Source organism: Nocardia ignorata NBRC 108230, assembly GCF_001612905.1.
GTDB lineage: Bacteria > Actinomycetota > Actinomycetes > Mycobacteriales > Mycobacteriaceae > Nocardia > Nocardia ignorata.
Genome location: NZ_BDBI01000011.1, coordinates 227,789 through 283,001, shown reverse-complemented (window position 1 = coordinate 283,001; position 55,213 = coordinate 227,789). Strand labels below are relative to the sequence as shown.

Here is a 55,213-nt window from a genome sequence, read left to right as displayed (position 1 = left end):
AGCAGCGAGGGCGCCCGGGTCGGCGGGCCGATCGTGGCCACCCTGCCCGCAGAGCTCTCGCCGAGGATCGCGGCGATCCTGTTGTTCGGCAATCCTATTCGCGGGGTGGGACGTGAGGTCACCGGCGTGTACGCCGATCGCACCTACGACGTGTGCAACGACGACGACCCGGTATGCGACCCACAGGGAACGGACTGGAACGTCCACCTGCAATACCAGGGGTACGCCCAGGAAGCCGCGGCCTTCGTCGCCGCCCGGGTCTGACCCCGCGTTGACGACAGCGCGTGGGGGATGATGGTCAGGTGGGTACCGACAGCAGTTCCGAGGTTCGACCGAAGCGCCGCAACGGCCCTCGGCTGCCGCCGGACGAACGTCGAACGCAACTGCTCGACGCCGCCCTGCGGGTGGTCGGCAGCGAAGGTATCGCGAACTTGACCATGCAGGCGGTCGCCAAGGAAGCGGGCGTCGCCAAACCGGTGCTGTACGCGATGTTTCCGACCGCGCCGGAGCTGGTGGCACACCTGCTGCACCGGGAGCACTCGCGCGGAATGGCGCAGGTTTTCGCGGCGATGCCGGGTGATCTGCGCGGATCGGATCCCGACCGCGAATATGTCGGAGCAGTCATGGCCTTTCTCGAATCGGTGGCGGCGGCGCCGACGCGTTGGCGCCTGATTCTGATGCACAGCGACGGGGCTCCGGCCGATTACCGGGAATTGCTCGCTGCCGCCCGCGACAAATTGCTCGACCAGTGTGTGGACCTGCTGAACGCGGGTTTCGCGGTGCGCGGCGGACCACACGATGCCGATGTGGAGCTGATCGCCCATGTCATGCTCGGTTTCACCGAGGTGCTCGGCAGGATGGTGCTCTCGGACCCGCAACGTTTTCCACCCGAACGACTGCGCGCCACCGTCCGTTCCATGGTGCGGACCTTGCCCCAGGAGCCGAGCACCGACTCCCGGTGATTTCGCGGACCTCTACCGCAGGTCGACGTCGGCGACGAGCAGTACCGGCCAGGCGATCACCTGGCCGAGGATCGAGAAGAATCGGTCCAGCCCGGACAGCTCGCCGAGGTGATCTCGATGCGAGAGCAACCACACCAGCCCGATCGCGACATAGGGAATGCCACCCGCGATTGCCAGGTACATCATCTGACGGATACTGAGCCGACGTTCCATGAGTTTCGTGAGCACGTGTTCTCTCCTTCGTTCAGGCCATGTCGCCGAGGATCGGCTGCGATTCGATGAGCCCCTCGTCCGAGGGCGGGAGTCCTCTGCTCAACACGCGATCGCGCTGCTTGCGGCGGAGTGCGTGATGGGCTCGAGCGGGGATGTCGTATCCGTATGTCCGCTGTGCTTGCCGCGGTGTGGTCGTCACCGGGTTCTTCGGCGGTATGCCGAGCAGGACCGGCCCCGCGACCGGCACCGTCGTCGGCGAGATGAGTTGCAGCAGAAGCAGTTCGAGCCGGACGTTGAAGCTGACCAGGGTCATCGCCGCGCTGAGCCATGGCACGACGAGTGCGTCGAGAACCCGTCCGGTCGGCAGGCCCGCCATCTCCCGCATCCACCGCGGCATCGTCGCCAGCGTGCCGCGTCGCAGGAAAGCCGCCACGAGCTTGAACATCGGACGCAGTACCAGCGGCATCGGCGGCAGCATCACCTCGGCGTCGAGCAGGTGATTCATCGCCTTCTTCGCGATGTCGGATCCGATCAGCTGCGGGCGCATACGTTCGAAATACTGGGCGACGCCCTCGCGGGTGCGGGGAATGTCTGCCGGGTCACAGGTCTGCAGTTCCGCGGCACGGGCGCACTCGTGCCAATACCGCGATTCGTCCGCCGCGCTGAGCCGTCCGGGGCCGTACTTCTCGTAGGCGATCAGGAGCGAATGCCATGCGGTCAGATGGATCCACAATTGCGAATCCGGATCGTTGGCGTCGTAGTGCCGACCGGTCACCGGATCGATCCCGACAGCCTTGGAGTGGATCTTGACCAGAATATCGGCCGCGCTGACCGTCGACCGGCTGTCGGCGAACATCACCATGGCGAAATAGCGCAGCGTGCGGTCGTAACGAGTGCGCGGGCGCGTATAGATCGCGCTGGTCGCATCGACAGCCGCGATGAGGTTCGGATCGAGTTCCTCGATGACGACCGCGCGTTGGAAACCGATCGTCAATCCGGTCGGGTAACTCCATACCCGCCATGCGACGGATTCGGGTCCGAAGAAGCCGTAGTCCTCGGCCGGTTCCACCTCGGGTAGTGAAAACCAGGTTCGCAAAGAGCCCATGTGGCCCTCCTTCATCGTGTGAGCAACGGAGTGCTGAGTTCGCTGACCAGCCAGCGGTCGGTGTCCCTGCGCAGCGACATGTTCACCGAGAGCTGGCCGGGAGCGGGCGTACCTCGGGTACCGAGGCTGGTGATGGTCTGATTGATGACGGCCACGGCCCGCGCGGTGGTCTCGTCGGCGGACTCGATGGCGCAGGTGACGTTGCCGACGGTGGAGACGACCTGGCCCTGCACGAGCACCTCACGCAGATCCTTGCTGGTGGCGTCGAATTCGGTGCGCCAGGCGCCGGTGGCCCCTGCCAGCACCGCGGCGAAATAGGTGTCGAGGTCCTTGGCGTCGTAGCTGGCCAGGGTGGGGGCGTAGGCGCAGGCGGCCTGGAGCGCGGCGTCGCGGGCCTGCTCGCGGGCACGGATGCGGTGATTGTCCACGGCGAGCAATGTCGCGATCGCGACGGCGCCGATCGTGGTGACCGCTGCTGCCGGAAACAGCATGCGGCGCAGTGTTTTTCGCCGAGGTTCCGTAACCGGCGCGGAGCTCTCCGGACTCGGGTCGTCGGCGAGTGGGTTGTCGGGTTCGGTTGTCATACGAGGATTCCTCTGCGTGGGTAGGAGTCAATTGGCGGGCAAGGGGACGGACAACTCGTCGCCGGTGACTCCGGGTGGCGGGCCCGAACCGTTGTCGGGCCCGGCGGGGCGCGGCGCGTTCGCCGACCCGCGGATCTGCAGTTCGGGGTGGTCGGTGACGCAGTAGTTGTAGAGGCGGGTGCGGCCGTCGGAGATCTCGGCGGGGGAGACCGGGACGGTCTCGTACTCACAGGTGGGGCGCGGCCAGATGTCGGCCATGGTGTGAAAGGCGTTGTCGTGGGCGGGGATTCCCAGTGCGATCACCGCGGTGCGCAAGGAGGGGAACAATGCCGTCATGGCCGGTGTGCGCAAGCGTGCCGCGCGGGTGATGGCGACGAAATTGGTGACCAGACTGGTCAGCGGGTCACCGGTCTCGGTGAGAACACCGTCGAGTGTCGCGAGCCGGTCCGGCCCCTGCTCGAGGAGTTCGCGCACTTCGTGGTCGGCGGCGTTCATCTGGTCGAACAGCGTGCTCGAACCCCGCACCAGGGTGGCGAGGTCGGGCTGGGCGTGAGCGGTGGTGGCGGCGATGACGCTCAGGTTGCGGATCAGTTCGGTGGTCTGGGGCAGCAGCTCGGCGAGTCCGGCCGTCGCCTGGCTCAAGCCACTGATCACCCTGCGCAGCACCTGGGGGCCGCCACGCAGCGCGCGGTCGAGTTCGTCGACGATCGCGGTGAGCCGGTCCGGATTCATCCCGGCGATCAGAGCGCCGGTGTTGTCCAGGAACGAGTCGATCGTCACCGGCGTGCTCACCTGGTCGGCGGGCACGGTCGCCCCGTCGGCGAGATAGGGCGCCTCGCCGGTGACGGGCCGGAAATCGAGGTACTGCTCGCCCGCCGCCGACAGGCGACTCACCGCCACCGGCGTGCCGACGGGAATCATTGTTGCACTGTCGATTTCGGCCTCAGCGAGGACGCCCGACCCGTCGATGCGGATCGCGCGCACCGACCCGACCTCGACCCCGCGCACCGTGACGTTGCTGTGGGGGAGCAGTCCGCCGGAGCTGTCGAGCTGGACGCGCACGGTATAGGTGGTGTGCAACGGCCGCACACCGATCACATCGATGGCGATGTAACTAGAGCCCGCCGCCAGCATGGCGACCATGCCAAGCACGGCTCCCATGGTCTTGTGGTCGTGCGCCCAGCTGGCCAGCCGGACGACGACGGTGGCGGTCCACCCGATCATCGGTGACCCCCTTGCAAGCGGCCGAGCACCCGCGCGAGCACCTGGGCAAGGCTGCCGACGAAGGCGGTGACGTCGGTGCCGTCCGGCAACCGGCTGCCCTCGGTATCGGTGAGGGCGCCGACGTCGAGGTACGAGATGCGTGCCGCCACGGCGAGACTCGACCCGCGCATCGAAGCCCGTGCCACCGGGGCCACCGTGTTGAGCCGGTCCAAGGTGGTGGCCAGGTCGTCCCCCATCCGGGTGAAGCCGCTCATCAGTTCTTGCACACTGTCGAACAGGCTCAGAAACTGCGGGCCGGTGGTCGAGGTGAAATCGCCGAGCGCGGCGGTCACCGTGGACACCTTCGTCGTGAGATCGGTGATGGCGCGGTTGTTCTCGCCGATCACCCCGATCAGTTCCGGGAAGGTGTCGGCGGCCCGGCCGAGTTCGGTCTTGCGTGCCCGCAGGGTGGTGGTGAGCCCGTGGAGACCGTGCAGAACCGAATCGAGCTGCGCGGTACGCTGATTCAGCGCGGTGAGCGTCGCGGTGAGTTCGGTGAGCAGATGCGACAACTGCGGGCCTCGCCCGCCGACGATGGCGGCGAGCTCGGAGGTGATCCGCGCGACTTGATTCATCGCGCCGCCGTCGAGCAGCAGCGACATCGCGGTCATCAGCTCCTCCACCGAGGCGCCCGCCGACGTGTGCTCGCGGTCGATGACATCACCGTCGGTGAGCAGCGAGTTGCCGGGACGGTGCTGCGGCAACACGATGGCGACATGGAGGTCGCCCAGGGGAGTAGGTTGTCGCAGTTCCGCTCGGGTGCCGTGCGGTAACGCGATATCGCGGCGCAGTTCGAGTTCGACCTCGGCGCGGAAGTTCGTCGTCTCGATTCCGGTCACCACGCCGACGTCGGTGCCGCCGATCTTGACCCGTGCGCGCTCGGGCAGGTTGAGCGCGTCGTCGAAGACCGCGTGCAATCGGTAGGAGGGCCCGTCGACACCGGGGCGGGGCAGTGGGACGTCGTCGACGGTGACCGTGCACGAGCAAACGCCGAGGGCGGTGAGCGCGGCGGCCGTGCAGCGGGCGGTCCGGCTCATGCGGTGAGTCCCAGCAGTGCGGCGGTCAGACCGAAGTCCGGCCCGAAGTCCATCAGTTTGCCCGTCCGGCAGCCGTCGGAGCGCAGGGACAACCGGGCGCACAGCAGCGCGAGAGCTTCGCTGTCGAGCACGGACTTGTCGGTGAGCAGGTGCAACCGCAGGGCCCGCTGTTCCGGGTTGACGGCGCGCGCGAAATTGTCGGCCATCAGGGGCGTCACGTCGACGATCTCGGTGAGTCCGCGTGCGTTGTCCCGCATCTGGCCGGTGATGGCGACCAGGCGGTTCACCGCGTCGGTGAGCGGGGTGTGGTTGTCGGCCAGGACGGTGGAGGTGTTGGCGATGAAATCGTTCACCTGGGTGAGGACCGCGCCCAGCCCCGGAGCCTGCTCTTCGAGCAGCGTGACCAGTTCGGTCAGCCGACCGCTGAAATCTCGCACCGTCCGGTCGTTTCCGGCGATCATCGTGGTGAGGTCGTTGAGTTCTACGATGGTGCGCGAGATCTGGTCGCTGTTGGCCAGCGACACGTCGAAGGTGGTCGCCAGCGCGTCGAGGGTCTCGCGGATCCGGTCTCCGTTGCCGTCGAGCATCGGGAACAACACCCGGCTGGCCATCGGGCCGTTCGCGTTGTCGCCCTTCAACGCTTCGCCGAGCTGTTCGAAATTGCGCAGGATACGGTCGAGTTCGACCGGTGTCCTCGTCCTGGCCAGCGGGATGTGCGCGCCGTCGGCCAGGGGCGGTCCACCGCCGGTGCCTGCCGGGGTCAACTCGACGTGGCGGTTGGTGATGAGCTGCGGCGAGACCAGCGCCGCCTTGACGTCGGCGGGCAGTTCGACGCCTGGCTCGATGGTCATCGCGACCTCGACGAACGCCCCCTTGGGCGCGATCGCGTCGACCCGTCCGATCGGGACACCGAGGACCGCTACGTCGCTGCCGACGAACAAGCCCGCGGTGCTTTCGAAGTCGGCGGTGAGGTGGACGGCGTCCGGCTGTAGCGACACCGGAATCGAGGAACAGCCCGCACCGATGCCGGTAGTGATCACCAGCGCGAGGCATTGGAGCAGTCTTCGCATCTACTTGCACCCTTCGACGGCGCCGGCCAGGCACAGCCAGTTGTCCGGGAACAGCCACGGCATGTAGATGTCGCCGTAGGGTCCCTGCGCGAACGTGTTGTTGAATTGGCGAACGGCTACCGGCATCACCTGGTACAGCGCGGCGAGGTGGTCGCGGTTCTTTTCCAGGCCCTGTGACATCGTGTTCAGACTGTGGATGAGCGGGCCGAGCCTTCCGCCGTCCTCGACGCCCATGTCCTGCAAGATCTTCGACGCGGCGGCGATGTTGTCGAGCAGGTCTGCGATCAGGTCGCGGCGGCGGCTGACGGCGGCGCCGATCGCCTCGCCTTTGGTGAGCAGCTCGAGCACGCTGTTCTGGTTGTCGGCGATCAGACCCGACACCTGGTCCATGCTGTTCAGCAGTTGGTCCACCTCGTCGCGCCGGGAGGCGATCACCCGGGCCAGCGCGCCGACGCTGTCGAGTGCCTGCGCGGTGAGGTGCGGTGAATCGCCCAGCTGGGTGGCCACCGTGTCCAGGCTCGCGCGCAACGCGTTCGGGTCGAGCCGTTCGAGATGCTCGAAGGAGTTGCGGTAGGTCGGGTCGTTCACGACCTTGGCCAGGTTGTAGGGAACGGTGGTGGCCGACAACGGGATACGGGCATCGGGCAGCTCGCCGTCGGTGCCCGGGTCGAGCTCGACGTGCATCTTCCCGAGAATGGTCGACATCTTGATCGCAGCCTCGGCGTCGTGGCCGAGGCCGAGGTCGGGGCGCACGCTCATCGTGACCAGCACGCGGTCGCGTTCCAGTCGTACCGAAGTGACCGTGCCGACTTCGATCCCGGCTACATCGACGCTGTTGCCGGTGCGAAGACCGGCCGCCTGGGCGAATTCGGCCCGCAGGGTCGCCTCGCCCAGGTGCGCACGAGACAGCAGCCCGGACCCGAGGACCACCGCTGTCACCGTCACCCCTGCCGCGATGCCCAGCGAGAAGTTCCGGTTGCCGAACGCGTCGACCAGGGTCGTCCGGATCAGCTGGAACAGGAATCCGATCATCGACAGACCTCCGAGTGCGCGTTGCCGCCGACCTGGGAGAGCACGCCGCGGGGGAACAGCACGCCCCACAGCGAGACATCGAGGTTGCAGACATAGGTGTTGACGTAGGTGCCGTTGCCGCTGATCCGGGCGAGCCCGGACATGATCAGCGGTAGTTCGACTGCCGCCTGGTCCAAGCGGGCGCCATTGGTGAGCAGCAGATCCACGCCCGCGACGGCCTGCCGCTGTGCCTGCGCCATTCCCGGCGCGACGCGAGCGATGAGATCGGTGAGTTTCGTCGTCGATTCGGCGATCCCGGTGACCGCCCCACTGAGCACCGCGCCCTGTTCGTGGAGCCCGGTGACCAGGGCGCGCGACTGGGCGATCAAAGTTTCCAGCTCGCCGCTGCGATGAGCCAGGCTGGTGATGACATCGCTGAGATTGCTGATCACCGCGCCGAGGATCTCGTCGCGCTCGGAGAAGGTAGCTGCCAGTGCGGCGGCCTGAGTGATCAGCGCCGACAACGACACTCCGTCGCCTTGCAGCGCCTGCACGAGGGTTTCCGACAGCGAGTTCACGTCGTCGGGTTGCAGCAGGCTGAACAACGGCTCGAAGCCCGACAGCATGGTCGAGACGTCGAAGGAGGACTCGGTGCGCTCCAAGGGGATCGAGCCGCCGGCAGGCAGCGGTTCGCCCGGCGATTCGCCAGGAGTCAGTGCCACATAGCGCTGGCCGATCAGATTCTGATAGCGGATCAGCGCTTTCGTGGTGGTGCTCAGCTGTTGCCGCGACTGCACGGACAAGGTCACCCTGGCGTGCTTGCGGTCGACCAGGTCGATCGCGTCCACCCGGCCGATCCGCACACCGGCGATCCGCACGTCGTCGCCGGTACGTAAACCGAGCACATCGGTGAAGGTCGCACTGTAGCGGTGGGTGTCACCGGGGACCGAGCGCTGCAACGTCGACCAGATCGTGAAGGTCGCGAGCACGGACAGGGTCACGAAGACAGCGAGCCCGAGGTGCGTTGTGCGAGGGCGCATCTCAGTGTCCTCCCGAGGGCTTGGGTGTGACTGTGACGGTCGCGCCGGTGAGCGCGGAGCCGAGCAGAAGCAACTGTGTGGTGTTCGGGCGTGCGCCCAGGAACCCGGCCACCGCGGCGGGTCCGGTGAGGGCGATCGGTCCGGCGGGTGGTGGGGAACCGGGCGGTGCGGTGAGGCCGGGGACCGCCGCACCGGGCAGCGACAGTCCGGGCACGGTCGGCAAGGCCGGGAGGCCGGGCACCACCGGGCTGGGTGCGGGTCCGGCGGCTGGAAGGTGGCCCGGCCGCAGCTGCGGTGGAAAATTCTGTGCCGCAGGAGAATCAGGAATTGTCGCGGTATCGCATCGCGGACCCGCCTGGCTGCCGTAGCGGGGGCAGTCGGCAGCTGTGTACTGGCGGAACGGTGTGAACGAGACGGTGATGTCCCACTGCATCTGTTTGCTGGGACCCCAGTGGAACACCGTGGCGAGTCGGCTTAGCGAATCACCGAGCGCGGTAACAGTTTCGGTCATCGCCGCCGGATCGGCAGCGAGCGCACCGAAGGTCGCGTCCAGCCCGACCACGAGTTCCTTGCCCGCATCGGGGTTGCGCGCGAAGAGCGCCTGGGTGGCGACGGTTGCCGCCTCCGCCGAGGCGAGCAGTTCGATGACCTGATTGCGGCGCGCGGTGATGGTCTGGGCCGTCTGGACCGACTTACCGAGGGCGTCGGCGAGTTCTGGCGCCGACTGGTTCACCGCGGCAGTGGCTGCCCCGAGATTCCCGAGCAGCTCACCTATTCCGGGCAGGGCGCGTACCTCGGTGATCCACCGGTCGAGGCGTTCGATCGTCGAACCGGGTAGCCGGGCGTCGCCGTCGAGCGCTTCGGCCAGTGTGGCGAGCACCCGGGCAAGCGTGGCGGGCTGCACGCGGTCGAGCACATCGCGCAGGGTGGTCAGCGTCGTCTGTAGCGCCACCGTGGCCCGACCGGTGTCCTGCTCGATCACCGCTCCGGCGTGCAAGGGTGTGGTGGACGGCCCGTTGTCCACGAGCTCGATCGCTGTGACGCCGAAGATATTGGCCGGAACGACCCGCGCCGTCACCGTGGCCGGGATTCCCGCGGCGACACCCGGTTCCAGCTCCAGGTCCACGCGTTGCCGAAGACCTTGCTCGGCGATCTCCACCGCGGACACCGAGCCGACCAGCAGTCCGCGAAAGCGCACGTCGGCGCGCGCGGGCAGTCCGTCGCCGGTGCTCGTCATGAGGGCGGTCACCGCGACGGTGTCCTCGAAGTGTCCGCTGTATCGCAGCCCGAGCAACGCGACCACCCCGGACAGGCTCAGTGTCATCGCCACCCCGGCCGCGCCGAGTCGCCGACGCGACCAGCCGCGCCCACTGGGATCTGGATACATGTCGTTTCCCCTATCCCGAGATCCGGATGCCGGAGTCGACGCCCCAGATAGCCAGTGTGAGAAGCAGATTCAGGAAGACGACGACGATGATCGTCACCTTGATGGCTCGCCCGGCCGCGACGCCGACGCCTTCCGGTCCGCCGGCGGCGATGTAGCCGAAGTAGCACTGGACGAACGTGGCGACGAGCACGAACGCGACCGCCTTGAGTACCGAGTAGACGATGTCGCCCGGGTCGAGGAACTGGTGGAAGTAGTGGTCGTAGGTGCCGATGCCGTTGCCGCCGAGGAAGATCGCGGTGATCTTGGTGGTCAGGTACGCGGTGGCCATGCCGACGGCGTACAGCGGCAGAATCGCGACGGCGGCGGCGAGCATGCGGGTGGTGATCAGGTAGGGGAGGGGGCGGATGGCCATCGACTCGAGCGCGTCGATCTCCTCGGCGATCCGCATCGACCCGATCTGTGCGGTGAATCGGCAACCCGCCTGGGCGGCGAACGCGATGGTCGCCAGTAGCGGGGCCAGCTCCCTGGTGGTGGCGAAACCCGAGATCGCGCCGGTGAGCGGGCTCATCGTCAACAGATCGAGCGCGGTGTGTGATTCCATGCCGACGGTGACGCCCCCGAAACCGCACAGGATCACGATCACCCCGGCGGTGCCACCGCCGACGACCAGTGCGCCGTTGCCCCAGGTGACATCGATGATCAACCGTGTGACTTCTCTTCGGTAGTGCCGCAGCACGAACGGAACGGCGAGCAGCGCTCGCACGAAGACGACGCCCTGGTGGCCCATCCGCACGTTCGCCTCGACGACCGGCGTTGTCGCTGTTCGCGCCGCGTGGAACGGACGCAGCAGGGGTGGCGTGTAGTTCGACATCTCAGAGCACCTTGGACGGCAGCAGGGTGTTGTAGATCTGGGTGAGCGCGATATTGGCCGCGAAGAGCACGATCGCCGAACTGACCACCGCGGAGTTCACCGCGTCGGCGACCCCACCGGGGCCGCCTTTGGTGTTCAGGCCGCAATCACAGGCGATGATCGCGGTGAGCGCGCCGAACACCGCCGCCTTCACCAGCGCGACCAGCAGGTCGCTCGCGACGGCGAACGAGGCGAATGTACTGAGGTAGGAGCCGGGCGTGCCGTCCTGGACGAAGATGTCGAACAGGTAGCCGGTGGCGAAACCGATGAACACGACGAACCCGCACAACAGCATGCTCACCAGCACCGCCGCCAGCAGTCGTGGTGCCACGAGCCTGCGCACCGGGTCGACGCCCATCACCCGCATCGCGTCGATCTCCTCCCGGATCGTGCGGGATCCCAGATCCGCGCAGATCGAGGAGCCGACCGCACCCGCGATCATCAGCGAGGTGACAAGTGGGGCGCCCTGCCGAATGATGCCGAGGCCGTTGACGGCACCGATGAACGTGGTGGCCCCGACTTGGCTGACCAGGGCGCCGATCTGGATCGAGACGATCGCGGCGATGGGAATGGCAACCAGGAGTGTCGGAGTGACTGAGACAGTTGCCATGAAGGAGCTCTGCCGAAGGAATTCGGCTAGCGGGAAACGGCGATCGGCGAGTGCTCGGATCAGCTCTGCAGTGGCTTGCCAGGCCATGCTGACCTGTCGTCCCGCGGTCTCTGTCGCGCATCGCGGATGGTTGCGCCACCAGTCCAGACAGAAGGAGACAATGAGGTCGAAATCTGTTGGCACACTGGTGGATATAGATTTCGAACCCATCACAACCGCCTCTGTGTGAATGCGGTGGTGGACTCGTGCGACCACTACCGGCGAGATTTCTACCCTGGCGTACATGCATTACTACGCGCCCGTAGTTTTCTGTCTGGGACTGTAGCAAGAGGTTGTCGTGACTGTCGAGGAATCGAGGCATCCAGGCTTCGCTCGCGTGAGCGCGATGGTGCGGCGTATCGGACAGCAGTAGGGGAACCCGCACGAGCAACGTGCCTGGGGCAACCGGTCAGCCGTGCCAGCGGCGGTAGACCTCGGCCGCGGCGGGGTGCAGGGGGACGGTGCCGGTGCCGATGAGGAAACGGCCGTCGAGGAATTGGGTGCCCGCGGCCTCGGCGGGGACCAGGGCATCGGCGTGCCAGAGGAGGAGTTCGACGATGGCGGCGGCTGTCTCGTCGGGCAGGGTCGCGGTGGCGAGAAGCAGGTTGGTGACGCCGATGGTGTGGACAGCGGGGCTGCCCGGGTAGGCGTCGGCGGGGATGGCGACGTGGTCGTAGACGGGGCCGTACTCCGCGCGCATCGGTGCGACCAGCGCGCCGAGGTCGAGCAGCCGCATCGGATCGGGCACGGTGAGGGCGGCGGTCGGTACGCCGCCTGCCCACAGCAAGGCGTCGATGCCGCCGTCGGTCAATGCCCGGGTGGCCTCGCGCAGGGGACGATGTTCGATGACCACACCGGCGGCCGGGTCCAGGCCTGCCGCGGCCAGGAGGCGTGCACCGGTCAGCGCGGCACCCGAACCGGCCGCGCCGAGGTTCACCCGTCGGCCACGCAGGTCGGCTATCTGTTCGACGTCGCTGTCGGCACGGACCGCCAACTGCAGGTAGTTCTCGTACACGCGGCCCAATGCCAGTACTCGGCTGCCGAAGTCGCCGACCGAATCCGCCAGTGCCAGTGCGGTTTCGACCTCGCCGTCGGCGATCATCCGCAGATTCTGTTGCGAGCCCGCGGTTTCCACCGGCTCGATCCGGACGGTGTCGGTTTCGTTCGCGGCCGCGTCTGCCAGCAGCCGGGCGAAGGCGAAATAGAAGCCGCCGTCCTCGCCGGAGGCCAAGCGCACTGTCGACCGGTCGCCCGTGCCGCAGCCGAAGAGCGCCGCCGAGGCGAGTGCGGTCAGCGCGAGCATCCGACGACGCGTCATCGGCACCGCGCCGCTCATCGAAGCACCGCCGGTAGCCGGATCGCCACGGCGAGGCCGTGTGGCCGCACCGCCTCCACCGCCAGTTCGCCACCGTGCGCTCTGGCCAATGCCTGCGCGATCGAGAGTCCGAGCCCGGTGCCGCCCGGTACGGCCGTGGTGCCGCGGAAGAAGCGGGTGGTGAGTTTGTCGAGTTCCTCCGGTGCGACACCGATCCCGTCATCGGCGACCCGAACCGTCACCCAGCCCGGCTCGGCCTCGATGGTGACCTGGGTGTGCGCGCCGGCACCCGCGTATCGGCAGGAATTGCTCAGCGCCACATCGAGAATCTGCGCCAGCGCCGCCGAACTGATCGCCGCGGCCGAGCTGCTCGCGCCACTACCTTCCGACGACGAAGCGCGAGCAACGGCAACGTTGGTCCCACCGGACGCAGCACTCGAATCCAACGGCCGGACGACAGACGTCCGCGGGAGGGCCGCCAACTGGATACCCGCATCCTGGAAAGCCGACACCCACGCATCGATGCGGTCGGTGACAACCTGCGCCGGATCGCACTGTTCTTTCTCGGACGCCGCGGTCCCGAACGACGCGGGCACTTCCGCGACGGCGAGCTCCAACAGGTCGTCCAGCAGCGCGGTCAACCGTTCCACTTCCGCGGTAGCACCACGAAAGGTCGCCGACGCGGTCGCGGGCACGGCGTACTCGAGTGAGTCGAGCCGAATCATCAAGGCGGCCAGTGGGTTACGCATGGCATGCGCGGTGTCGGCGACGAGTTGACGTTGCGCGTCGGCGGAGTCGCCGACCGCGGTGGCCATGGCGTCGACGGACTCGGCCAGCGCGCGAACCTCGGGCGGGCCGCCGTAGTTCCTGGTGATCGGTGCGCGCCCGCGCGGTTTGGGCAGGGTTGCGGTGAGCTCGGCGACGGCGTCCGACATCGCGGCCAGCGGACGCAGCACCCAGCGGCTCAGAACGAGCGCCAACAGCATGAACCCGATCATCGCGCCCAACCCGCCGACCGCGATCACAGCCCAGGTCCTGGCGATAGCGGCACGAGCCGCCGCGGTCGACGCCTCGATCACGACGGCCCCGTTCACCTGCACACCGGTGCCGACGGGACGCGCGACGAGCATGACCGGTGCGCTCCACGGCTTGAGCCGATCCTGGTGCTGGGGACGCTGGTTGCGCCGCGCCGCCGCCAGTGCCGCGCTGATGCGCGAATCGGCCACCACCACACCGGCATTCACGATCGGCGCGCCCCGCGCGTCGACGACGAGCACGTTCTCGCCGTACAGCTCGTGATAGCGATGCACCTCGTCGGCGAGCGCGCGCACCCCGTCGGGGGAACCGGCCCCGTCGGCGAGCGTGGCGAAACGGTCGGCGTCGCCGGAACGGCCGAGCACCAACTGCTGGGTGCGGCTGGTGGCAGCCGTGAGTGACAGCGGCACCGCGAAAGCCAGCACCGCGAGCGCGGCGAACACGGTGAGGACGATCAGCAGCCTGCGGCGCACGCGCGTCCTCCCGCGATCACTGCCCCCACCGATACCCGTAGCCGCGAATGGTGGTGATCAGTCCCGGCCGGTTCAGTTTGGCGCGCAACCCGGTCATGTGGACGTCGAGGGAGCGGGAGACCGCGACGAACGCGTCGCCCCAGATGCGGTCCATCAGCTGCTGCCTGCTCACCGCCGCACCCGGTCGCTCCACGAGTGCCTCGACCAGCTCGAATTCCTTCTGGGTGAGCGAGACCGGGGTCCCGTTAACCTCGACCGTGCGGGCGCGCAGGTCGACGCGCACGTCCCCGGTGACGACTTCGGTTCTGCTCTGGTTGGCGACGGCGGCCGCCCGCCGCAGCACCGTCTCGAGCCGCGCCATCAGCTCCGCGATCCGCGGTGGTTTCACCACATAGTCGTCGGCCCCGCCGCGCAGCCCGCGCACGATGGACCGTTCGTCGCTGCGGGCGGTCAGGATCAGCACCGGAACGGCGCTCACCTCGCGCAGGTGCCGAAGTACCTGCAATCCGTCCGCGTCCGGCAGGCCGAGGTCGAGGAGGACGGCGTCGTAGTCGCGGTGGGAGATGAGCAGGTCGGCGCCGCGGCGCATGCGCTCGGCGCGGTAGCCGCGTGCGGTGAGCGCCTCCACCAGGGCGTCGCCCACTCCGTCGTCGTCTTCGACCACCGCAAGCCGCACGCGCCGATCCTCCCACAGGGCCTGGATCGGCGCGTGTACCGCACGGTCAGCCACGCACGGCGGCCATCGTCCGTTCCGGCTCCACCGGGTCGGCGTGGACCTCGCGCTCGGCTTCGATGGTCGACTCGGCCGAGGTCTCCCGCATGAAGTAGTACGTGAGCAGCGAGATCCCGATACATCCGGCGACGTAGAAGAAGTACAGCGACTCGAGGTCCGCCTTCTTCAGCGCCAACGCGATCATCTCGGCGGTGCCACCGAAGATGGCGACGGTGAGCGCGTACGGCAGGCCTACGCCGAGCGCGCGGATCTTGGTCGGGAACAGTTCGGCCTTCACGATCGAGTTGATCGAGGTGTAGCCGGTGACGATCACCAACGCGAGCATCATCAGGCCGAAGGCGGCCAGCGGGTTGGCGGTGTGGGCGAGGGTGGTCATGATCGGCACCGTCAGCAGGGTGCCCGCGACGCCGAAGAAGATGAGCAGCTTGCGGCGACCGATGCGGTCGGACAGTCCGCCCGCGATCGGCTGCAGCACCACGAAGACCAGCAGTGCGACGAAGTTGATCCAGGCGACGGTGTCCTTGGAGATGCCCGAGGTGTTGATCATGAACTTCTGCATGTAGGTGGTGTAGGTGTAGAACGCCACGGTGCCACCCATGGTCAGGCCCACGACCAGCAGGCATTCGCGCGGGTACTGCAACAGCACCCGCAGCGAACCGCGCGAGCTGCTCGGGGCCGCGCCGGTGGTCTTCGTCGCGGCCTCGAACGACTCCGACTCGTCCATGCCGCGGCGCAGCAGCATCACCACGATGGCGCCGCCCGCGCCGATCAGGAACGGAATGCGCCAGCCCCAGCTGTACATCTGCTCGGCGGAGAGCACCTGCTGCAGGACGATCTGCACACCGAGGGCGGTGAGCTGGCCGGCGACCAGGGTCACGTACTGGAAGCTGGAGTAGAAGCCGCGCCGCCCCGGGGAGGCCACCTCCGACAGATACGTGGCGCTGGTGGCGTATTCGCCGCCGACGGAGAGTCCTTGCAGCAGCCGCGCCAGCAGCAACAGCACGGGCGCCGCGATGCCGATGGTCGCGAAGCCGGGCGTCACCGCGATCATCAGCGAACCGGCGGCCATCACGGTGACGGACAGGGTGAGCGCGGCGCGTCGACCGAACCGGTCGGCGTAGCGGCCCAGCGCCCACCCACCGATCGGGCGCATGATGAACCCGACCGCGAAAACCGCCGCCGTCGAGAGCAACTGGGCCGTCGGGTCGCCGTCGGGGAAGAACGCCTTCGCGAAGTACACGCTGAACGCGGCGTAGACGTACCAGTCGTACCACTCGACGAGATTGCCGATCGACCCGCGCAACACATTCGCGACGACCCGCTTCTCACCACCGACCTGTGTCGTTGTCACCTTGGACCTCCTCTTTCGGCGCCGCAGTGCGCCGTCGCAGACCACTGTGTCGGCTGTCACAGCCCCCACGGAAGCCACAACGGAGGTTCCTAACGTTCCCTTAGGACGATGCCCGCCAGGGTGCGGTCCGGGCAGAAGGAAACGCCCCGAACCCGAAGGGTTCGAGGCGTTTCGCGGGGTGTCAGGTGTCAGTGGCGGAAGGCGTCCTTGGCCTTCTCGCCCGCGTCCTCGAGGTTGGCCTTGGTCTGATCGGTTTTGCCCTCGTGCTCGAGGTAGCGGTCGTCGGTCGACTTGCCCGCCGCTTCCTTGGCCTTGCCGATGAGCTCTTCGGCCTTGTGCTTCGCCTTGTCCGCGAGACTCACAGTTCGTTCCTTCCAGACAGATCGCTCGGTCAGCGTCGGTGACCGTGGGCCGTCCGTTGGACCCGCTGAGCGCATACCCCGGATTCGGAAAGGCAATCAGGCGCAACCATTTTCACCGGTGGGGCTGGTCACTGCGTGATCGCGGGTACTTGTTCGCCGGGGTGCGGCGGGGGCGGTGGGGTGCCGTCGCCGAAGGGGTGGCCGCCCAGTTCCTCGCGGTGGTGCGGGGTGAGCCAGTTCGACAGGTCCGGGCCCTTCGGGACGATGCCGGTGGGATTGATGTCGCGGTGCACCACGTAGTAGTGCTCCTTGATCTGGCCGAAGTCGATGGTGTCGCCGAAGCCGGGTGTCTGGAACAGGTCGCGGGCGTAGGCCCACAGCACCGGCATCTCGCTGAGCTTGGTGCGGTTGCACTTGAAGTGGCCGTGATAGACCGGATCGAAGCGGGCCAGGGTGGTGAACAGCCGCACGTCGGCCTCGGTGATGGTGTCGCCGACGAGATAGCGCTGGGTGCGCAACCGCTCGCTCACCCGGTCGAGCGCGGCGAAGAGCCGGTCGTAGGCCGCGTCGTAGGCGTCCTGCGCCCCGGCGAAACCGCAGCGGTACACGCCGTTGTTGATCTCGGTGAACACTTCCCGGTCGATCGCGTCGATCTCGTCGCGCAACGCTTCGGGATACAGCTGCGGCGCGCCCGGCCGGTGATAGGCGCTCCACTCGGTGGAGAAATCGAGGGTGATCTGGGCGTAGTCGTTGGTGACCACCTGCCCGGTCGCGATCTCGACCATCGCGGGCACGGTGATGCCGCGCGGATAGTCGGGGAACCGGGCCAGGTAGGCGTCACGCAGGCGATGGATACCGAGCACCGGATCGACGCCGCCCGGGTCGAGGTCGAAGGTCCAGCTGAGTTTGTCGTGGGTGGGCCCGCACAGGCCGAGTGACAGCACCGGCTCGAGCCCGAGCAGGCGACGCACGATCAGGGTGCGGTTGGCCCACGGGCAGGCCCGGGCCGCGACCAAGCGGTAGCGGCCGGGTTCGACGGGGTAGCCGTCACGGCCGTCGGCGGTGATGCGTGTGGTGATGTAGTTGGTGTCGCGGCGGAACTCGCCCTTCTCGACGTAGCTGCCCGCACCGGCGTCGGCATCGCTCATCGGGTCAGTGTCGCATATCGGAAGGGCGAAACCGGTCACCTGCGGGCGGTGGTGGCTACCCTGGAAATCGAACCTGTTGTGGCGCAGTGACGCTCGCCGGCTTGTGTGGGAAAGGGGTCGGGGACATGATGTCCTAGCGAAAATCATTGTCAACAAACGTGGCTCGGATGGGGGCAGTGTGGAACCGGACCTGGTCTTGACGCCGCGAATCGGTGGGTCGCTTCGCGCGGTACTCGACACTCCCGGCAGGCTCGCGGAGCTGGTGGCCGCGCTCGGATCGCCACTGAATGTGGTTGTGCCACAACAACTGGAGGAGAACGCGGCGAGCTACCGCGCCGTGTACGGCGCGCACCGGCTGAGCGGGAACATCTTCTTCGCGCACAAGGCGAACCGGTCGAGCGCGATCGTCCGCGCGCTGGCGGCGGGGGAGTGCGGAATCGACGTGGCCTCGCTCGGGGAGCTGCGGCACGCGCTCGAGTGCGGGTTCACCGGCGACCGCATCATGGCGACCGGTCCCAAGGACCGGGAATTCCTGTGGCTCGCCGCACGGGTCGGTGCGGTCGTCAACGCCGACTCTCGCGAGGAGCTCGCCGAGCTGGCCCGGCTGGTCACCGATTCGGGATTGCCGCGAACGCGGGTGATGATCCGGCTGTCGGCGTTCGACTCGCCCGGGGTGACCATTGCCAGCAGACGCAGCCGTTTCGGCTTGCACATCCGCGAACTGCCCTCGGCCCTCGACCTTCTCGACGGGCACCGCGACGCCCTCGACCTGCGTGGCATGGCCTACCACCTCGACACCACCGGCCTCGACGAGAAGGCCCTGGCCCTGGAAGGGTGCCTGCTGGCGATGCGGGAAGCCCAGATCAGGGGATTCACCCCCACCGCGATCGATATCGGCGGCGGTTTCGGCGTGAGCTACCTGCGTGACCGTGCCGAATGGCACCGCTACACCACCGAACTCGGCAACGCGGTGCTCGGCACACGCCCACCCATGACCTGGCACAGCCACGGTTACGGCCTGCGCGCACAGGCGGGCACCCTGCGCGGCACCCTCGGCCTCTATCCCGCCCATCGCGAACTCGCCGGTGCGGACTATCTGGACGAACTGCTGCGCCGCGAGTCGCCCTCGCTGGGCCGGACATTGGCCACCCTGCTGCTGGAAAACCTCTACGACCTGCACATCGAACCCGGTCGCTCGCTGACCGACCAATGCGGCCTCACCCTTGCCCTGGTCTCGGAGGTGCGCACCACCGAGGAGGGCGAAACTCTGGTCCGGGTGGCCGCGAATTCCCGTGACATCAGCGCCGAACACCATGCGGTGCTGATGGATCCGGTGCTGCTGCCCGAACGCGCCGGCGAGCCGGTCGCTGTGTACCTCACGGGCAATCTCTGTCTCGAAGACGACTTCATCACCCGCCGCGAAGTCACCCTGGCGCGCACTCCGGTGCCGGGGGATCTGCTCGCGTTCGTGAACACGGCGGGCTACTTCATGGATTTCGCGGCCGATTCCGCGCTGATGCAACCGGTCGCCCGCACGATCGCGGTCCGCCCCGGCGCGGGCGGGTGGACGTGGTGCCTGGATGAACAGTATTGGCCCGTGGAAGGGAACCGCGCATGAAGTACGACAGCATTCTCGACGTCATCGGGGACACACCGCTGGTCCGGATCGATCCGGCCGTACACGGGCTCACCAATATCGACCTCTACGCGAAGATGGAGATGCTCAACCCGTTCGGTTCGGTGAAGGACCGTCCGGCCTGGAACATGGTGCGCGACGGCCTGTCCCGAGCCGTGGAACAGGGTGACGCGGTGGTCGAGTTGTCCAGCGGCAACACCGCCAAGGCGCTGGCGGTGATCGCGGCGATGCACGGACTGCCGTTCAAGAGCGTCACCAATCGCATGAAGGTGCCCGAGATCAAAGAGCTGCTGCTGTTGCTCGGCGCCCGCATCGAGGAGCTGCCGGGCCAGACCGAATGCCTCGACCCGACCGACACCGAAGACCCGCTCAGCCGCATGTACCGGATGCTGTCCGAGGACGGCGGCGGCTACCTGCACACCGATCAGTACTTCAACACCCGCAACCTCGACGCGCACCGCACCGGGACCGCGCCGGAGATCATCAAGGACCTCGACGGCGCGGGTCCCGACATCTTCGTCGCCTGTATCGGCACCGCCGGATCCTCGACAGGGGTGGCAGGTGTGCTGCGCGAACACAATCCGGCGGTTTCGGTGATCGGGTTGGTCGCCGACAAGTCCGATTTCATCCCCGGTATCCGCAATATCGACGAGATCAACGAGGTCGGCCTGTTCGACCCGGACAACTACGACACCATCGACGCGGTGACCTCGCAGGAGGCGATCGAGGGCATGCTCACCCTCAACCGCCGCTGCGGGATCCTCGGCGGGCCGACGGCGGGCGCCGCCTACTTCGGGGCGCTGCGTCATCTGCGGGCCGTCGACGCGGAGCTCACCGAGCGGCGCACCGCTGTGTTCATCGTGTGCGATCGGGTGGAGAGCTATCTCAGCTATGTGCGCAAGCGCAGGCCCGATCTGCTCGAGCAACCGGTGCGCCCGAACTCGGTGAGCACGGTGACCGACGCCGAGATCGCCGCCGTGGCAACCGTCGACGTGGACCAGGCGCGTGAGTGGATCGCCCGGGACCGGCCGGTGGTCGTCGACCTGCGCGGTTCCTTCGCCTACAGCGCCGTCCACATCGAGGGCTCGATCAATATCGTCGACGAGCTGTTCGACGAACTGGTCCACGGCGGGCTGCCGTTCGGTGCGGGCACCCCGGTGCTGCTCGTGTGCCCGGTCGGTGAGAAGTCCGCGCGCTACGCGGCCCTGCTCACCCGGATGGGGCACCGGGACGCGCGGAGTCTGCGCGGCGGTGTCGTGGCCTGGCGCGACGCCGGCGCACCACTGGTCAGGGACTGAGCCATGACCGACGACGTTCTCGACCGGTTGGCCGACTGGCAGGCCGGACTACGCGCCCAGTTCCCGATTCTCACGCGCAATCCCGATGTGGCCTATCTCGACAGCGCGGCCACGACCCAGAAACCGGCCGCGGTGCTCGACGCGGTCACCGATTTCCTCACCACCGGCAATGCCAATGTCGGGCGCGGCTCCTATCCGTGGGCGACCGCGACGACCAGCCGCATCGAGCGTGCCCGCGATCGGGTACGAATCGCCCTGGGCGACACCACGACCGGTTCCTCGGTGGAGTTCGTCGGCGGCACGAGTCACGGATTGCGGGCGGTGGCGCAGGACTGGCTGGCCGATCAGCTCCTCGACGGTGACGAGATCATCGTTCCGTTCGGTGACCACGAAGCCAATCTGCGTCCCTGGCTCGATATGCGAGACGACCTGGCGCGCGGTGGAATTCGCGTGCGCATCGTCGCGATGCCGGTCGATCCGGCCTCCGGTGACTACGACCACCGGGCCCTGCCGTCGGTGGTCACCGACCGCACTCGCTTCGTCGCCGTCACCCACGTGCATCACGTCTTCGGTGTCGACATGAACGTGCACCGGGTGCGTCAGGCGGTGGGACCCGATGTGCCGATCTGTCTCGACGCCGCGCAGAGCGTCGGGCACCGGCCGGTGTCGGTCGCCGACCTCGATGTGGACTTCGTGGTGTTCTCCGGGCACAAGATGCTGGCCCTGCCCGGCATCGGGGCGGTGTGGGCGCGCAATCGGCGTGGCCCGCGCTTCGCGATACGCGGGTGGGAGGGGACGCCGAACACGGCGGGCATCGTCAGCATGGCCGCCGCCTTCGACTGGCTCGATGCCGCCGGAACGGCCGAGATCGGCGCCTGGACAAGCGCTTTGACCCTACGACTCACCGACGGGTTGGCCCGACTGCCGGGAGTGCAGGTGCTCGGCTGTCAGGACAGTCTCACCGCCGAATCGACCGTGCAGCGGCGCGAGGCACTGGTGACCTTCCGACATCGCGCGGTGCGCTCCGACGACCTGGGCTTCGTGCTCGCCGACGAGGGGATCATGGTGCGCGCCGACGGGCACTGCCAGGCGGGCCGTCATTCCGACGACCACGCCGTGCGGGTGAGCGTGCACGTCTACAACATCCCCGGCGAAATCGACCGGGTGCTCGAGGTGGTGCGGCGGTGCGAGGGAATGAGCAGCTGAGCGATCGGGTCAGGCGGGGGTGCGGCCTCGAAAAGCGGTGCGCGCGCTGAGGAGGGCGAGGTCGTCGCGGGTGCCCAGCCAGTGTTCGTCGTGCGGGTCGAGGAGTCGCTGCCAGACCGCCGTGTCGGCGTCGTCGAGGTACGGTGCCGCCCGGCGTACCCGCGCGGCGAATTCGTCCAGCACGACCCGGCGGACCTCGGTGGACAGGGGAGCGGGCAGGTCGACCAGGGCTGTCGAGGCGGTGACGTCGACGAGACCGGCGTCGGCGAGGATCGCCGTCCACGCGCGGCGCGGTCGCACCGCCGCCGCACGGTCGAAGAACCAGCGGGTGAACTGCTGATCGTGCGCCTCGTCGAGCCGAATCTCCAGGCCGGGCCTGCCGATTCCGATGTCCCACGGCAGGCAGCGGGTGGGCAGACCACCCTCGGCGATGCCGAGGACGCCGCCGGGTCGCAGCAGTCGGGTGAGGGAGCGGACGGCCGCGTCCCAGTCGTGTGCGTGGTGCACACACCAGGACGACCAGACCACGTCGGCCGGTTCGGGTAGTGGTGGTGCGCCGTCCTCGAGGTCGTGCAGGACCGCGCGGACCCGGTCACTGACCCCGGCCGCACGCGCGGCCTCGATGGTCAGCTCGAGCATCGCCGGATCGAGGTCCACCGCGTACACACGCCCCGCCTCACCGACAGCTCGTGCCAACGCGACGGTCGACGTTCCGGCCCCCGGCCCCACATCGACGACAATCTGTCCCGGCGCGACCGCCAACGGCTCGAGCAACGCCAGCGTCGCGTCGAGGAATACGGCCTCGGCCGCGGCCGGTTCCCCGGTCGAGGTCCCGGTCCCCGCACGCCCCCCGCGGCGCTCATGAATGATCGTCATAGCGCACATGCTACTGAACATCATTTTCAACTCGAATGGGGACACGCCGATCGCGAATCCGCGGTGGCGGCAATCGGTGCGTGGCAATGAATCAACAACCCCTGCAACAGCTTCCACCGAGAAGCTGTCGGTACCTCGGCCTACTGTCTCGGTATGGAGCTCCTGCCCGACACCCGCTTGACCGACCTGTTCGCGCGCCTGCGCGCCGCCGATTTCCGTGACTGCACGCGCACCGACATCGAACGCGCCTGTCGCGCGATGGGCGGCACACTCGCGAGCGACGGCTCGGTCGACATTCCCGACATGCCCGCAGGCACCCATACCTTCGGCGACGACGATCCCTACGACGAGAACAAGCCCTGCCGACTGTTCTCCGTTCCCGTCGCGAAGATCGAGCCGGAACAGTTCCGCACCTACCTCGATCGCGCGGTGGCGGCGTGGGGTGAGCCCAGCTGGTACAGCGGCCTCTCGGAGGATCTCGACGTCGGCTGGATCGACGGGCCGACGCTGTACACCCTCGAACTGGCGGCCGACGGAGACCTCGAGCTGGGTATCCGCTCGGTCGAGGTCGACGGGAACCGCCGATGGTGGAACTGGAAAACGCAATACCACTACCCGGAATTCCTCGACGAGGACGACTGGATTCCCGCCGACGAGCACGACCTCGAGTACACCAGCGCCGACGACTACGAGGTCGACTACACGTGGTCCGCGGGACCCTCCGGTCGCGGGGCCGAAGTGTGGAGCGTGTACACCCTCGCGCACCTGCGCGGCCTGCTCACCGACCTCGTGACCAGCCTCCATCTCGCGATGCGCGCCCTCGGTCCGGGCCCGCAACCCCTGGTGCTCGACTTCTACGACCTCGAGCAGTCCCCGGATCGTCAGGTGCGATTCACGCTGTCTTCCAACGAGATCCGCGTGTCCGCCGCGGTCACCGATGCCACGCGCCACCACCTGGCCGCCCTCGGCTTCACCGAGCGCCCCGATGACACCGCGCTGCGCTGCTGGTCCGATGTGTCCACCGATGCCCGCGCCGCCGCGACCGTCACCACGGTCCTGTTGCACCGCCTCGGCCTCGGTACCGAGTACCTCACCATGCACGAATCGGGCGACCCACTGTCGATTCCGGGCTTCTCGGTCGACCTGGATGTGGACTTGGTCGATCCCGACGAGGACGAGGACGACGACGAAGAAGACGACTCCTAGCCCGCCACGGTTTCGTCCGTGCGTGTCACAGAAGGCGGCGCACGGCCTCGATGACGGCGCGGCGGCGGTCGTCGGTGGTCTCGGCATCGGAAGCCGGCACACCGGCGGCATTGCCCGGATTCCAGGCGAGCGCGATGCTCAGGACCAGCGTCAGCAGGGTGCCGGGTGAGAAGCCGGAGCCGATGTTGTTCGCCTTCTGCACGGCGGCAAGCGCTTCCAGCTTCACCTCGCGCGCCGGCGTCGCACCAGCGGGGTCCTGATCGCCGCGCTCGAGGCGGTGCCAGGTGGCGAGCCGGATGACTTCGGGATGGGCTCGGCAGTAGTCGAAGAGCCGCCCGGCGTACTCGGGGAGGTCGTCCGCGGTGAAGAGAACCGAGTCGAGGCCGTGGGTGACATGGGCATCGAAGACGGCGTCGAACAGTTGATCTTTGCTGCAGAAATAGATGTAGATGAGGTTCTTGTTGGCTGCCGCGGCCTTGGCGATCCGGTCCACCCGGGCTCCGGCGATGCCGTATGTCGCGAACTCCTCGGTGGCCGCCTGGAGGATGCGTGCCTTGGTGGCCTCGGCTCGGGACATGGGGGTCATCGTAGTTCCGCGGATTGTCGGCGGTGTCATCCGATTCCGAAGTAGACCAGGACCGCGTCGGAGGCAACCAGCAGCACGGTGCACCACACGGTGACTCCGGTCATCAGCCAGCCGATGAGTCGTCGGCGCGGGATTCCCAGTGCGGCACCGAGCAGGGCCGAGCCCCAGGTGCCGAAAAGGGCGGGCCCGAGTATGCCGAAACCCGGGGCGCCGAACCGGGCGAGGACGCGCCGTGCCCGCTGCCCCGCGGCACCGGGCAGCCGGCCTTCCACCGCGTGCTCGCCGATGTCGATCGAAGCCCCTACCTGTTTGATTGTTGTCGAATTAGCCTGCAGCGCAGCTGGTTTCCGGCGGACACGCCAAGACTGCCAGGCCAGTCTGACGCGCTCCATCGCGACCACCGCGAAGATGACACAGCACGCCGCGCCCAGTATCACGGCCAACAGGGCGATCGGACCGGGCAAGGACAGCGAAAGACCGACGGGAATCGCGGGGGTGCCCAAGACGAACCCCGCGAGAAAAGCCCAAACGAATCGCGCCACGCGGCTTCCTTCTCTGTTGCCGATCATCGAGCGGCTCGATGCCGCAATCTAACTAACTGGTTAGTATCATGGCATGGATCACCTCGACACGATGCTCGACGACTTGTCCACCGGTAAATATCTGCTGCTCACCACATTTCGCCGCGACGGCAGGCCGGTTCCCACGCCGGTCTGGGCGATGCGCGACGGGGCGGCGCTGGCGGTATGGACCGCGGCGGACACCGGAAAGGTGAAGCGAATCCGCAACAGCGGTCGGGTGACGGTCTGCTCCTGCGACTGGCGCGGCAACCCGCTCGGCGTTCCCGTGCCCGGGTTCGCCGAGGTACTGACGCCCGGCGAAAGTGCGCACTTCACCGGTCTGATGAAGCGCAAGTACGGCCTGGTCGCCCGCATCGGGCTGGCAGGCAGCGCGCTGCGCGGCGGCTCCGAGCGCATGGCGGGCATCCGCATCCGGCTCGAGCGACGATCGGTGTGAATTTCACGTGTCTTCGGCCGTGACGAAAACTTCTAGACTCGACCCCATGTCTGCCGACACCGACCCCACGGACTCCTTCGACGCGGTGATCTCGGCGGCGGACGCGCCCGTCTGGATCGTCACCACCAGCGCGCACGGCCAGCGCGCGGGTTGCCTCGTCGGATTCGCCACGCAGGTGAGTATCGAGCCGCGCCGGTTCCTCGTCGGCTTGTCCAAGAGCAACCACACCTACGAAACAGCCAAAACGGCAACACATCTCGCCGTGCATCTGATCGCGGCCCGGCATTTCGAGGTGGCCGGGCTGTTCGCCACCACGACCGGGGACGACACCGACAAGTTCGCCAGATGTGACTGGCACACCGGCCCACACGGGCTGCCGGTCCTCACCAGCGCGGCCGGCTGGTTCGCGGGGGAGATCCTCGAGCGCATCGACCTCGGCGACCATCTCGGCGTGCTCCTCGCGCCCGTCGCGGCCGAAGCGCCGTCGACCGACCACGCGATCCTGCACCTGAGCGCGGTCGCCGAATTGAAACCGGGTCACCCCGCCTGAACACGACGACGGCCCGGAACCGTGGTGGGTTCCGGGCCGTCGTCGGGGATCAGCGCAGGTCGAACCGGTCGTTGTCGACCACCTTGACCCAGGCGTCGACGAAGTCCCGCACGAACTTCTCGCCCGCGTCGCTCTGGGCGTACACCTCCGAGACCGCGCGCAGCACCGAATGCGAGCCGAACACGAGGTCGTTGGCCGTGGCCGTCCAGCGCTTGGCGCCGGTCTTGCGATCGAAGCCCTCGTAGACGTTCTCGCCCGACTCGGCCGGCTTCCACTCGGTGTTCTGGTCGAGCAGATTCACGAAGAAGTCGGTGGACAGCACCCCCGGGCGATCGGTGAACACACCGTGCGAGCTGCCACCGTGGTTGGCGCCGAGCGCACGCAAGCCGCCGACCAGCACGGTCATCTGCGGTGCGGTCACATCGAGCATGTACGCGCGGTCGAGCAGCAGACGCTCGAGCGGCGCCTTCTCACCCGGACGCACGTAGTTGCGGAATCCGTCGGCGCGCGGCTCGAGCACGGCGAACGACTCGACGTCGGTGGACTCCTGGGTGGCGTCGGTGCGTCCCGGGTGGAACGGAACCGTCACCGTGTGACCGGCGTCCTGGGCGGCCTTCTCGACCGCCGCGGAACCGGCGAGGACGATCAGGTCGGCCAGCGAGATCTTCTTGCCACCGGTGGCCGAGGCGTTGAAGTCCTGCTGGATCCGCTCGAGCACCTCGAGCACCTTGGCCAGCTCGGCCGGCTCGTTGATCTCCCAGTCGCGTTGCGGTTCCAGCCGGATGCGGGCACCGTTGGCGCCGCCGCGCTTGTCGGTGCTGCGGAAGCTGGCCGCCGACGCCCACGCCGTCTTGACCAGCTGGGCGACGGTGAGACCGGAGTCGAGCACGGTGCGCTTGAGCGCCGCGACATCGTTGTCGTCGACCAGTTCGTGGTCGACGGCCGGGACCGGGTCCTGCCACAGCTGCGGCTCGGCCACCCACGGGCCGAGGTAGCGGCTCAGCGGACCCATGTCGCGGTGCAGCAGCTTGTACCAGGCCTTGGCGAAGGCCTCGGCCAGCTCCTCGGGATGATCGAGCCAGCGCCGGGTGATCTCACCGTAGATAGGGTCCTCGCGCAGGGCCAGGTCGGTGGTGAGCATCGTCGGCGTGCGGGCCGGACCGCCGAACGGATCGGGGATGAGTCCTTCGCCCGCACCGTCTTTCGGCTTCCACTGCCACGCGCCCGCGGGGCTCTTGGTGAGTTCCCATTCGAAGCCGTACAGGTTCTTCAGGAAGCCGTTGCTCCACTGGGTGGGTGTCGCGGTCCAGACGACCTCGAGTCCACTGGTGATGGCGTCCTTGCCCTTGCCGGTACCGAAGGAACTCTTCCAGCCGAGACCCTGCTGCTCGATCGGGGCGGCCTCGGGCTCGGGTCCGACCAGGCTCGCGTCACCCGCGCCGTGGGTCTTGCCGAAGCTGTGCCCGCCGACGATCAGCGCCGCGGTCTCCTCGTCGTTCATGGCCATCCGGCCGAAGGTCTCGCGGATGTCGCGGGCCGCCGCTACCGGGTCGGGCCTGCCGTTGGGCCCTTCCGGATTGACGTAGATCAGGCCCATCTGCACCGCACCGAGCGGTCCTGAGAGCTCGCGGTCACCGCTGTAGCGCTCGTCGCCGAGCCAGGTGTCTTCCGGGCCCCAGAACATCTCTTCGGGCTCCCAGATGTCGGGGCGGCCGAAGCCGAAGCCGAAGGTCTTGAAGCCCATCGACTCCAGCGCGACATTGCCCGTGAACACCAGGAGGTCGGCCCAGGAGATCTTGTTGCCGTACTTCTGCTTCACCGGCCACAGCAGCCTGCGCGCCTTGTCGAGATTGGCGTTGTCGGGCCAGCTGTTGAGCGGGGCGAAGCGCTGCGCGCCCTGCCCGCCGCCGCCGCGGCCGTCGGCGATCCGGTAGGTACCGGCCGCATGCCAGCTCATCCGGATGAACAGGCCGCCGTAGTTGCCGTAGTCGGCGGGCCACCAGTCCTGGGAATCGGTGAGGACCGCGGCGATGTCGGCCTTGAGCGCCTCGACGTCGAGCTCGGCGAATTCCTTCGCGTAGTCGAAGTCCTCGCCGAGCGGGTTGGACTTGGACGAGTGAGCGTGCAGGACCGAGACGTCGATCTGCTCGGGCCACCAGTCCTGATTGGTCTGCGGGCGATGCGCCTTGGGCTCGGGCGAGGGGATCGCGGGGTTCTCGCTCTCGCTGGTGCTCGAGGTCTCGGTGTCAGGAGTGGGTGGGCGGCTATCGGAGGTCACGATATTCCTTCCTGGACGGGTGGTGCGGACTACTCGTTAGGGGTGGACGGTGCGTGCGCGCAGTCGGGGCACAGGCCCCAGTAGATGACCTCGGCTTCATCGATGGCGAAGCCGTGGTCGTCGGCCGCGGTGAGACAGGGTGCTTCGCCGACCTGGCAGTCGACGTCGAAGATCGCGCCGCAGTCCCGGCAGATGAGGTGGTGATGGTTGTCGCCGACGCGCGACTCGTATCGGGCGACCAGGCCGCGTGGCTGGATGCAGCGCAGCAGTCCGGCGCCGGTCAGGGTGCGCAGCGAGTCGTAGACCGCCTGGTGGGACACACCGGGCAGTCGCGAGCGAACCGCCCGGATCACCGAATCGGTATCGGCGTGCGGATGTTCGTGCACAGCGCCCAGCACCGCGACACGCGGAGCTGTGACGCGCAGTGAAACTCCCCGCAGCATCTGCTGGAATTCCTGGTCCGTCGGCACGCCACGAAGTCTTCCCCGTTTTCTTGAATCAGTCAAGTATTTGTTCCGGGTCAGGTTCGTGAGAACACCGCGACGAGGAAGTCGGAGTCGTCGCGGAAGGGTCGAAGGTCCCAGGTGGACAGCAGGAGATCGGTTGTGAGTCCGGCTTTTTCGGTGTCGTCGAGGAAATCGGCGAACTCGTAACCGCGCTCGGCGCCGAAGCCGGTGATCAGGCGGCCCGCGGGTGCGAGATGGCGGGAGAAGCCCTCGAGCACCGCGATCCGGGTGGACGGCGCGAGGAAGGTGAGCACATTGCCCGCGCAGACGATGGCGTCGAAATCGCGGGTGGGCAGATCCAGTTCGGCGAGGTCGCCGACGAGCCAGGTGGGGCCGGGGTGATCGGCGCGGGCGGCGTCGATGAGCACCGGGTCCACATCGACACCGACCACGGTGTGCCCCGCGTCGTGCAGGTAGCCGCCGATCCGGCCGGGTCCGCAGCCCGCGTCGAGCACGCGCGCGCCACGTCCGAGCATGGCGTCGACCAGTCGCGCCTCACCGACGATGTCGGTGCCCTCGGCTGCGAGGGTGCGGAATCGTTGCACGTACCTCGCCGAATGCGACGGGTCGGCGGCGACGATCTCCTCCCACTGACTGGGCGTGCGGTCCTTCGATGCGCTCATGATCGACTCCTCCTGCGGCCGACCCTAGCGCGATTCACGGACTAGGCGCGGAGATCTCCGGGAAATGGCCGGCTGGTGAGGCTGTGATAGAGCACGCTGAGGTCGAGGGCGTCACCGGCGGCGGTTTTGGGCTCGGCGGCTCGATCGACCTGGCGGTGCAGCGCTTCCATCTTCTCGTCGAGCTGGGTGGCCGCCTCGGCTGCTTGGGCGAGGTCGCTGCGCAGGTTCGGCGGCACCTCACCCCGGTATTTGTAATAGATCTTGTGCTCGAGGCTGGCCCAGAAATCCATGGCGATGGTCCGGATCTGGATCTCCACCGGGACCCGCTGGGTGTGCCCGGCGCGAAATACCGGGATCGACACGATCAGGTGCAGGCTCTGGTACCCGTTGGGCTTGCGGTGGGTGATGTAGTCGCGCTCCTCGAGCACGGTGATGTCGGCCTGGCTGACCAGCAGGTCCCGGATGGTGGCGATATCGGAGATGAAGCTGCACACCACCCGCACACCGGCGATGTCGAGCACGTTCTCGCGGATGGCGGCCAGGTTCATCGCGTAGTTCTTGCGCCGCACCTTCTCGAGCACGCTCTCGGGCGACTTCAGCCGCGAGCCGACGTGCTCGATGGGGTTGTAGGCGTGGGTGTTGTTGAAGTCCTCGCGCAGGATGTTGATCTTGGTGGTGACCTCGTCGATCGCGAACTTGTACCCGAGCATGAAGTCGACGAACTGGTCGCGCAGCGCGCGCACGTCGTCGACATCGACCAGTTGCCCGTTGGATGCCGAGCCGGTGTCGGGTTGCCAGGGTTTCACCCCGACCATTGTGCCCGTTACGTCGCCGACGGCCCCGCGGGGGCGTCACAGCCCCGGTTCGTCCTCGTCGAGCCGATGGTGGTTGAGCTGGGCGAATCCCCACGCTGCCAGGGCGGTGAAGCAGGCGATGTGGAGCATGTAGCCGGTGAGGACGAGCATGATGCCGTACTCGTGCATCCAGCGCCCGAGGGGGAACACCGCGAGTGCGCCGAGGCCGAGCATCACCACCGAGGTACCGAGGGCCGGCAGTGCGAGAGGGGTGAGGTCGGTGCGTTTCGGTTCCGGCGCGGGAGTGTGTTCCGGGGGAGCGATCTCGGGGCAGCGGTCGGGTTGTGCGTCGGTGATCATCGAGAATTCCTCGCGTTCGGGCTCGAAATATGAACGGGGGCAGCGGGAGTGGGGCGTGGCGGCGGTGAGGCGCGAGGATCGCCACCCGCCGATGGGCGGTGACCCGTCATGTATTCGGTCCTGCGGGCGGATGGGATGGGACCGATCTGCGCGTCGCAATTTTCCAGCTAAATCGTGTCGCCGAGCATGGAAGTGGTGGTCTCGCGGCATGGAGTGAGCTTCAGTGCTCGTCTGCACCACCGCGCCAGCTACGTTTTGGCACACCGGTACCGTTTGCGGTGCCGGCGGCGGGGTAGGGCCACGGCATGACCGAACCAGACGACACCTACGACCCGCCCCAGGACACCGGCGCGCCCGACTCGGTCGAAACCGATCCGGCCGCGCTCAACAGCAGTGAGGACCTCGATGAGGACCGCCTGCGGGAAGACCCGCTGGAAGCCGGTATGGACCCGCCGGAGCACTGGACCGGCGTCACGAAATACGGGATGACCCCGGCCGAAGAGGCCACCCCGCGGGGGCTGGACGAACGCCTGGCCGAGGAGGAACCCGATGTGGTTCCCGGTTCCGCGCCGCAGGCGGCCGGGTCGTCTTCGGTCGAACTCGATCAGGACGGCAACGAGGTCGCTCCGCGGGTCGGCTACGAAGAGGACCTCGGCATCGCCGCCGACGTGGCCGGTGGTTCCGTGCCCGACGAGATCCGCAGCCCGGAGCCGCCGGAGTGATCCGGACCGTTCAGTTGCCCGCGTATTTCGCGGCGTAGAGAGCCTGATCGGCGCGGGTGAGCAGGTGGTCGGGCCCCTGGCCCATCAGCGCGACGAGGACCGCGCCGATGCTCACCGCCACGTCGATGCTCACGGTGTCGACGGTGACCGGGGTGCTCAGTGCCTTGTGGAGCGCGGCGACCAGCCGGTCGAGGAGGTCCTGGTCGGCCGGTGGCTCGGCGAGGACGACGAACTCGTCGCCGCCGGTCCGCGCCAGCACGCACCCGAGTGCGGCGGCCGCCGACTCCAGCCTGTTCGATACGGCGGCGAGCAATTTGTCGCCGACGATGTGGCCGAACGAATCGTTGACCTCTTTGAAGTTGTCCAGATCCAGCGCGCACACCCCCGCCCTCGCCTCCGGATCCGCCTCGTCGATGACGGTATGCAGCCGGTCGAGCAGGTACCGCCGGTTCGGTAGGGCGGTGAGCGGGTCGTGCATCGCCTGCCACTGCAATTGCTCTGTGGTCGTGCGTCTTTCGGTGATGTCCTCGCCGAAGCCGAGCAGGTAACGGCGTTCGCCGTCGGCCGAGGCGCAGCGGGTGACGGTCCAGGAAGTCCACACCATCGATCCGTCCTGGCGGGGGAATCGGCCTTCGATCTGGATGCTGCCGGTGGGCGAGTCGTCGAGGGCGCGCATCACCCGTTCACGCACCTCGGTCTGGCGGTCGGCCGGGAACATCGTGAAACCGGTCGTGCTGCGCAGCTCCGCCAGGCCGCGGCCGATGAGCCGTTCGAAGGCCGGGTTCGCGTCGAGGATCATGCCGTTCTCGTCGCCGATGGAGATACCGATCGAGGAGTGGTGGAAGGCGATCTCATAGCCCTCGGCATGCGGGGGCGCGGCGCACAGGGCGCGCGCGAAGCCGGTGCCGAATCCGCCGAGCAGCGCATCGCCGGTGGCGAGGTCGCGCGGTCTCGCCGATTCGGCGACCGCGCGTAGTACCGGAACCGACACGGCGATGACGGCCGGGTCGGTGAGGCCGAGGTCGGCTATCGCTCGCGCGGCTCGTTCGCCTGCCTCGAACGCGGCCTCGTGCGGCGCCTCGCCGAGGTCGGCGACGATGCGGCGGACCTGCTCGACGAGCGAATCCCGCGAAACCGGACCGAGCTCGGCCAGGCGCCGAGCCCACTCGTCTGCGTGGTCGTCGAGGTTCATAGCGAAGCCGGTTCCAGGTGGGCGGCGTCCTTGCCGCGGCCGATGCGGTCGGTGGTGATCATGCCACGTCGGAGCCGGACAGCGGCCGCTCGGCCGCACCGATTCGGTGCGGCGGGGGTCAGGCGGGCTCAGCTGTCGAAGTGAACAGCCAGCAATCGCTCGCTCGCGCGCAAATGCTCGGCCATGGTGACGAGCAGGTCGATCGAATCGCGGGACAGGCCGATCGTCTGGACGAGGAACAGGCGTGGCCGGTCGAGCTGCAGGCGCGCGAGCAGGGTGCTGTCGTCGACGTTCGACTCGTTCAGGTCGCGGACGAAGAAGTAATCAGGTTCCACCTGGAAGTAATCGGCCAGTGCGGCAACGGTTCTCCACGAAGGGTTGCTGCGGCCGCCCGACCGCAGCTGGGACAGATACGGTGCCGAAATGCGATGCCCCGCCGCCTGCAACGAGCGTGCGACCTGGCGGTTGGTGCACCGGTCCGCGACCTGCTCGGGTGGATTGCGGAAGAGCTCGTTGAGGCGGGTAGCGAAGTGCGACACGGCGATTCCTCGACATCAGGTTGGTCAGAAGACCATCTTGTGCCGCTCGCTGTGTCGCTGGCAATAGCGCCAGCTAACTTGTGGCTTCCATCACGAAATTCGGCCCGGGCGTTTGTTCGACGGCGAAACGCGGTGGCCTGCCTCAGTAGGCGAGAGGGTAGTCGTCGTCCGGCATCGGAGTGATCCACGACTGGTCGAATACGTCGGCCGGGTTCGCGGAATCCCAAGCGGCGCGGGCGAATTCGCTCGGGGGCGTGAGCGCGTCCAGATCGAGGCCCGCTTCGCGGTCGGCGGCGTCGGCCACCGCGAGCTGTTCGGCGAAGTCGGCGTCATCGCGGGTAGGGATCATTCTCGACCTCCAGATGCGGATTCGGCGGGGTGGGCCGGCTGCCGGACCGGCCCACTCCGAGGTGGAAGAGCGACGTGACATTCGAGGTGTTCTCGCCGTTGCGGCGGAGGTCCGCGCTGGGTAGGCGGACCCGGCAGCGGGATCATGACGCGCCTCCTCGCAGAGAAGCGTCCGGACGGGTCAGGCGTTGATGGCCTGGCGCTGGTGTCCGTTGGAGTGTGCGATCTCGATCTTGCGCGGCTTGGCCTTCTCGGCCACCGGGATCGTCAGGCGCAGCACGCCGTCGGTGTATTCGGCGCGGACGTTGTCGGTGTCGAGGCCCTCGCCGAGGAACAGCTGACGGCTGAATACCCCGCGCGGGCGTTCCGCGGCGATCATCTCGCGGCTCGAGTCGAGTTCGGGTCGCGATGCTCGCACGGTGACAACGTTGCGTTCGATATCCAGGTCGAGCGAGCTCGGGTCGATACCCGGCAGGTCGAATTCGACGAAGAACTCGTCGCCCTCACGCCAGGCGTCCATCGGCATCACCGTCGGCCGGGCCGCGGTGCCGAGCACCTGCTGCGTGAATCGGTCCAGATCGCGGAAAGGATCGGTACGCATCAGCATGGTCGCCACCTCCAACTCACTCCATTTCTCTCTCGTAGGTCAGGTAACCTATGCCATGTGGCATAGATTTGTTTTAGCACTCTCGGCACGAGAGTGCAAGAGAGGAGTGAGATGTCGCTGGATCCGCATGCGGGACCCCCGCTACCCGACCCGGCGCAGGCCGTGTACGGGATCTCGGTGACAGCAGAACTGACGGGGGTCGGTGTGCAGACGCTGAGGCTCTACGAGCGGCACGGGCTACTCACCCCGGCGCGTAGCGACGGCGGTACCCGCCGCTACAGCAGCAACGACCTGGCGCGCCTGCAGCGCATCGTCGCGCTCGCCGCCGCGGGGGTGAACCTCGCGGGGATCGGCCGCATCCTCGAACTCGAGGACGCCAACGCTGTTCTGCACGCTCGTCTGCGTGGCGAACTGCCTCCGGATTAGCGCCGACCTGGCGGTCTGTTCCTGTGGGTGAGCATGGGGTCGTGCGGGAAGTGTCGTGAATCTTCCAATGACTTCGGTTAACGGTTTTTCCGGCCGAGGACGGGTCATAGGTTTCAGGGCGGCTGTCCGGCCGAATTTCGCCTGCGAAAGACCGAGTGTGCGTGTGACGAGTTGGGTGCCGATCCTGCGATCGGCGCTGGTGATCGCCCTGATGGCCGGGGCCGTCATCGCCCTGCGCGGTCGGGTTCCCGGGGTCGTCCCGGCGGCGGGGGAGCGGCCCTCCGCGCTGACGGTCGCGGTGATGCCGGTGCTGTTGCTCGTCTCGGTGGTCATTCTGGCGGCTGGGGTCCTGATCAGCCAGCACCGCTTGCCGTTGGCGATGCCGCAGATCGAGACCGCCGGTGGCGGTCTGCCACGGTTGCGGTTCGGACGGCTGTCGGTGCTTGCTCCGGTCGCTGTCGGCGCCGCGGCGCTGGTGTTCGCCGGTGGGATCGTCGCCCTGTTCCTGCTGCCCGGCGCGAAAACCGAGCAGACGCCGCCCGAGGACGCGCCGATACGCGACCGCCCGACCTCGCTCGATGCCGCTGCTCCCGAATCACCCTTCAGCACAACGGATCTGAGTGGTCTCACCCTCGTCGTCGCGACCGCGCTCGCCCTGCTGCTGGTGGCGATCGCGATGGTCGGTCTGGCCGCGGCGTTCGGTTCCGCGCGTCGCGTCCCCGACCACGTCCCACCGCCCGACACCGAACTGCCCGCGCCCGAAGTGGATTCGCTCACCCGGGCCGCCGAAATGGGTCTGGCCGCGATGATCGCCCCCGGCCAGGACACCCGCGAGGCCATCATCGCCTGCTACGCCGCCATGGAACGCGGCCTGTCCGCCGACCGCGCCGCCGCCCCCCTCATCTCCGACACCCCCAACGAGGTCCTGGCCCGCGCCTTCACCACCGGCGTCCTGCAGGACTCCTCCGCCCACGAACTCGTCACCCTCTTCGAGGAAGCCAGATTCAGCCCTCACGACATGCTCGGCTGGCAGCGCATCCGCGCCGAACAATCCCTGCGCGCCGTCCTCGCCGACCTCCAACGCCGCACCGCCGAACTCGTCGCCTAGCGACCGGCGAGGTGGGGGCGCGCGCCGCGTCTTTGCTACGGTGGCGATGTGTGCTGGAGCACACCTGTTCGGGTAGCAGCTGGTGGCGGGCCCGTGAGGGCGTGCCGCGGTGGTCGGTGGTGAGGTCGGTGTCCCACGACGAGAGGCCGTTCGATGCGTGCGCAGATCAGTTTGACCGTGGACGGGCATACGCGGGAAGTCGGTGTCGATACGCGGGCCACGTTGCTCGACGTCCTGCGTGAACAGCTCGGTGTGACCTCTCCGAAGAAGGGGTGCGATCACGGGCAGTGCGGGTCGTGCACGGTGTTGCTCGACGGGCGTCGCGCCACGCTGTGTCTGGCGCTGGCCGTCGCGCACGACGGGGCGACCATCGTGACCGCCGACGGGCTCGCCGACGGTGACGACCTGCATCCGGTGCAGCAGGCCTTTCTCCAGCACGACGGTTTCCAGTGCGGTTACTGCACACCGGGCCAGATCTGCTCGGCTGTCGGCATGCTCGGGGAGGTGAAGGCGGGCGCACCGAGTCATGTCACCGCCGACCTCACCGGTTCGGTCGAGCTCACCGACGACGAGATCCGGGAACGGATGAGCGGCAACCTGTGCCGCTGCGGCGCCTATCCGCATATCGTCGCCGCGATCGCGGACGCCGCCCGGTGAGGGACTTCGGCTACGAACGCGCGATCGAGCCCGAGCAGGCGGTGGCGACGATGCTCGCCGAACCGGACGCGGTATTCCTCGGCGCCGGAACCAATCTCGTCGATCACCTCAAGCTCGGTATCACCGCGCCCGGCCTGCTCGTCGACGTGAGCCGGCTGCCGTTCGACGACATCACCGAACGCCCGGACGGTTGCGTGCGGGTCGGGGCGACGGTGCGCAATGCCGACCTGGCGGCGCACCCGGTCATCCGCGCCCGCTACCCGATGCTCTCGGCCGCGCTGCTCGCCGGCGCGTCACCCCAGCTGCGCAATCTGGCCACCACCGCGGGCAACCTGCTGCAACGCACCCGCTGCCCGTACTTCCAGGACGTGACAACGCCGTGCAACAAGCGCACGCCCGGCAGCGGTTGTTCGGCCATCGGTGGATACGACCGCGACCAAGCCGTCCTCGGTGCCTCGGACCAGTGCATCGCCACCCACCCCTCCGACATGGCGGTGGCCATGACCGCGCTGGACGCGACGGTCCGCGTGCTCGGCGCCGACGGCGAACGCGAGATCCCGCTGGTCGATCTGCACCGGTTGCCCGGCACCGAACCCGAACGCGACACCGTCCTGGCCCACGGCGACCTCATCACCGCCGTCGACCTGCCCGCCCTGGACTGGGCCGCCAACTCCACCTACCGCAAGGTGCGCGACCGGGCCTCGTACGCCTTCGCACTGGTTTCCGTCGCCGCGGCCGTCGATATCGCCGACGGGCAGATCCGCGATTGCCGTATCGCGTTCGGCGGTGTCGCGCACAAACCCTGGCGCGCCCACGCCGCCGAAGCCGCGCTGCGCGGTCGTCCCGCCACCGAGACGAGCTTCGCCGAGGCTGCCGACGCCGAACTCGCCGCCGCACGCCCACAACAGCACAATGCCTTCAAGATCCCACTGGCACGCAGAGTCCTCGTCGCGACCTTGCGCGACCTGACCGAGCAGGGGGCGCGATGACACCCGCGATCGGCACTTCCCCCACCCGTGTCGACGGGCCGGCCAAGCTACGCGGCCTGGCACCGTACGCGATGGAACACCCGCTCCGGGATGCCTTGCACGCCTTCCCGATTCAGGCAACCATCGCACGCGGCCGGATCGGCGCGATCGATACCCGCGAGGCCGAGACGATGGACGGCGTCGTCGCGGTACTCACCCATCTCAACGCCCCACGGCTGGCCGCCGACGACGACAACGAACTGTTCATCCTGCAGAACGACGAGGTCGCCTTCCGTGGCCAGCTGATCGGGGTGGTTGTGGCCACCAGCCCCGAGGTGGCGCGCGAGGCGGCCGCACGGGTACGGGTGAGCTACGACGAGAGCCCCGCCGACGTGGTCTTCGACGCCGACCGCGACGACCTGTACGCACCCGAGGACGTGAGCGGCGGCTTCGCCACCGACACCACCATCGGCGATGTCGAGAAGGCACTCGATCTGGCCCCGGTGACCGTCGACCAGACCTACACCACCGCGATGGTGCACAACAATCCGATGGAACCGCACGCCACCATCGCACACTGGACCGAGGACGGCCTGGTCCTCTACGACTCCACCCAGGGCCCGCACGTGGTGCGCTCGACCGTGGCCCCGCTGTTCGGGCTGGAACCCGAACAGGTGCATGTCATCGCACCGTATGTCGGTGGCGGATTCGGGTCGAAGGGTGAACCGCACGCCAATATCGTGCTCGCGGCCATGGCTGCGCGGTTCACCGGCGGCAAACCGCTGAAACTGGCGCTCACCCGTCAGCAGCTGTTCTCCCTGGCCGGTTACCGCACTCCGAGTGTGCAGCGGGTCCGGCTCGGCGCCCATCACGACGGTACCTTGACGGCTTTGAGCCACGATGTGGTCCAACAGGTTTCGAAGGTGAAGGAATTCGCCGAGCAGACGGCGATCGTGTCGCGGGTGATGTACGCGTCCGCCACTCGCGCTACCACCCACCGGTTCGCGGCACTGGACGTGCCGGTGTCGTCGTGGATGCGCGCACCGGGGCACTGTCCCGGGATGTACGCGGCCGAAACGGCGATGGACGAGCTGGCCGTCGAGCTCGGCATGGACCCGATCGCGCTGCGCATCCACAACGAACCGGAGGTCGACCCGGAATCGGGGCGCCCGTTCTCCAGTCGTGGGCTGGTCGAGTGCCTGCGCACCGGGGCACGGCGGTTCGGCTGGGCCGACCGCGATCCGGAGCCGAGATCGCGCCGGGACGGACGTTGGCTGGTCGGCTCGGGGGTCGCGGCGGCCACCTATCCGGCCGATGTGAATCCGGGCAACAGCGCCCGTGTGCGTTTCACCGGCGGACGTTACGAGGTGGCCATCGACGCCATGGACATCGGCACCGGCACCTGGACCACACTCGGCCAGATCGCCGCCGACGCCCTCGGTGTCACCGGCGACCGCATCGACCTGCGCATCGGCGATTCCCGGCTGCCCGCCGGAACCGTCGCGGGTGGTTCCAGCGGGATGGCGTCGTGGGGATCGGCGGTGGTCGCCGCTGCCGAGGACTTCCGCCGCCGCTACGGCGACGACCCGGCCGACGGTGCCGAGACGACGGTGGAAACGTCGAAAGAACCGGCGCGGGAGAACTTCTCGACCCACGCCTTCGGCGCGCATTTCGTCGAGGTGCGGGTCGACATCGACACCGCCGAGATCCGAGTGCCCCGGGTGGTGAGTGTGTTCGGCGCGGGCCGCATCATCAACCCGCGCACCGCCCGCTCGCAGTTCATCGGTGGCATCACCATGGGCATCGGCATGGCCCTGCACGAGGAGAGCGTCTTCGACACCCGCTTCGGCGAGGTCGTCAACCACGACTTGGCCGGCTACCACATTCCCGTCAACGCCGACATCGGCGAGATCGACGTCAGCTGGATCGACGAACACGACCCGCACGTGAATCCCATGGGCGCCAAGGGAATCGGTGAGATCGGCATCGTCGGCTCGGCGGCGGCCGTCGGCAACGCGATCTACCACGCCACCGGAGTCCGTGTCCGCCATGTTCCCATCCACCTCGAGGACCTCCTCGACGCCGTCTGAGCCCATCGCCTAGATTCGCCGGATGACCTCCACCGCCCTGTACTGCGGCACGCGCTGGGACGAGCAGGGCCGATGGTGTTACGAATTGCTGCGCGCGGACGGCACCGTCGACCTGCTGCCCGGTCTCGGCACCCGGCTCGCGTTCCGGGTCACCGAGGGCCGCTACTGCCTCGGCTACCGCGCGTTCGGCGGCGAACCCGGGCGCCGGACCTGCCCGAACGAGGCGCGGATCGACACCGGTCACCAGTGCGAACGGTGCCGGATCCGGGAGGGGTGGTCGGTGGTGCACAGTCATCGCGGCCCGCTCGATACCCTGCCCGAACAGGTGCGCGATTACATGGCCCGCCCACACCACCTCTACATCGCGTACTTCGGTGACGGGATGGCCAAGGTCGGGACGGCCTCGGCGATGCGCAGGCACCGCAGGCTGTTCGAACAGGGTGCGCTGGCCGCCCGCTTCATCACCGATTCGCCCGACGGGTTGCATGTGCGCGAACTCGAGCGGGTGGTAACCGAGCGGGCCGGGCTCCGTCAATCGGTGCCGGGCGTCACGAAGACACGGATCCTCACCCGACCGTTGCGGCCGTGGTCGGCGGTAGAAGAAGGAGTGGCCGAGGCTGCCGCGCACGCGGCGAGCGCCCTGCCCGACGACATCGTCCGCACCGATATCGCGTGGTCGGGCGGTCGCGACTTCTATGCGACCATCCAGGCCAGCGGCCGATTCCCGGATCCCATCGAAATAACAGCCGCCGCAGGCGAATACGTGTTCGACGCGGTGGCCGCCCACGGCCACACCCTGGCCTGCCGTGATCCGGCGGGAGCCGCTGAACTGGTGTTGGTCAACGACTCCCGCCTCGTCGGTCGCCGGATCGAGCTCGATCCGGCGATCAGCGTCACCCCGGAACCGGCGCAGACCAGCCTGTTCTGAGGTGCCGGATCAGGCGGGCACGGGGGTCCACTGCTCGGCCGGCGGGCGGCCGGGCAGCGGCTTGCCGATGAGCGCGAGCGGGACGAAGAAGTTCACCTGCCCGATCGCCATGGCGAGGGTGGCCAGAGCCGTCTCGTCGTGATGCTTCGCGGCAGCGTCGTAGAGCTCGGCGGTGACCCGTTCGCCGTTCGCGGCCGGAAGCAGGACGGCCTCGGTGAGTGCGAGCGCGGCCCGTTCGGGCTCGGTGAACGACGGTGCGTCACGCCAGGTGGCGACGGCGGCGATCCGGTCCTCGGATTCCCCTGCGGCGCGCAGGTTTCCGGTGTGCAGGGCCGTCAGATAGGTGCTGCCGACGATCTGACCCGCGCGCAATTGGATCAGGCTGATGGTCGAGCGGGGGATGGCCCCGTTGCCGACGGCTTTGAACAGTGCGGCGCCGACCTCGGCGAGGGCGGGGACGAGCTGCTGGGGGTTGGGCAGGCGGGAACGGTCGGACATGATGGTTTTCCTTTCCAGTGGTGTGATTCTCAGGCGATGCTGGTTCGGGAGCCGGTGAGAGAACGCAGGGCCGCGGTGGTGGATCCACCGGTGGGCAGCCAGGCGCGCGCGGCGAAGGTGGCGGCGGTGAAGAACAGGGGCATGGCCCATTTGTCGGGGCCGTCGCCGACGGCCAGGTGTGACGCCGCCGCACCGCCGTAGACGAAGACCAGTCCGGCGTAGGCCCATTCCTTCGTGCGCGGGTGGCCGGGCGTGAGAATGGTGGCCAGCGCGGCGGTTTTCGCGACACCGAGGACGGTGGCGAAGTACATCGGGTAGCCGAGGTGGTCGAAGGATTCGCGGACGTAGGAGATCCGCGCGAGATCCCAGTAGGCGCCGACGGCGGTTTCGGCGAGGACTGCGGCAACGGGCACCCAGCGCGCGAATTTCGCGACGCGGGACAGGTGAGTAGTCATCAGTGAGTTCTCCTGTGTGGGAAGGGAATCAGTCAGGCGGCGGCCGCGACGTGGGTCGCGGCCCGGTGGAGGACGGCGGCGAGCCGGGCGTTCTCGGGGGCGTTGAAGGCGAAGGCGGCGCGACGGCGGGTGTAGCCGTAGGTCAGACCGCTGTGTGGGTCGGCGAATCCGTCCGATCCGGCGGAACCGGTGTGCCCGATGGCGTAGGCGCCGAGGAACGGAGTGAGCAGGCTCTTGGCTTCGAAGCCGAGCGTGTACGGTGCGCTGTCACCGCGCACCAGGTCGCGACCGCCGGAGTGGATGGTGGACACCGTCGCGATCGTCTCCAGCGACAGCAGTGGTTCGCGTCCGTCGATCCCGGTGGTGGTCGCCGCGTACATCGCCGCGATACCCGCGGCGCTGCCCACCCCGCCCGCCGAGGCCTGGCCGAGCCTGCGCACGGTGCTGTCGTTGGGCAGCGCCATCACATCGGCGGCGGTGAAGCCGTGGGCGTTGAGGTTGTAGGCGATGCCCGCGATGCTGTGCGGCGCGGGGGAATTCGCGGCGAAGGCGGCCTCGGCCTCCGGTGTGGCGCGCCAGGGCAGGATCGGCAGGTAACGGTGCTCCAGGTCGGCGGGCAGGCCGAGGTGGATGTCGAGGTCGAAGGGTGCGCGGATGCGCTGCTCGAACAGTTCGCGCACGGTGGCGCCGGTGACGGCCCGCACCACCTCCCCGACGACGGCGTAGGTGACGAACCCGCCGTATCCGTGCACGGTGCCCGGCTCGAAGTAGGGTCGCTGCCCGACGAGTCGTTCGGCGATCACCCGGTCGTCGGCCAGTTCCGCGACGGTGAAGCCACCGTCGACTCCGACCACGCCGGAGCGGTGAACCAGCATGTCGCGCACCGTGATCCGTTCCTTGCCCGACTGGGCGAACCGCGGCCAGTAGTCGGCCACGGGCCGGTCGACGTCGAGCACACCGTCCTGGATCAGCAGCGCGATCACCAGGGCGGCGGCGCCCTTGCTGGTGGAATGCAGCCCGGTGAGCGTCGTGCCGGACACCTCGGAGCCGGACCAGAGGTCGACCACCCGACGACCACGCACGAACGCTGCCAACTGTGCGCCCGGGTCACCCTCCTCGCTCACTACGGCCGCGAATTCGGCCCGCACCTGTTCGTATCCCTCGGCGACGAACCCGTGCACCTCGACCATGATGTTCTCCTTTCGGCCGCAGCTTCCGGCCGCGGCGGATCGTGTTCTGACGCACTGACGTAAGCCACGGGCAGAACGTGACCCGGTCGTGGAAAAACGCTGGTCACGGCACTACGGTCACACTCGGCGCCCCGCTTTCGTCAGAGCGGTGGGACGACATCGAGGAGGACCCGTGCAGAACGCACAGTTGCTGGCCGAACAGTTCGAGGACAACCGCGCCCACCTGCGGGCGGTCGCCTACCGGATGCTCGGCTCGCTCACCGAGGCCGACGACGCGGTGCAGGAGGCCTGGCTGCGGCTGGCCCGCACCGACACCGCCGAGGTGGACAACCTCGGTGGCTGGCTCACCACCGTCGTCGGACGGGTCTGCCTGGACATGCTGCGCTCACGCAAGAGCCGCGGCGAGGAACCGCTCGACAACGATCGTCTGCCCGATCCGGTGATCACGAGCGAGACCATCGCCGACCCCGAACAGGAAGTGGTGCTCGCCGATTCGGTCGGCCTGGCACTGCTCGTCGTGCTCGAGTCGCTGCGTCCCGCCGAACGGCTCGCCTTCGTGCTGCACGACATGTTCGCCATGCCCTACGAGCAGATCGCTCCCATCGTCGACCGCACGCCACAGACGGTGAAGAAGCTGGCCAGCCAGGCACGCCGCCGCGTACAGGGCGCAACGCCGGGTCCCGATCCGGATGTCGCGCGCAGGCGTCGCGTCGTCGACGCCTTCCTCACCGCCGCGCGTGGTGGCGATTTCGACGAATTGCTCCGCCTGCTCGATCCCGAGGTGGTGTTGCGGGCCGAGGCGGGTGCGGCGATGCGGGTGATCCGTGGTGCCGCCGCCGTCGCGGGCCAGGCCGAGACGTTCCGGCGCATGGCCACCCTGTGCACCGTGTACCCGGCCCTGGTCGACGGCCGCTGCGGACTGGTGAACACCATGGACGGTGACCCGTTCTCGATCATCGGCTTCACCGTCGCCGACGACCGGATCACCGCGATCGACATCCTGTCCGACCGGGAGCGGCTGGCTCGTCTCGATCTGACGCCTGTCCTGGGATAGCTCGATCAGTCCGTGGCCAGCTGGGCGCGCAGGGTGTCCAACCCCATACCGCCCAGCTTCAGGGCACGGGTGTGGAAGTGCTTCAGGTCGAATTCCGCGCCCGCGCGGCGCCGGGCGTCGTCGCGGGCCGCGAGCCAGGCTTGTTCGCCGAGTTTGTAGGCGGCGGCTTGGCCGGGCCAGCCCAGGTAGCGGTCGATCTCGTCGCGGGCTGTTGCGGCGTCTTCGAGAGTTCTCGTGAGCAGGAACTCCCGGCCGAGGTCCGGGGTCCAGCGTGCACCCTCGTGGAAACCTGCGCCCGGCGGAATCGGCAGGTCCAGGTGCATGCCGATATCGAGGACGACGCGGGCCGCGCGGAAGAGTTGTTCGGCGAGCATGCCGAACAGGGCGCCGTCGTCGTCGAGAAAGCCGAGTTCCCCCATGAGACGCTCGGCATAGAGCGCCCATCCTTCGCCGTGCCCGTCCACGAACGACATGAGTCGCTGGAACCTGTTGAGCGACTTCGCCTCCCGTACGGCAGTGGCGACCTGGAGGTGATGACCCGGCACACCCTCGTGGTAGACGGTGCTGATTTCCCGCCAGGTGCTGAACCGCTCCCGGCCAGCTTCCACCGACCACCACATACGGCCGGGCCTGCCGAAATCCTCGCTCGGGCCGAGGTAGTAGGCGCCGACTCCGCCACCCGGCGGTGCGATGCGGCACTCCAGTGCCATCAGTTCGTCCGGAATCTCGAAGTGTTCGGCGCGCAGCGCGTTCAGTGCTCGATCGGAGGTTTCCTGCAGCCAGCTCGCCAGGGCGGCGTGCCCGTGCAGGTGGTACCGGGGGTCGGCGTCGAGGACCGCGGCGGCTTCAGTGCGGGAGGCGCCCGGCGCGATCCGGCCGGCCACGGTCGTCATCTCGTCATGGATGCGCCCGAATTCCGCCCATCCCCAGGTGTATGCCGCATGCGGGTCGATCTCGGCCCCGGTGAAGTACCGCGACCACAGCCGGTAGGTGTCCGCACCCACCGGGTCGGCACGGGGAGCGTGTGGCGCGAGCTCGGTCCGCAGGAACCCGGCCAGCTCACCCAATGCCCGGTCGGCGGCCGCGGCGACACCGGACAGATCCGGGGCACCCGGCACGTGGGCGGCCGGCGCGGCGAAGGAGGTGAAGAACCCGCCTGCCCACGTCTCGACCTGTGCGGCCGTGCCGAGAACCTGCCGCAGCGCCGCGCCACGGCCCCGCTGCTGTGCGGTGAGCAGCGAATCACGCAGGCCCCCGATATTGCCCGGAACGGCGGCGAGGCGATCACCGATCACGGCCCAGTCCTCGGCGGTATCGTCGGCCATCACATCGAACGCCATGCGCAGGTCCTGTACCGGCGAGGCGATGACATTCAGGGCGCCGAGCCGCAGCCCCGCATCGTGCAGCTCGACCTCGAGGCCGATGCGTTCGGCGAACACCGCCGCAGCCACCCGCTCGTCGTCGGCGGGCGTGGTCGAGGCGATGGCCTGTGCGGCCCGGCGGGCGAGTTCGGCACGGGCTTCGTACCCGGCGGGGGAGTAGTCGGTGAGCCGATCGTCATGGTCGGTGATGCCGAGCAAGGTCGCCGTCACCGGATCCGCGGCGGCGAAATCCTCCACATACCGGTCGCAGATCCGGTGCACCTCGGAGTCGGCGCGCACGCCGTCAGCTGTCGACGGAACGGTTGTCGAGCGCCTCGCGCAGATCGGCGTTGATCCGATGAGCCTCGGCGAGCTGGTCTTCGAGAATCACGATGCGACAGGCCGATTCGAGGGTGTTGCCTGCGTCGACGAGTTCGCGTACTCGCGCGGCGATGCGCAGCTGATACCGGGAGTAGCGGCGATGGCCGCCCGCGGAGCGCTGCGGAGTCAGCAGTTCGGCGGCGTCGAGGGCGCGCAGGAACGCCTGGGTGACGCCGAGGATTTCGGCGGCGCGACCCATGCTGTAGGCGGGGTAGTCGTCGTCTTCGAGTCGGTCGGCGGCACTGATGCCGTCGTTGGTGTCCACCTGCTGCACTGCACCTCTCGGTCAACGCTGGCAGGCCCGGCGCGCTGGGCGCCGGGCCTGGGATCTACAAACGAGGGATTGACTTCACATTCACTCCGCACCCCGACACTCTCCGGGACGCGGGACTGGTAAGTGACTGCTCAGTGACCACCACCTCCTGTGACTGCCGGTTATGTCGAAGCTCGTGTACATCAGCGACTGTACAACTGCTCTCGCAAAATGTCTACAGTCATCACTACAGATTTTTTCGTCCGGCGACGCGTCAGTTCAGGATTGGCATCGGCGCGGTCTCCGGGAATGTGACAGGCAGCGCCGTCAGCGCCCGGTGGAAGGGACCCGGACGCCACGTCAGCTCCGACTCGGGCACCGCGAGCTTCATCTCGGGCAGAGCGTCGAGCAGTTGATCGATGGCCTCCTGGACGATCAGATAGGCGGGTGATTTGGCGGGGCAGCCGTGCGGGCCGGTGCTCCAGGCCAAGTGGGCACGGTTGTCGAGGAACTCGCCCGTGCCGATGGCCGGATCGGTGTTGCAGGCCGCCATGCTGATGAGCACCGGCTGATGCGCGGGCAGCCACACACCCTCGACCAGGATCGGCTGACGCGGATAGGTGATGCAGTGGTTCGCCATCGGCGGATCGGTGTAGAGCACCTCGTCGAGCGCATCGCGCGTCGACAGGCTGCCGCCGAGGATGCTGCCCGCGAAGCGCTGATCGGTGAGGATCAGCCGCACCGTGTTGAGGATCAGGTTCAACATCGGTTCGATACCCGCGCCGTACATGGTGAGCAGCTGGTTCATCAGCTCCTCGTCGTTGAGCCGGGCCGGGTGCTGCACCAGGCGGGTGGTGACGTCGTCACCGGGGTCGAGCTGTTTGTGCCGGATCTGTTCGTACAGCGCGTCCTCGAGCATCTGACCGCCTTGCGCCGCGCTCGCGCCGCCCTCGAAGATCGCCGCCATACCCGCGGCCGCTCGGGCGCCGATGTCCTCGGGGACGCCGAGCATCGAGTTCAGAGCCGCGAAGGCGAGCGGGAAGGCGTACTGACTCAGCAGTTCCGCACTGCCGTCGGCACAGAACGTGTTGATCAATGGAATCGCGAACTGCTCGACGGTGCGCTGCAACCGGTACAGGTCGACCCCGGCCAGACTGGCGACGGTGGCTTGCCGGTAACGGGCGTGCTCGGCCCCTGCGGTGCGCAGAGCGTTGGGGCGGTAGCACATCATCGGCAGCACCGGGCAGTCTTCGGGCACGGTGCGTTCCCACATGCGGGCATCGGCGGGGAAGTGGTCGGGATCGTTGAGGATCTGAACGGCGGTGCGATAGCCGATCACCAGGGTGGCGGGCACGCCGGGCACCAGATCGACCGGGACCAGCGAGCCGAAACGGCGCCGCATCTCGCGGTAGGTGCTCTGCGGGTCGGCCGCGAACTCCTCCGAGTACAACGCCACCCTGGCCTGCCCGCTGTTCGAATCGGGGGAGACCGGGGTGGGGCCGAAGGACGTCTCGAGCGTCACAGCGACGTCTCCGCTCGACGGAATTCGTCACGCCGGGGCGCGGCACCCAGCTCTCGGCCGACCCGTTCGGCCAGATCGTTCATCCGGTGCGCGACGAGTCCGAGATCGACGTCCGCCGTCGTCGCGACACCGAGCAGGGTGCCCGCCCCGGCGGCGGTGATCAGGATCATCCCCTCGTCGTACTCGGTCATGTTCTGGCGCACCGTATTCGCGAAACCGCCGCAGAACTCGCCGAGCGCCTTGCCCAGCGAGCGCAGCCCGGAGGCGGCGGCGGCGAACCGCTCGGCCTCGTCCTTGCTGATACCGGGCGAGTGGGCCACCCGTAGACCGTCATCGGATAAGAGGACCGCGAACCGCACGCCGTCGAGCTCCAGATCGTCCAACAGCCAAGCCAGGCGGTTGGTGCTGTCGGTGAGGGAAGTGCTCATCAGCTGTCCTGTCCGTCGATGGAACGTTCGGCCGCGGCGCGGCCGTGCCGGGATCCGCTGTGCCAGGCGGTGACCAGTTCCGGTCTGCCGGGCGATTCCGCGCCCGTGGCACCGCCGGTGGCGGGGGCAACGACTCGTCGCGTGCGTTTGGGTAAACCGCCGGGGGTCGTGTCGGGTGCCGTGTGTTCGGGTGGGGCCGCGACAGCCACCGCCTCGACTTCCCGTGGCTCGGAAACATCCTCGCGCACAACGGGTTCCGGCGGCACATCGGCCTGCTCGAGCTCGTTCGAGCGGGCGTCGGACTTGTCGACGAGCAGCGCGGAGGGGATGAAGACCATCGCGCGGGTGCCGCCGTAGACATTGGGACCGTCGACGTAGGCCGCGAAGCCGTAGCGGCGGGCCAGCGCCGCTACGCCGGGAAAGCCGATCTTCGGTGACGGCCCGAGCGCGTTGATATCGATCACGCGCTCGCCCGACAGGATCTGGCGCGCCTCCTCCATCTGTTCCTGGCTCATCCGCACGCCCGCGTCGTCGATGATCAGGGTGACGCCGTGGTGTCCCTGCTGGAAGGCGACATCGACGAACGACGAAGGCGGCGAGTAGCGCAGCGCGTTGTCGAGCAAAGTGGCCACGGTGTGCACCAGCGGCTCGACGGCGCGGCTGATGACCACCCGGTCGCAATGTCCCGCCCGCACCCGCAGGTAGTCGCGTACCCGGCTGGTCGCGCCCGCCACCACGTCGTCGACGGTCTGCTGCGGCCAGCGCCTGCCGGGCAGGCCGCCGGAGACGAGCACATACGACTGCGCCTGCCGGATCATCTGCTGCACGGTGTGGTCGATGCGGCTCAGGGTGCCGTACACCTCGTCGTTGCGGTTCTCGCGCAACGCGTTGCTGACCACCTGGCCCACGTCGGCGCCCAGGCTCACCACGGTGGTGCCGAAGGCGCGCACCGCGTTGCCCGTCGCGGCACGGGCCTCGGCGGCGACCTGCGCGCGGGTCTCCGCGCGGACAGCCTCCACCCGGTCGTCGGCGCGCTCCTGCGCCTCGTGTTCCACGGCCAGGCGGGTTTCCTCGCGCACCAGGGCGAGATCGTCGGCGTGCTCGGCCGCGATCCGGGCGATCTTGTGCGCGAACGGCGAGTCCCGCAGCTGGGCGGGGACCTCGGCGGTGACGTCGGGTTCGTCGTGGCGGCGGATCGCTTCGGTGATCCTCGGCAGGGTCGCCTCGATCAGTCGCGTCATCGCCTCGTCGTGCGCGTAGAGCTCGCGTTCGGCCGAGGACAGCCGGGCACGGACGTGACGTTCGTTGCGCAGTGCGACCAGAGCCACCGCGACAGCGCCGAGCAACACCAATGTTGCGATACCGAACAAGAACACCGCGATTGTCGGGGTCATCGGTTCCTTTGTCGTCTCACCGGCCGAAGAGCCTGGTGGCCGGAACCTCGCCGGTCCCTCCGGCGAGACTGTTGCCGGTGGTGCAACCGTGCGAGTGCGGCCTGTCCCCGTCCCGCTGTGCTGCGCTTCCGGCGAATCCGCACACACCTTATCAGTGCGTATTTCGCGGTCGGAAAGTGTTGGTACCGAAAGTGATTCGTCCCTATTCCGCATCCGGTGACGCCGTGCCAAGATATATGTGACACGAAGTTCCATCTACACTTGAATGGAACCGCCGGTACCACTAAACTGATCAGTGGAACCACCGCTAGGAGACACCGATGACGTTGTCCACTTACCACGATATTCTGCAGGGCTTGTCCGAGGGATCGGTGAGCAAACACTTCGACCCCTATGTCGACATCGATTGGGACGCACCGGAAATGGCGGTGCATTCCGACGACCCCCGCTGGATCATGCCCACCGAGGACCCGTTGGGTCGCCACCCCTGGTACCGGGCTCAGCCCGTGGAACGCCAGATCGCCATGGGTATGTGGCGGCAGGCGGGCATCGCCAAAGTCGGTATCGACTTCGAGCAACTACTCATCCGTGGTCTGATGCAGTACCTGATCTCGGTGCCCAACGGTGATCCGGAATTCCGGTACGTCACGCACGAGGCTGCCGAAGAGTGCAACCACACGATGATGTTCCAGGAGATGATCAACCGCATCGGCTACCGCGATGTGATCGGCATGGGCCCGATCGACCGCAAGCTGACGATGGTCATCTGGCCCGCGGTGAAGTATTTCCCGGAGTTGTTCTTCACCCTGGTGCTCGGCGGTGAGGAGCCGATCGATCACCTCCAGAAGTCGTTGCTGCGCGGCGGTTTCGACCTGCATCCGATGGTGCACCGGGTGATGCAGATCCATGTCGCGGAGGAAGCCCGCCACATCTCCTTCGCGCACGAGTATCTGCGCAAGAACGTGCCAGCGATGCACCCGGCCACCCGGTCGCTGCTCTCGGTGCTGTTCCCCGTCGTGATGCGGGTGATGCTGTCGATGATCGCCACCCCGCCGAAGGAATTCGTGGACAAGTTCCACATTCCGGGCGAGGTGATGCGCGAGGCGTACTGGGGTAGCACCGAATCCCGGCACACCAAGCGTGACGTGTTCACCGACGTGCGCGCCCTGGCCACCGACATCGGCCTGATGAACCCCGTCGCCAAGCTGGTGTGGCGGGCGCTTGGCATCGACGGCCCCGTCTCGCGCTACCGCAGCGAACCGGCCCGCCGGGTCACCGCGTGATCCCGGAGAGCTGGGCGGCCCCCACCGAGGTGTTGCTGCCCGACGCCGATCCGTTCTATGTGCCACGCGACGGATTCGACAGGTCGGCGCCGGGCACGCTGTTGCGCTGGCGCCCGGTGGAATTGGCGGCGTTCGGGCTGATTCCCCTGCGGGCCCGGGCCTGGCAGCTGCTGTATCGCAGCAACGATCTCAACGGCGTACCCGAGGCCGCCGTCACCACGGTGATCGCTCCGGCCGACGGTGTCGCCGAGGGTGCGCCACTCGTCTCGTTCCAGTCCGCGATCGACGCCATCGCGCCGCGCGCCTTCCCGTCCTACTCGCTGCGCCGCGGCTCACGGGCGATCGGCACCTGTGCCCACATCGAACTGCTGCTCTTCGCCGACGCGTTGTCCAGGGGCTGGGCGGTATCGGTGCCCGATCACGAGGGCATGCTCGGTGCGTGGGGTGCGCCACGCGAACCGGGCTACCGCGCCCTCGACGGCATTCGCGCGGCACTCGCCTTCGAACCGGGCGGCCTCGCGCCCGACGCCCAAGTGGGCTTGTGGGGCTACTCGGGAGGCGGCCTCGCCTCGGCGTGGGCCGCCGAGATGGCGCCGACCTACGCGCCCGAGCTCGATATCGCCGGTGCGGTGCTCGGCTCACCGGTCGGTGACCTCGTCTCCACCTTCCACCGGCTCAACGGCGGCCTGCACGCGGGGTTGCCGACCCTGGTGGTCGCGGCGCTGCGCCGGGTGTATCCGGCGTTCGCCGAACTGGTCGACACCCATTTCTCCGACGAGGGCCGTGCGGTGCTCGACAAGGCGGCGGAGTCGACGACGGTGGGTGCGGTGCTGCGGCTGGCCAGGTACAGCGTCGACCGGCACTCCGGTGCGCCGATGACCGAACTGCTCGCCCTCGAAGCGATGCTCGAGATGTTCGCCGACCTCACCCTCGGCGACCGGGCGCCCGCGGCGCCGCTGCTGGTGACCCAAGCGGTGCACGACCAGATCATCGCGGTCGACGACATCGACGCGCTCGTGCAGCGCTACCGGGCCAACGGCGCGCACGTGACCTACCTGCGCGACCGGCTCAGCGAGCACCTGAGCCTGCTGGCAGGCTCGGCCCCGCTGAGCCTGAACTGGCTGGCCGACCGCTTCGCCGGGCTGCCGGTGACACCCTCGCAGACCAGGACCGTGCTCAGTGTCCTCGGTCTGCCCGCGGGCCGCCACGGTCTCGCCGACCTGGCCAGGGCTGTGGTGCGAGTCCTGTTCGCGCGCCCGATCACCAAGTCGGTGACCGGGCGCGAGCTCGCGAACCCGGCGAAGCGGGACCAGCGCGCCGCCTGACCGAACCCTAAACTTACTCACTGGTAAGATACTTGCCCGTAGGGACTGCCGACGGCAGCCGGTGAGATAAGGGGTTATCGGTGGGGATTGTGACCGATGTACCGCGCGCGGTACGGAATGTGTGGGCCGTCTCGTTCGGCGGTGGGCTCGAATCCGGCGAGCCCACCCCGTCGACCACGGTGTACGAGCGACCGCACCGCCATCTGAAGCGGTACGAGGCCGCCGGCCACGCCGGGGGAAACCCGGTGCTGCTGGTGCCGCCGCTGGCGGTGACCCCTGCGTGCTTCGATCTGCGTCCCGGTCAGAGCCTGGTTCGCCACCTGATCGAGCAGGGGCGACAGCCGTACGTGATCGATTACGGCCAATTCGGTTACGCCGACCGGAATCTCGGCCTCGAGGATTGGATCGACGACATCCTGCCCGAGGCCATCGCGTGGGTCGCCGCCGAACACGACCGGCCGGTCGACCTCATCGGCTGGTCGCTGGGCGGGGTGTTCGCCCTGCTCACCGCCGCCGCCGACGCCGGCCTGCCGATCGCGTCCATCACCGCGCTCGCGGCCCCCATCGACCAGCGCCGCACCCCGCTGCTGGCGCCGATGCGCCTGGCCGCCAAGATCACCGGTGGCAAGGAGATGGCCCTGGCCACCCGGATCATGGGTGGTATCCCGCAGGAATTCGTGCGTCTCGGCTTCCGGTTGCAGGCACTGGACCGCGAGATCACCAAGCCCGCCTACCTGATCCGCAACGCGCTCGACACCGAGGCGCTGGCTCGGTTCGAGGCGACCGAGCGGTTCATGGCCTCGATGCCCGGTTACCCGGGGCGTTCCTACTGGCAGATCCACCGCAGCCTGGTGCTGCGCAACGAACTCGCCGAGGGCTACATCCGGCTGCGCTCGGATCTGGTGATCGAACTGGCCAAGGTCACCTGCCCCGTACTGCTGCTCGGCAGCCGCGGCGACGCGGTGGTGCCCGCCTCCTCGGTGCGCCGCGGCCTGGACGTGCTGCCGAACGCCGAGGTGGAATTCGTCGAGGTGCGCGGCGGTCATTTGGGATTGCTCGCCAGTGCGACCGCCGCGCAGATCACCTGGCCGGCGATCGACGAGTTCCTCAGCCGCTGACCACCTGCGCTGAACCGTGCTCGGTGCGCAGTGCGTGCTTGACCACCTTGCCGCCCGCATTGCGCGGCAGCTCCTCGACCACCACCAGCGCCTTGGGGTGCTTGTAGCGCGCCAGGTGGGTGTCGAGGTGCTCGGCGAGGTCGGTCAGGGTGATGTCGGCGCCGTCCTCGGTGACCACGACGGCGACGGGCACCTCGCCCCACTTGTCGTCGGGTCGGCCGATCACCGCCGCCTCCCGGATGCGGGGATGGGCGAACAGCACGTTCTCCACCTCGGCGCAGTAGATGTTCTCGCCGCCGGAGATGATCATGTCCTTCTTGCGGTCGACGACGTAGACGAAGCCCTCCTCGTCGCGGCGCACCAGATCGCCCGAGTGGAACCAGCCGCCGGCGAACGCGTCGGCGGTGGCCCGCGGGTTGTTCCAGTACTCGCGCATCAAGGTCGGTCCGCGATAGACGATTTCGCCCACCTCACCGGGGCCGACATCGTTCATCTCGTCGTCGACGATGCGGGTGGCGATGGTCGGGATCGGCTTGCCGACCGAACCGAGTTTGCGGATCGCGTCCTCGCCGTCGAGCACGCAGGTGATCGGTGACATCTCCGTCTGCCCGAATACCGCCACATTCAATGCGTTCGGGAAGGTCTCGGCCATCGCGCGCAGCACGGTGTCGGAGGCGGGGGCAGCGCCCCAGCTGATCACGCGCAAACGCAGATCCCGCTGCGCCACGGTGGGATCGGCACACACGATCTGCCACTGGGCGGGCACGAGGAACACCGAGGTGGCCCGCTCGCGCTCCCAGGCGTCGAGCACCTCGGTGGCGTCGAAGGCCTTGAGCGGGTGGATCACGGTGAGCGCGCCGAGCACGAAACACGCGGCGACACTGCCCAATCCGGCGATGTGGAACAGTGGTGAGGCGCAGAAGGCGATGTCGTCGGCGCGGTACTGCATGGCCCGGATACAGGTGAGGGCCTGGGAGTTCATGTTCAGGTGGGTGAGCACCGCGCCCTTGGGATTACCGGTGGTGCCCGAGGTGTACATGATCAGCGCGGCACTGTCTTCGGGGACATCGAGCGGCTCGTGCGGTTCGCCCTGTTCGGCCAGCAGGTCGTCGTAGCCGAGGACACCGTCACCGGTGGTGCCGCCGACCACGATCCGGGTGGCCAGCGCGTCGGTCTGCGCGGCGACGGCGCCGACCAGCGGGGCGAGCACCGTGTCGGTGATGATCGTGCGCGCACCGCTGTCGGTGACCTGGTAGACGATCTCGGGCGGGGTGAGCCGGAAGTTCACCGGCACCGCGATGGCGCCGAGGGTGTTGATCGCGAACACCGACTCGATGTATTCGGCGTTGTTGAGCATCAGGATCATCACCCGGTCGCCCTCGCCGACACCTCGGCGCGCGAGCGCGTCGGCCAGGCGTTGCACGCGGTCGTGCAGTTCGCCCCAGGTGGTCGTCTTGCCGAGGAACCGCAGTGCGGGCGAATCGGGAATCGTGGTGGCGTGGATCGCGATCTGGTTCATCCAGTGATTGCGTCGCGAGCGCATCGGTTCGGTGGCGGTTGACATCTCGTCTCCTGCGGAACGCCGGACTCAGGCCGGATCGGTGATGGGGTGGACGGCGCCATCGAATCGTGGCGCCCGGCGGGTGAGCATCGCGGTCATTCCCTCGAGGAAATCGGCGGAGGTGAGCAGTTCGGACTGGCCGGTCTTCTCCCTGGCCAGGGCGGCATCCAGTCCGGCGAGGGTGGCCGCGTTGAGCGCGGCCTTGGTGAGTTGCAGCGCCCGGCGCGGTCCCGCGGCGAGCTTGGCGGCCACGGTTTCGACGTGTGCGCCGAGCTCTTCCGACGGAATCGCGCGGGTGATGAGGCCCGCGGTGGCGGCCTCGGTCGCGGGCAACCGGGCGCCGAGCAGGGCGAATTCGGCGGCGCGGGCGCGGCCCATGGACGCCGCGACCACGGCCGTCGCGCCGCCGTCGGGCATCAGCCCGATGGAGGTGAACGGCAGCAGCAGGTAGGCGTCCTCGGCGGCGTAGATGAGGTCTGCGGCCAAGGCGATGGACGTGCCGACACCGGCGGCGGGGCCGTTGACCTGCGCGATCACCGGCAGCGGCGAATCGACGATGGCCCGGATAAGGTCGTTGGCCCGATCCATCACCACCTCCGGAGACGCCTCGTTGCCGCCCGCCGCGCTGGCCGCGGCCAGGTCGGCACCGGTGCAGAACGCCGCCCCCGCGCCCGTCAGCACGATGACCCGCACCGACGGCGTCGTCGCGGCCGCGGTGACCAGGTCGCACAGCTCGGTCATGGTCGCCAGGTCGATGGCGTTCATCCGCGCCTGGCGGTCGATCGTGATCCGCAGGACGCCGTACTCCTCGGTGCTGAGAACGCTCGCGCTCATCGGGCCACCGCCTCGACGATCGAGCCGGCCAGGCGGTCCGCGATCAGTTGCTCGGCCTCGCGCACCATCCGGTCGATCAGGTCGGCGCAGGTGGGGATGTCGTGGATGAGGCCCTGGCACTGGCCGACGCTCCAGATGCCCGCGTCGAGGTCGCCCTCCTCGTAGACCTTGCGCCCGCGCGCACCGGCGACCAGGTCGCGCACATCGGCGAAAGTGCCGCCCCCGCGCTCGATCTCGACCACCTGGCGGCTGACGGCGTTGTCGGCCACCCGGGCGGTGTTGTGCATGGTGCGGAAGATCAGCTTCGTGTCGAGCTCGGTGTTCGCCACGATCTTCTCCTTCACGGCGTGCGCGATCGGTGACTCCACGGTGCACAGGAACCTCGTG

General features: G+C 68.2%; 59 protein-coding genes (2 of these 59 cut by a window edge). 19 read left to right on the top strand and 40 right to left on the bottom strand.

What is annotated here, in order from left to right:
• Positions 1-264, top strand: the 3' portion of a protein-coding gene (locus NI2_RS10710; RefSeq protein ID WP_243749966.1) for a cutinase family protein. Its footprint begins 408 nt before the window's first position; only the last 264 of its 672 coding nucleotides appear in the window; its start codon lies off the left edge, out of view; its stop codon occupies positions 262-264.
• A gap of 38 nt (positions 265-302) precedes the next feature.
• Positions 303-962, top strand: a complete 660-nt coding sequence (locus NI2_RS10705) for a TetR/AcrR family transcriptional regulator (protein WP_084457009.1) — start codon at positions 303-305, stop codon at positions 960-962.
• A 12-nt stretch (positions 963-974) separates the two neighbouring features.
• Here NI2_RS10705 and NI2_RS10700 read toward each other — a convergent pair whose 3' ends face one another.
• The 17 genes from NI2_RS10700 to NI2_RS10620 all read right to left on the bottom strand — a co-directional run bounded on the left by NI2_RS10700 (position 975) and on the right by NI2_RS10620 (position 17,648).
• Positions 975-1,190 (bottom strand): hypothetical protein, encoded by a 216-nt coding sequence (locus NI2_RS10700; protein ID WP_243749965.1) that lies wholly within the window; start codon positions 1,188-1,190, stop codon positions 975-977.
• A 16-nt stretch (positions 1,191-1,206) separates the two neighbouring features.
• Positions 1,207-2,280, bottom strand: a complete 1,074-nt coding sequence (locus NI2_RS10695) for an oxygenase MpaB family protein (RefSeq protein WP_067488956.1) — start codon at positions 2,278-2,280, stop codon at positions 1,207-1,209.
• An 11-nt stretch (positions 2,281-2,291) separates the two neighbouring features.
• Positions 2,292-2,864, bottom strand: coding sequence for an Rv1363c family protein (locus tag NI2_RS10690; protein WP_067488954.1), 573 nt, complete (start codon positions 2,862-2,864; stop codon positions 2,292-2,294).
• 27 nt (positions 2,865-2,891) lie between these two features.
• The gene (locus NI2_RS10685) at positions 2,892-4,088 is read right to left on the bottom strand and encodes an MCE family protein (protein ID WP_084476311.1); all 1,197 of its coding nucleotides are present in this window, start codon (positions 4,086-4,088) and stop codon (positions 2,892-2,894) included.
• Positions 4,085-5,164, bottom strand: a complete 1,080-nt coding sequence (locus tag NI2_RS10680; RefSeq protein WP_067488952.1) for an MCE family protein — start codon at positions 5,162-5,164, stop codon at positions 4,085-4,087. Before NI2_RS10680 ends, NI2_RS10685 begins: the two co-directional genes overlap by 4 nt.
• The gene (locus tag NI2_RS10675; protein ID WP_067488950.1) at positions 5,161-6,234 is read right to left on the bottom strand and encodes an MCE family protein; all 1,074 of its coding nucleotides are present in this window, start codon (positions 6,232-6,234) and stop codon (positions 5,161-5,163) included. The genes NI2_RS10680 and NI2_RS10675 overlap by 4 nt, the downstream gene beginning before the upstream one ends.
• Positions 6,235-7,266: an MlaD family protein gene (locus NI2_RS10670; protein WP_067488949.1), complete on the bottom strand. Its 1,032-nt coding sequence runs from the start codon at positions 7,264-7,266 to the stop codon at positions 6,235-6,237.
• The gene (locus NI2_RS10665) at positions 7,263-8,285 is read right to left on the bottom strand and encodes an MCE family protein (RefSeq protein ID WP_067488947.1); all 1,023 of its coding nucleotides are present in this window, start codon (positions 8,283-8,285) and stop codon (positions 7,263-7,265) included. The genes NI2_RS10670 and NI2_RS10665 overlap by 4 nt, the downstream gene beginning before the upstream one ends.
• A 1-nt stretch (position 8,286) precedes the next feature.
• Complete coding sequence (locus tag NI2_RS10660; RefSeq protein ID WP_067488945.1) at positions 8,287-9,672, bottom strand: MlaD family protein; 1,386 nt, start codon at positions 9,670-9,672, stop codon at positions 8,287-8,289.
• Positions 9,673-9,682: 10 nt separating this feature from the next.
• The gene (locus tag NI2_RS10655; RefSeq protein ID WP_067488943.1) at positions 9,683-10,543 is read right to left on the bottom strand and encodes an ABC transporter permease; all 861 of its coding nucleotides are present in this window, start codon (positions 10,541-10,543) and stop codon (positions 9,683-9,685) included.
• 1 nt (position 10,544) lies between these two features.
• On the bottom strand, positions 10,545-11,402 hold the full coding sequence (locus NI2_RS10650) for an MlaE family ABC transporter permease (RefSeq protein WP_084476309.1): 858 nt from the start codon (positions 11,400-11,402) through the stop codon (positions 10,545-10,547).
• 238 nt (positions 11,403-11,640) lie between these two features.
• The gene (locus NI2_RS10645) at positions 11,641-12,567 is read right to left on the bottom strand and encodes a TAXI family TRAP transporter solute-binding subunit (protein ID WP_084476307.1); all 927 of its coding nucleotides are present in this window, start codon (positions 12,565-12,567) and stop codon (positions 11,641-11,643) included.
• Positions 12,564-14,054, bottom strand: coding sequence for a sensor histidine kinase (locus tag NI2_RS10640; protein WP_067488939.1), 1,491 nt, complete (start codon positions 14,052-14,054; stop codon positions 12,564-12,566). The genes NI2_RS10645 and NI2_RS10640 overlap by 4 nt, the downstream gene beginning before the upstream one ends.
• Before the next feature lie 16 nt (positions 14,055-14,070).
• Positions 14,071-14,730, bottom strand: coding sequence for a response regulator transcription factor (locus NI2_RS10635; RefSeq protein ID WP_067489201.1), 660 nt, complete (start codon positions 14,728-14,730; stop codon positions 14,071-14,073).
• 46 nt (positions 14,731-14,776) lie between these two features.
• A complete protein-coding gene (locus tag NI2_RS10630) occupies positions 14,777-16,138 on the bottom strand; it encodes an MFS transporter (RefSeq protein ID WP_067488937.1) in 1,362 nt (453 codons plus the stop codon).
• A gap of 188 nt (positions 16,139-16,326) precedes the next feature.
• Complete coding sequence (locus tag NI2_RS10625; protein ID WP_067488935.1) at positions 16,327-16,500, bottom strand: CsbD family protein; 174 nt, start codon at positions 16,498-16,500, stop codon at positions 16,327-16,329.
• A 128-nt stretch (positions 16,501-16,628) separates the two neighbouring features.
• Entirely contained in the window at positions 16,629-17,648 is a 1,020-nt protein-coding gene (locus tag NI2_RS10620; RefSeq protein ID WP_067489198.1) for a glutathione S-transferase family protein, read from the bottom strand.
• 178 nt (positions 17,649-17,826) lie between these two features.
• On the opposite strand from NI2_RS10620, the gene NI2_RS10615 reads away from it, so the two are divergent.
• From NI2_RS10615 to NI2_RS10605, 3 genes are read left to right on the top strand one after another with little or no spacing between them, the layout of a single operon-like run.
• The gene (locus NI2_RS10615; RefSeq protein ID WP_067488933.1) at positions 17,827-19,266 is read left to right on the top strand and encodes a type III PLP-dependent enzyme domain-containing protein; all 1,440 of its coding nucleotides are present in this window, start codon (positions 17,827-17,829) and stop codon (positions 19,264-19,266) included.
• Positions 19,263-20,582: a pyridoxal-phosphate dependent enzyme gene (locus NI2_RS10610; protein ID WP_067488932.1), complete on the top strand. Its 1,320-nt coding sequence runs from the start codon at positions 19,263-19,265 to the stop codon at positions 20,580-20,582. Before NI2_RS10615 ends, NI2_RS10610 begins: the two co-directional genes overlap by 4 nt.
• Positions 20,583-20,585: 3 nt before the next feature.
• Positions 20,586-21,788 carry an aminotransferase class V-fold PLP-dependent enzyme gene (locus NI2_RS10605; RefSeq protein WP_067488931.1) on the top strand — a complete coding sequence of 401 codons (1,203 nt, stop codon included), beginning with the start codon at positions 20,586-20,588 and terminating at the stop codon, positions 21,786-21,788.
• 9 nt (positions 21,789-21,797) lie between these two features.
• Here the strand turns inward: NI2_RS10605 and NI2_RS34400 are convergent, their stop codons facing one another.
• On the bottom strand, positions 21,798-22,664 hold the full coding sequence (locus NI2_RS34400; protein WP_067488930.1) for a class I SAM-dependent methyltransferase: 867 nt from the start codon (positions 22,662-22,664) through the stop codon (positions 21,798-21,800).
• A gap of 153 nt (positions 22,665-22,817) precedes the next feature.
• On the opposite strand from NI2_RS34400, the gene NI2_RS34395 reads away from it, so the two are divergent.
• Complete coding sequence (locus NI2_RS34395; RefSeq protein WP_067488929.1) at positions 22,818-23,870, top strand: hypothetical protein; 1,053 nt, start codon at positions 22,818-22,820, stop codon at positions 23,868-23,870.
• 25 nt (positions 23,871-23,895) lie between these two features.
• Here NI2_RS34395 and NI2_RS10590 read toward each other — a convergent pair whose 3' ends face one another.
• Together NI2_RS10590 and NI2_RS10585 are read right to left on the bottom strand one after the other, a co-directional pair.
• Entirely contained in the window at positions 23,896-24,447 is a 552-nt protein-coding gene (locus NI2_RS10590; RefSeq protein WP_067489195.1) for a TetR/AcrR family transcriptional regulator, read from the bottom strand.
• A gap of 35 nt (positions 24,448-24,482) precedes the next feature.
• Positions 24,483-24,998, bottom strand: coding sequence for a hypothetical protein (locus NI2_RS10585; RefSeq protein WP_133734091.1), 516 nt, complete (start codon positions 24,996-24,998; stop codon positions 24,483-24,485).
• Between the two features lie 73 nt (positions 24,999-25,071).
• Here NI2_RS10585 and NI2_RS10580 point away from each other — a divergent pair, with 73 nt between their 5' ends.
• Together NI2_RS10580 and NI2_RS10575 are read left to right on the top strand one after the other, a co-directional pair.
• Positions 25,072-25,473, top strand: a complete 402-nt coding sequence (locus tag NI2_RS10580) for a PPOX class F420-dependent oxidoreductase (protein WP_067488925.1) — start codon at positions 25,072-25,074, stop codon at positions 25,471-25,473.
• 46 nt (positions 25,474-25,519) lie between these two features.
• Positions 25,520-26,023 carry a flavin reductase family protein gene (locus tag NI2_RS10575; protein ID WP_067488923.1) on the top strand — a complete coding sequence of 168 codons (504 nt, stop codon included), beginning with the start codon at positions 25,520-25,522 and terminating at the stop codon, positions 26,021-26,023.
• Between the two features lie 49 nt (positions 26,024-26,072).
• On the opposite strand, the gene katG is transcribed toward NI2_RS10575, so the two are convergent.
• From katG to NI2_RS10550, 5 genes are all read right to left on the bottom strand, one after another.
• The gene (katG, locus tag NI2_RS10570; RefSeq protein ID WP_067488921.1) at positions 26,073-28,301 is read right to left on the bottom strand and encodes a catalase/peroxidase HPI; all 2,229 of its coding nucleotides are present in this window, start codon (positions 28,299-28,301) and stop codon (positions 26,073-26,075) included.
• A 29-nt stretch (positions 28,302-28,330) separates the two neighbouring features.
• Entirely contained in the window at positions 28,331-28,744 is a 414-nt protein-coding gene (locus tag NI2_RS10565) for a Fur family transcriptional regulator (protein WP_174552199.1), read from the bottom strand.
• A 77-nt stretch (positions 28,745-28,821) separates the two neighbouring features.
• Positions 28,822-29,430 (bottom strand): class I SAM-dependent methyltransferase, encoded by a 609-nt coding sequence (locus tag NI2_RS10560; RefSeq protein WP_067488919.1) that lies wholly within the window; start codon positions 29,428-29,430, stop codon positions 28,822-28,824.
• 41 nt (positions 29,431-29,471) lie between these two features.
• Positions 29,472-30,245, bottom strand: coding sequence for a GTP pyrophosphokinase (locus NI2_RS10555; protein ID WP_067488918.1), 774 nt, complete (start codon positions 30,243-30,245; stop codon positions 29,472-29,474).
• A gap of 36 nt (positions 30,246-30,281) precedes the next feature.
• A complete protein-coding gene (locus tag NI2_RS10550; RefSeq protein ID WP_067488917.1) occupies positions 30,282-30,584 on the bottom strand; it encodes a hypothetical protein in 303 nt (100 codons plus the stop codon).
• A gap of 305 nt (positions 30,585-30,889) precedes the next feature.
• On the opposite strand from NI2_RS10550, the gene NI2_RS10545 reads away from it, so the two are divergent.
• The gene (locus tag NI2_RS10545; RefSeq protein ID WP_067488916.1) at positions 30,890-31,306 is read left to right on the top strand and encodes a hypothetical protein; all 417 of its coding nucleotides are present in this window, start codon (positions 30,890-30,892) and stop codon (positions 31,304-31,306) included.
• Between the two features lie 10 nt (positions 31,307-31,316).
• Here NI2_RS10545 and NI2_RS10540 read toward each other — a convergent pair whose 3' ends face one another.
• The 4 genes from NI2_RS10540 to NI2_RS10525 form a co-directional block, all read right to left on the bottom strand.
• Complete coding sequence (locus NI2_RS10540; RefSeq protein WP_067488914.1) at positions 31,317-32,498, bottom strand: sensor domain-containing diguanylate cyclase; 1,182 nt, start codon at positions 32,496-32,498, stop codon at positions 31,317-31,319.
• A gap of 128 nt (positions 32,499-32,626) precedes the next feature.
• Positions 32,627-33,037, bottom strand: a complete 411-nt coding sequence (locus NI2_RS10535) for a helix-turn-helix domain-containing protein (protein WP_067488912.1) — start codon at positions 33,035-33,037, stop codon at positions 32,627-32,629.
• 142 nt (positions 33,038-33,179) lie between these two features.
• Positions 33,180-33,386 (bottom strand): Rv3202a family protein, encoded by a 207-nt coding sequence (locus NI2_RS10530; RefSeq protein WP_067488910.1) that lies wholly within the window; start codon positions 33,384-33,386, stop codon positions 33,180-33,182.
• Between the two features lie 180 nt (positions 33,387-33,566).
• Entirely contained in the window at positions 33,567-33,992 is a 426-nt protein-coding gene (locus tag NI2_RS10525; protein WP_067489192.1) for an Hsp20/alpha crystallin family protein, read from the bottom strand.
• A gap of 111 nt (positions 33,993-34,103) precedes the next feature.
• On the opposite strand from NI2_RS10525, the gene NI2_RS10520 reads away from it, so the two are divergent.
• The 6 genes from NI2_RS10520 to NI2_RS10495 all read left to right on the top strand — a co-directional run bounded on the left by NI2_RS10520 (position 34,104) and on the right by NI2_RS10495 (position 40,169).
• Positions 34,104-34,418 (top strand): MerR family transcriptional regulator, encoded by a 315-nt coding sequence (locus NI2_RS10520; protein WP_067488908.1) that lies wholly within the window; start codon positions 34,104-34,106, stop codon positions 34,416-34,418.
• Between the two features lie 157 nt (positions 34,419-34,575).
• Complete coding sequence (locus NI2_RS10515) at positions 34,576-35,526, top strand: DUF4129 domain-containing protein (RefSeq protein ID WP_208115364.1); 951 nt, start codon at positions 34,576-34,578, stop codon at positions 35,524-35,526.
• A 153-nt stretch (positions 35,527-35,679) separates the two neighbouring features.
• Positions 35,680-36,183 (top strand): 2Fe-2S iron-sulfur cluster-binding protein, encoded by a 504-nt coding sequence (locus tag NI2_RS10510; RefSeq protein ID WP_067488906.1) that lies wholly within the window; start codon positions 35,680-35,682, stop codon positions 36,181-36,183.
• The gene (locus tag NI2_RS10505; RefSeq protein ID WP_067488904.1) at positions 36,180-37,172 is read left to right on the top strand and encodes an FAD binding domain-containing protein; all 993 of its coding nucleotides are present in this window, start codon (positions 36,180-36,182) and stop codon (positions 37,170-37,172) included. The genes NI2_RS10510 and NI2_RS10505 overlap by 4 nt, the downstream gene beginning before the upstream one ends.
• Positions 37,169-39,241 (top strand): xanthine dehydrogenase family protein molybdopterin-binding subunit, encoded by a 2,073-nt coding sequence (locus NI2_RS10500; RefSeq protein ID WP_067488902.1) that lies wholly within the window; start codon positions 37,169-37,171, stop codon positions 39,239-39,241. Before NI2_RS10505 ends, NI2_RS10500 begins: the two co-directional genes overlap by 4 nt.
• 22 nt (positions 39,242-39,263) lie before the next feature.
• Positions 39,264-40,169 (top strand): DUF2797 domain-containing protein, encoded by a 906-nt coding sequence (locus tag NI2_RS10495; protein ID WP_067488899.1) that lies wholly within the window; start codon positions 39,264-39,266, stop codon positions 40,167-40,169.
• A 9-nt stretch (positions 40,170-40,178) separates the two neighbouring features.
• Here NI2_RS10495 and NI2_RS10490 read toward each other — a convergent pair whose 3' ends face one another.
• Genes NI2_RS10490 through NI2_RS10480 form a run of 3 tightly spaced genes read right to left on the bottom strand, consistent with a single transcriptional unit; the run spans position 40,179 to position 42,312 of the window.
• Positions 40,179-40,667, bottom strand: coding sequence for a carboxymuconolactone decarboxylase family protein (locus NI2_RS10490; RefSeq protein WP_067488897.1), 489 nt, complete (start codon positions 40,665-40,667; stop codon positions 40,179-40,181).
• A 29-nt stretch (positions 40,668-40,696) separates the two neighbouring features.
• Positions 40,697-41,122: a DoxX family protein gene (locus NI2_RS10485; protein WP_067488895.1), complete on the bottom strand. Its 426-nt coding sequence runs from the start codon at positions 41,120-41,122 to the stop codon at positions 40,697-40,699.
• A gap of 32 nt (positions 41,123-41,154) precedes the next feature.
• A complete protein-coding gene (locus NI2_RS10480; protein WP_067488893.1) occupies positions 41,155-42,312 on the bottom strand; it encodes a serine hydrolase domain-containing protein in 1,158 nt (385 codons plus the stop codon).
• A gap of 172 nt (positions 42,313-42,484) precedes the next feature.
• Here NI2_RS10480 and NI2_RS10475 point away from each other — a divergent pair, with 172 nt between their 5' ends.
• Entirely contained in the window at positions 42,485-43,366 is an 882-nt protein-coding gene (locus NI2_RS10475; protein ID WP_067488891.1) for a sigma-70 family RNA polymerase sigma factor, read from the top strand.
• Between the two features lie 5 nt (positions 43,367-43,371).
• On the opposite strand, the gene NI2_RS10470 is transcribed toward NI2_RS10475, so the two are convergent.
• The 5 genes from NI2_RS10470 to NI2_RS10450 form a co-directional block, all read right to left on the bottom strand.
• Positions 43,372-45,027 carry a DUF885 domain-containing protein gene (locus tag NI2_RS10470; RefSeq protein WP_243749963.1) on the bottom strand — a complete coding sequence of 552 codons (1,656 nt, stop codon included), beginning with the start codon at positions 45,025-45,027 and terminating at the stop codon, positions 43,372-43,374.
• Between the two features lie 4 nt (positions 45,028-45,031).
• Positions 45,032-45,373, bottom strand: coding sequence for a helix-turn-helix domain-containing protein (locus tag NI2_RS10465; protein WP_371851955.1), 342 nt, complete (start codon positions 45,371-45,373; stop codon positions 45,032-45,034).
• 262 nt (positions 45,374-45,635) lie between these two features.
• A complete protein-coding gene (locus NI2_RS10460) occupies positions 45,636-46,883 on the bottom strand; it encodes a cytochrome P450 family protein (protein WP_133734090.1) in 1,248 nt (415 codons plus the stop codon).
• Positions 46,880-47,311, bottom strand: a complete 432-nt coding sequence (locus NI2_RS10455; RefSeq protein WP_067488887.1) for a roadblock/LC7 domain-containing protein — start codon at positions 47,309-47,311, stop codon at positions 46,880-46,882. Before NI2_RS10455 ends, NI2_RS10460 begins: the two co-directional genes overlap by 4 nt.
• A complete protein-coding gene (locus NI2_RS10450) occupies positions 47,311-48,705 on the bottom strand; it encodes an ATP-binding protein (protein WP_067488885.1) in 1,395 nt (464 codons plus the stop codon). Before NI2_RS10450 ends, NI2_RS10455 begins: the two co-directional genes overlap by 1 nt.
• 320 nt (positions 48,706-49,025) lie before the next feature.
• Between NI2_RS10450 and NI2_RS10445 the strand changes: the two genes are divergently transcribed.
• The 3 genes from NI2_RS10445 (at position 49,026) to NI2_RS10435 (ending at position 52,431) form a co-directional block, all read left to right on the top strand.
• Complete coding sequence (locus NI2_RS10445; RefSeq protein WP_067488884.1) at positions 49,026-49,988, top strand: AurF N-oxygenase family protein; 963 nt, start codon at positions 49,026-49,028, stop codon at positions 49,986-49,988.
• On the top strand, positions 49,916-51,313 hold the full coding sequence (locus NI2_RS10440) for a lipase family protein (RefSeq protein ID WP_371851954.1): 1,398 nt from the start codon (positions 49,916-49,918) through the stop codon (positions 51,311-51,313). The genes NI2_RS10445 and NI2_RS10440 overlap by 73 nt, the downstream gene beginning before the upstream one ends.
• Before the next feature lie 80 nt (positions 51,314-51,393).
• A complete protein-coding gene (locus NI2_RS10435) occupies positions 51,394-52,431 on the top strand; it encodes an alpha/beta fold hydrolase (RefSeq protein WP_067488880.1) in 1,038 nt (345 codons plus the stop codon).
• Here the strand turns inward: NI2_RS10435 and fadD5 are convergent.
• The 3 genes in view from fadD5 to NI2_RS10420 are tightly spaced (at most 24 nt apart) and all read right to left on the bottom strand, a layout consistent with a single transcriptional unit that may run on beyond the window.
• Entirely contained in the window at positions 52,421-53,995 is a 1,575-nt protein-coding gene (gene fadD5, locus NI2_RS10430; RefSeq protein WP_067488878.1) for a fatty-acid--CoA ligase FadD5, read from the bottom strand. The two genes, NI2_RS10435 and fadD5, sit on opposite strands and share 11 nt — an antisense overlap.
• Positions 53,996-54,019: 24 nt before the next feature.
• Positions 54,020-54,826, bottom strand: a complete 807-nt coding sequence (locus tag NI2_RS10425; protein ID WP_067488876.1) for an enoyl-CoA hydratase — start codon at positions 54,824-54,826, stop codon at positions 54,020-54,022.
• On the bottom strand, positions 54,823-55,213 hold the final stretch of the coding sequence (locus NI2_RS10420) for an NAD(P)H-dependent flavin oxidoreductase (protein WP_067488874.1). Its footprint extends 596 nt past the window's final position; 391 of the gene's 987 nt are visible here — the last part of the coding sequence; its start codon lies off the right edge, out of view — the gene reads right to left on this strand; the stop codon is at positions 54,823-54,825. The genes NI2_RS10425 and NI2_RS10420 overlap by 4 nt, the downstream gene beginning before the upstream one ends.

What these genes read in the sequence shown, in the direction of transcription:
- NI2_RS10695 (WP_067488956.1), bottom strand. Translation starts at nt 2,280, where the DNA reads ATGGGCTCTTTGCGAACCTGGTTTTCACTACCCGAGGTGGAACCGGCC.
- NI2_RS10690 (WP_067488954.1), bottom strand. Translation starts at nt 2,864, where the DNA reads ATGACAACCGAACCCGACAACCCACTCGCCGACGACCCGAGTCCGGAG.
- NI2_RS10685 (WP_084476311.1), bottom strand. Translation starts at nt 4,088, where the DNA reads ATGATCGGGTGGACCGCCACCGTCGTCGTCCGGCTGGCCAGCTGGGCG.
- NI2_RS10680 (WP_067488952.1), bottom strand. Translation starts at nt 5,164, where the DNA reads ATGAGCCGGACCGCCCGCTGCACGGCCGCCGCGCTCACCGCCCTCGGC.
- NI2_RS10675 (WP_067488950.1), bottom strand. Translation starts at nt 6,234, where the DNA reads ATGCGAAGACTGCTCCAATGCCTCGCGCTGGTGATCACTACCGGCATC.
- NI2_RS10670 (WP_067488949.1), bottom strand. Translation starts at nt 7,266, where the DNA reads ATGATCGGATTCCTGTTCCAGCTGATCCGGACGACCCTGGTCGACGCG.
- NI2_RS10665 (WP_067488947.1), bottom strand. Translation starts at nt 8,285, where the DNA reads ATGCGCCCTCGCACAACGCACCTCGGGCTCGCTGTCTTCGTGACCCTG.
- NI2_RS10660 (WP_067488945.1), bottom strand. Translation starts at nt 9,672, where the DNA reads ATGTATCCAGATCCCAGTGGGCGCGGCTGGTCGCGTCGGCGACTCGGC.
- NI2_RS10655 (WP_067488943.1), bottom strand. Translation starts at nt 10,543, where the DNA reads ATGTCGAACTACACGCCACCCCTGCTGCGTCCGTTCCACGCGGCGCGA.
- NI2_RS10650 (WP_084476309.1), bottom strand. Translation starts at nt 11,402, where the DNA reads ATGGGTTCGAAATCTATATCCACCAGTGTGCCAACAGATTTCGACCTC.
- NI2_RS10645 (WP_084476307.1), bottom strand. Translation starts at nt 12,567, where the DNA reads ATGAGCGGCGCGGTGCCGATGACGCGTCGTCGGATGCTCGCGCTGACC.
- NI2_RS10620 (WP_067489198.1), bottom strand. Translation starts at nt 17,648, where the DNA reads ATGAGCGATGCCGACGCCGGTGCGGGCAGCTACGTCGAGAAGGGCGAG.
- NI2_RS10610 (WP_067488932.1), top strand. Translation starts at nt 19,263, where the DNA reads ATGAAGTACGACAGCATTCTCGACGTCATCGGGGACACACCGCTGGTC.
- NI2_RS10605 (WP_067488931.1), top strand. Translation starts at nt 20,586, where the DNA reads ATGACCGACGACGTTCTCGACCGGTTGGCCGACTGGCAGGCCGGACTA.
- NI2_RS34400 (WP_067488930.1), bottom strand. Translation starts at nt 22,664, where the DNA reads ATGACGATCATTCATGAGCGCCGCGGGGGGCGTGCGGGGACCGGGACC.
- NI2_RS34395 (WP_067488929.1), top strand. Translation starts at nt 22,818, where the DNA reads ATGGAGCTCCTGCCCGACACCCGCTTGACCGACCTGTTCGCGCGCCTG.
- NI2_RS10590 (WP_067489195.1), bottom strand. Translation starts at nt 24,447, where the DNA reads ATGTCCCGAGCCGAGGCCACCAAGGCACGCATCCTCCAGGCGGCCACC.
- NI2_RS10580 (WP_067488925.1), top strand. Translation starts at nt 25,072, where the DNA reads ATGGATCACCTCGACACGATGCTCGACGACTTGTCCACCGGTAAATAT.
- NI2_RS10575 (WP_067488923.1), top strand. Translation starts at nt 25,520, where the DNA reads ATGTCTGCCGACACCGACCCCACGGACTCCTTCGACGCGGTGATCTCG.
- NI2_RS10565 (WP_174552199.1), bottom strand. Translation starts at nt 28,744, where the DNA reads ATGCTGCGGGGAGTTTCACTGCGCGTCACAGCTCCGCGTGTCGCGGTG.
- NI2_RS10560 (WP_067488919.1), bottom strand. Translation starts at nt 29,430, where the DNA reads ATGAGCGCATCGAAGGACCGCACGCCCAGTCAGTGGGAGGAGATCGTC.
- NI2_RS10555 (WP_067488918.1), bottom strand. Translation starts at nt 30,245, where the DNA reads ATGGTCGGGGTGAAACCCTGGCAACCCGACACCGGCTCGGCATCCAAC.
- NI2_RS10550 (WP_067488917.1), bottom strand. Translation starts at nt 30,584, where the DNA reads ATGATCACCGACGCACAACCCGACCGCTGCCCCGAGATCGCTCCCCCG.
- NI2_RS10545 (WP_067488916.1), top strand. Translation starts at nt 30,890, where the DNA reads ATGACCGAACCAGACGACACCTACGACCCGCCCCAGGACACCGGCGCG.
- NI2_RS10540 (WP_067488914.1), bottom strand. Translation starts at nt 32,498, where the DNA reads ATGAACCTCGACGACCACGCAGACGAGTGGGCTCGGCGCCTGGCCGAG.
- NI2_RS10530 (WP_067488910.1), bottom strand. Translation starts at nt 33,386, where the DNA reads ATGATCCCTACCCGCGATGACGCCGACTTCGCCGAACAGCTCGCGGTG.
- NI2_RS10525 (WP_067489192.1), bottom strand. Translation starts at nt 33,992, where the DNA reads ATGCTGATGCGTACCGATCCTTTCCGCGATCTGGACCGATTCACGCAG.
- NI2_RS10520 (WP_067488908.1), top strand. Translation starts at nt 34,104, where the DNA reads ATGTCGCTGGATCCGCATGCGGGACCCCCGCTACCCGACCCGGCGCAG.
- NI2_RS10510 (WP_067488906.1), top strand. Translation starts at nt 35,680, where the DNA reads ATGCGTGCGCAGATCAGTTTGACCGTGGACGGGCATACGCGGGAAGTC.
- NI2_RS10500 (WP_067488902.1), top strand. Translation starts at nt 37,169, where the DNA reads ATGACACCCGCGATCGGCACTTCCCCCACCCGTGTCGACGGGCCGGCC.
- NI2_RS10495 (WP_067488899.1), top strand. Translation starts at nt 39,264, where the DNA reads ATGACCTCCACCGCCCTGTACTGCGGCACGCGCTGGGACGAGCAGGGC.
- NI2_RS10490 (WP_067488897.1), bottom strand. Translation starts at nt 40,667, where the DNA reads ATGTCCGACCGTTCCCGCCTGCCCAACCCCCAGCAGCTCGTCCCCGCC.
- NI2_RS10485 (WP_067488895.1), bottom strand. Translation starts at nt 41,122, where the DNA reads ATGACTACTCACCTGTCCCGCGTCGCGAAATTCGCGCGCTGGGTGCCC.
- NI2_RS10480 (WP_067488893.1), bottom strand. Translation starts at nt 42,312, where the DNA reads ATGGTCGAGGTGCACGGGTTCGTCGCCGAGGGATACGAACAGGTGCGG.
- NI2_RS10455 (WP_067488887.1), bottom strand. Translation starts at nt 47,311, where the DNA reads ATGAGCACTTCCCTCACCGACAGCACCAACCGCCTGGCTTGGCTGTTG.
- NI2_RS10450 (WP_067488885.1), bottom strand. Translation starts at nt 48,705, where the DNA reads ATGACCCCGACAATCGCGGTGTTCTTGTTCGGTATCGCAACATTGGTG.
- NI2_RS10445 (WP_067488884.1), top strand. Translation starts at nt 49,026, where the DNA reads ATGACGTTGTCCACTTACCACGATATTCTGCAGGGCTTGTCCGAGGGA.
- fadD5 (WP_067488878.1), bottom strand. Translation starts at nt 53,995, where the DNA reads ATGTCAACCGCCACCGAACCGATGCGCTCGCGACGCAATCACTGGATG.
- NI2_RS10425 (WP_067488876.1), bottom strand. Translation starts at nt 54,826, where the DNA reads ATGAGCGCGAGCGTTCTCAGCACCGAGGAGTACGGCGTCCTGCGGATC.